The 55,381-nt window shown below is 72.7% G+C and carries 44 protein-coding genes and 1 tRNA gene; 21 read left to right on the top strand and 24 right to left on the bottom strand.

Features of this window, described 5'->3' with window-relative positions:
* Positions 1-169: 169 nt before the first annotated feature.
* From RM540_RS04795 to RM540_RS04785, 3 genes are all read right to left on the bottom strand, one after another.
* Entirely contained in the window at positions 170-1,204 is a 1,035-nt protein-coding gene (locus tag RM540_RS04795) for an MlaD family protein (RefSeq protein WP_311662401.1), read from the bottom strand.
* 111 nt (positions 1,205-1,315) lie between these two features.
* Positions 1,316-2,071 (bottom strand): ABC transporter ATP-binding protein, encoded by a 756-nt coding sequence (locus tag RM540_RS04790; protein WP_311662400.1) that lies wholly within the window; start codon positions 2,069-2,071, stop codon positions 1,316-1,318.
* Between the two features lie 94 nt (positions 2,072-2,165).
* Entirely contained in the window at positions 2,166-3,008 is an 843-nt protein-coding gene (locus RM540_RS04785) for an MlaE family ABC transporter permease (protein ID WP_311662399.1), read from the bottom strand.
* A 227-nt stretch (positions 3,009-3,235) separates the two neighbouring features.
* Here RM540_RS04785 and radA point away from each other — a divergent pair, with 227 nt between their 5' ends.
* The 7 genes from radA (at position 3,236) to RM540_RS04750 (ending at position 11,550) form a co-directional block, all read left to right on the top strand.
* The gene (gene radA, locus RM540_RS04780; RefSeq protein ID WP_311662398.1) at positions 3,236-4,657 is read left to right on the top strand and encodes a DNA repair protein RadA; all 1,422 of its coding nucleotides are present in this window, start codon (positions 3,236-3,238) and stop codon (positions 4,655-4,657) included.
* A gap of 605 nt (positions 4,658-5,262) precedes the next feature.
* Positions 5,263-6,090, top strand: coding sequence for an O-methyltransferase (locus RM540_RS04775; RefSeq protein WP_311662397.1), 828 nt, complete (start codon positions 5,263-5,265; stop codon positions 6,088-6,090).
* A 127-nt stretch (positions 6,091-6,217) separates the two neighbouring features.
* Positions 6,218-6,865: an RNA polymerase sigma factor gene (locus tag RM540_RS04770; RefSeq protein ID WP_311662396.1), complete on the top strand. Its 648-nt coding sequence runs from the start codon at positions 6,218-6,220 to the stop codon at positions 6,863-6,865.
* A 75-nt stretch (positions 6,866-6,940) separates the two neighbouring features.
* Positions 6,941-8,536 (top strand): hypothetical protein, encoded by a 1,596-nt coding sequence (locus RM540_RS04765; RefSeq protein ID WP_311662395.1) that lies wholly within the window; start codon positions 6,941-6,943, stop codon positions 8,534-8,536.
* Positions 8,533-9,225, top strand: a complete 693-nt coding sequence (locus RM540_RS04760; RefSeq protein WP_311662394.1) for a hypothetical protein — start codon at positions 8,533-8,535, stop codon at positions 9,223-9,225. Before RM540_RS04765 ends, RM540_RS04760 begins: the two co-directional genes overlap by 4 nt.
* An 81-nt stretch (positions 9,226-9,306) precedes the next feature.
* Entirely contained in the window at positions 9,307-10,782 is a 1,476-nt protein-coding gene (locus RM540_RS04755) for an N-acetylmuramoyl-L-alanine amidase family protein (RefSeq protein ID WP_311662393.1), read from the top strand.
* Positions 10,783-11,031: 249 nt separating this feature from the next.
* Positions 11,032-11,550 (top strand): adenine phosphoribosyltransferase, encoded by a 519-nt coding sequence (locus RM540_RS04750; RefSeq protein ID WP_311662392.1) that lies wholly within the window; start codon positions 11,032-11,034, stop codon positions 11,548-11,550.
* Between the two features lie 12 nt (positions 11,551-11,562).
* Here the strand turns inward: RM540_RS04750 and RM540_RS04745 are convergent, their stop codons facing one another.
* Positions 11,563-11,961 (bottom strand): RidA family protein, encoded by a 399-nt coding sequence (locus RM540_RS04745; protein ID WP_311662391.1) that lies wholly within the window; start codon positions 11,959-11,961, stop codon positions 11,563-11,565.
* A 157-nt stretch (positions 11,962-12,118) separates the two neighbouring features.
* Here RM540_RS04745 and mnmA point away from each other — a divergent pair, with 157 nt between their 5' ends.
* Positions 12,119-13,336 (top strand): tRNA 2-thiouridine(34) synthase MnmA, encoded by a 1,218-nt coding sequence (gene mnmA / locus RM540_RS04740; protein WP_311662390.1) that lies wholly within the window; start codon positions 12,119-12,121, stop codon positions 13,334-13,336.
* 5 nt (positions 13,337-13,341) lie between these two features.
* The gene (locus RM540_RS04735) at positions 13,342-13,521 is read left to right on the top strand and encodes a zinc ribbon domain-containing protein (protein ID WP_311662389.1); all 180 of its coding nucleotides are present in this window, start codon (positions 13,342-13,344) and stop codon (positions 13,519-13,521) included.
* A 73-nt stretch (positions 13,522-13,594) separates the two neighbouring features.
* On the opposite strand, the gene RM540_RS04730 is transcribed toward RM540_RS04735, so the two are convergent.
* A tRNA-Pro gene (locus RM540_RS04730) sits at positions 13,595-13,668 on the bottom strand.
* A gap of 535 nt (positions 13,669-14,203) precedes the next feature.
* On the opposite strand from RM540_RS04730, the gene RM540_RS04725 reads away from it, so the two are divergent.
* From RM540_RS04725 to RM540_RS04695, 7 genes are all read left to right on the top strand, one after another.
* The gene (locus tag RM540_RS04725) at positions 14,204-16,978 is read left to right on the top strand and encodes a valine--tRNA ligase (protein ID WP_311662388.1); all 2,775 of its coding nucleotides are present in this window, start codon (positions 14,204-14,206) and stop codon (positions 16,976-16,978) included.
* A 12-nt stretch (positions 16,979-16,990) separates the two neighbouring features.
* Positions 16,991-17,452 carry a DUF6174 domain-containing protein gene (locus RM540_RS04720; RefSeq protein ID WP_311662387.1) on the top strand — a complete coding sequence of 154 codons (462 nt, stop codon included), beginning with the start codon at positions 16,991-16,993 and terminating at the stop codon, positions 17,450-17,452.
* Positions 17,452-17,919, top strand: a complete 468-nt coding sequence (locus tag RM540_RS04715; RefSeq protein WP_311662386.1) for an FxLYD domain-containing protein — start codon at positions 17,452-17,454, stop codon at positions 17,917-17,919. Before RM540_RS04720 ends, RM540_RS04715 begins: the two co-directional genes overlap by 1 nt.
* Before the next feature lie 121 nt (positions 17,920-18,040).
* Positions 18,041-18,559, top strand: a complete 519-nt coding sequence (locus tag RM540_RS04710) for a hypothetical protein (RefSeq protein WP_311662385.1) — start codon at positions 18,041-18,043, stop codon at positions 18,557-18,559.
* A gap of 309 nt (positions 18,560-18,868) precedes the next feature.
* Positions 18,869-22,096: a SusC/RagA family TonB-linked outer membrane protein gene (locus tag RM540_RS04705; protein WP_311662384.1), complete on the top strand. Its 3,228-nt coding sequence runs from the start codon at positions 18,869-18,871 to the stop codon at positions 22,094-22,096.
* Between the two features lie 75 nt (positions 22,097-22,171).
* The gene (locus RM540_RS04700; protein WP_311662383.1) at positions 22,172-23,650 is read left to right on the top strand and encodes a SusD/RagB family nutrient-binding outer membrane lipoprotein; all 1,479 of its coding nucleotides are present in this window, start codon (positions 22,172-22,174) and stop codon (positions 23,648-23,650) included.
* Positions 23,651-23,695: 45 nt separating this feature from the next.
* Positions 23,696-24,688: a PKD domain-containing protein gene (locus RM540_RS04695; RefSeq protein WP_311662382.1), complete on the top strand. Its 993-nt coding sequence runs from the start codon at positions 23,696-23,698 to the stop codon at positions 24,686-24,688.
* A gap of 105 nt (positions 24,689-24,793) precedes the next feature.
* Here the strand turns inward: RM540_RS04695 and RM540_RS04690 are convergent, their stop codons facing one another.
* From RM540_RS04690 to truA, 5 genes are all read right to left on the bottom strand, one after another.
* Positions 24,794-25,816: a YpdA family putative bacillithiol disulfide reductase gene (locus RM540_RS04690; protein ID WP_311662381.1), complete on the bottom strand. Its 1,023-nt coding sequence runs from the start codon at positions 25,814-25,816 to the stop codon at positions 24,794-24,796.
* A 139-nt stretch (positions 25,817-25,955) separates the two neighbouring features.
* Positions 25,956-26,450 carry a tRNA adenosine(34) deaminase TadA gene (gene tadA, locus RM540_RS04685; protein WP_311662380.1) on the bottom strand — a complete coding sequence of 165 codons (495 nt, stop codon included), beginning with the start codon at positions 26,448-26,450 and terminating at the stop codon, positions 25,956-25,958.
* 80 nt (positions 26,451-26,530) lie between these two features.
* Positions 26,531-27,817 carry an arginine deiminase gene (locus RM540_RS04680; RefSeq protein ID WP_311662379.1) on the bottom strand — a complete coding sequence of 429 codons (1,287 nt, stop codon included), beginning with the start codon at positions 27,815-27,817 and terminating at the stop codon, positions 26,531-26,533.
* A 46-nt stretch (positions 27,818-27,863) separates the two neighbouring features.
* Positions 27,864-28,055, bottom strand: a complete 192-nt coding sequence (locus RM540_RS04675) for a hypothetical protein (RefSeq protein ID WP_311662378.1) — start codon at positions 28,053-28,055, stop codon at positions 27,864-27,866.
* 112 nt (positions 28,056-28,167) lie between these two features.
* Positions 28,168-28,938, bottom strand: a complete 771-nt coding sequence (gene truA / locus RM540_RS04670) for a tRNA pseudouridine(38-40) synthase TruA (RefSeq protein ID WP_311662377.1) — start codon at positions 28,936-28,938, stop codon at positions 28,168-28,170.
* Positions 28,939-29,423: 485 nt separating this feature from the next.
* Between truA and RM540_RS04665 the strand changes: the two genes are divergently transcribed.
* Positions 29,424-29,960, top strand: a complete 537-nt coding sequence (locus tag RM540_RS04665; protein ID WP_311662376.1) for a shikimate kinase — start codon at positions 29,424-29,426, stop codon at positions 29,958-29,960.
* A 54-nt stretch (positions 29,961-30,014) separates the two neighbouring features.
* On the opposite strand, the gene rnhB is transcribed toward RM540_RS04665, so the two are convergent.
* Positions 30,015-30,611, bottom strand: coding sequence for a ribonuclease HII (gene rnhB, locus RM540_RS04660; RefSeq protein WP_311662375.1), 597 nt, complete (start codon positions 30,609-30,611; stop codon positions 30,015-30,017).
* Positions 30,612-31,035: 424 nt separating this feature from the next.
* Here rnhB and rho point away from each other — a divergent pair, with 424 nt between their 5' ends.
* The 3 genes from rho (at position 31,036) to RM540_RS04645 (ending at position 34,006) form a co-directional block, all read left to right on the top strand.
* Positions 31,036-32,568: a transcription termination factor Rho gene (gene rho, locus RM540_RS04655; protein ID WP_311662374.1), complete on the top strand. Its 1,533-nt coding sequence runs from the start codon at positions 31,036-31,038 to the stop codon at positions 32,566-32,568.
* A gap of 219 nt (positions 32,569-32,787) precedes the next feature.
* Complete coding sequence (radC, locus tag RM540_RS04650) at positions 32,788-33,561, top strand: RadC family protein (protein WP_311662373.1); 774 nt, start codon at positions 32,788-32,790, stop codon at positions 33,559-33,561.
* Between the two features lie 115 nt (positions 33,562-33,676).
* A complete protein-coding gene (locus tag RM540_RS04645) occupies positions 33,677-34,006 on the top strand; it encodes a four helix bundle protein (protein WP_432280802.1) in 330 nt (109 codons plus the stop codon).
* A 51-nt stretch (positions 34,007-34,057) separates the two neighbouring features.
* On the opposite strand, the gene RM540_RS04640 is transcribed toward RM540_RS04645, so the two are convergent.
* On the bottom strand, positions 34,058-36,511 hold the full coding sequence (locus RM540_RS04640; RefSeq protein WP_311662371.1) for a zinc-dependent metalloprotease: 2,454 nt from the start codon (positions 36,509-36,511) through the stop codon (positions 34,058-34,060).
* A gap of 71 nt (positions 36,512-36,582) precedes the next feature.
* Positions 36,583-37,080 carry a DUF1353 domain-containing protein gene (locus RM540_RS04635; protein ID WP_311662370.1) on the bottom strand — a complete coding sequence of 166 codons (498 nt, stop codon included), beginning with the start codon at positions 37,078-37,080 and terminating at the stop codon, positions 36,583-36,585.
* A 115-nt stretch (positions 37,081-37,195) separates the two neighbouring features.
* Here RM540_RS04635 and RM540_RS04630 point away from each other — a divergent pair, with 115 nt between their 5' ends.
* The gene (locus tag RM540_RS04630; RefSeq protein ID WP_311662369.1) at positions 37,196-38,644 is read left to right on the top strand and encodes a glycine--tRNA ligase; all 1,449 of its coding nucleotides are present in this window, start codon (positions 37,196-37,198) and stop codon (positions 38,642-38,644) included.
* 109 nt (positions 38,645-38,753) lie between these two features.
* On the opposite strand, the gene RM540_RS04625 is transcribed toward RM540_RS04630, so the two are convergent.
* From RM540_RS04625 to RM540_RS04575, 11 genes are all read right to left on the bottom strand, one after another.
* Positions 38,754-39,146: a tellurite resistance TerB family protein gene (locus RM540_RS04625; RefSeq protein ID WP_311662368.1), complete on the bottom strand. Its 393-nt coding sequence runs from the start codon at positions 39,144-39,146 to the stop codon at positions 38,754-38,756.
* Between the two features lie 581 nt (positions 39,147-39,727).
* On the bottom strand, positions 39,728-40,612 hold the full coding sequence (locus RM540_RS04620) for an aldo/keto reductase (RefSeq protein ID WP_311662366.1): 885 nt from the start codon (positions 40,610-40,612) through the stop codon (positions 39,728-39,730).
* 172 nt (positions 40,613-40,784) lie between these two features.
* On the bottom strand, positions 40,785-41,636 hold the full coding sequence (locus RM540_RS04615) for a helical backbone metal receptor (protein WP_311662365.1): 852 nt from the start codon (positions 41,634-41,636) through the stop codon (positions 40,785-40,787).
* A 73-nt stretch (positions 41,637-41,709) separates the two neighbouring features.
* Positions 41,710-43,221 (bottom strand): UDP-N-acetylmuramate--L-alanine ligase, encoded by a 1,512-nt coding sequence (locus RM540_RS04610; protein ID WP_311662364.1) that lies wholly within the window; start codon positions 43,219-43,221, stop codon positions 41,710-41,712.
* A 237-nt stretch (positions 43,222-43,458) separates the two neighbouring features.
* Positions 43,459-44,685 carry a CNNM domain-containing protein gene (locus RM540_RS04605; RefSeq protein WP_311662363.1) on the bottom strand — a complete coding sequence of 409 codons (1,227 nt, stop codon included), beginning with the start codon at positions 44,683-44,685 and terminating at the stop codon, positions 43,459-43,461.
* Between the two features lie 131 nt (positions 44,686-44,816).
* On the bottom strand, positions 44,817-45,725 hold the full coding sequence (locus RM540_RS04600; RefSeq protein WP_311662362.1) for a SpoIIAA family protein: 909 nt from the start codon (positions 45,723-45,725) through the stop codon (positions 44,817-44,819).
* Positions 45,726-45,804: 79 nt separating this feature from the next.
* The gene (locus RM540_RS04595) at positions 45,805-49,815 is read right to left on the bottom strand and encodes an efflux RND transporter permease subunit (protein WP_311662361.1); all 4,011 of its coding nucleotides are present in this window, start codon (positions 49,813-49,815) and stop codon (positions 45,805-45,807) included.
* 155 nt (positions 49,816-49,970) lie between these two features.
* Entirely contained in the window at positions 49,971-51,227 is a 1,257-nt protein-coding gene (locus RM540_RS04590) for an efflux RND transporter periplasmic adaptor subunit (protein ID WP_311662359.1), read from the bottom strand.
* A gap of 94 nt (positions 51,228-51,321) precedes the next feature.
* Entirely contained in the window at positions 51,322-53,082 is a 1,761-nt protein-coding gene (locus RM540_RS04585; protein ID WP_311662358.1) for a TolC family protein, read from the bottom strand.
* Positions 53,083-53,084: 2 nt separating this feature from the next.
* Positions 53,085-53,768: a TetR/AcrR family transcriptional regulator gene (locus RM540_RS04580; RefSeq protein WP_311662357.1), complete on the bottom strand. Its 684-nt coding sequence runs from the start codon at positions 53,766-53,768 to the stop codon at positions 53,085-53,087.
* 426 nt (positions 53,769-54,194) lie between these two features.
* Entirely contained in the window at positions 54,195-55,310 is a 1,116-nt protein-coding gene (locus RM540_RS04575) for a mannose-1-phosphate guanylyltransferase (RefSeq protein ID WP_311662356.1), read from the bottom strand.
* Between the last annotated feature and the right edge of the window lie 71 nt (positions 55,311-55,381).

Here is a 55,381-nt window from a genome sequence, read left to right as displayed (position 1 = left end):
CCCGGTGCCGCCCCGCCCGGTGCCGCCCCGCCCGTGCCGTGGGCGGGGCGGTCGAGCCCTAGAGCAGCGCGCAGGGAGGTACAGGGCACTCGGTACGGGGTCCGCGCGCGCCGAGGTCAGATTGGGCCGTACCTCGCACCCGGTACCTCGTACCCACCCGGAGGGTGCTCTAAAACACCTTCACGATCCCGTCCACCTCGCGGAGGTAGCGGCCGGGGTCCGCCTGGAAGTCCTGGAGGATCTGCTGGAGGCTGGCCGCCGCCGCGTTCGCGTTGTAGTACAGCGAGGGGTCGTTGAGGAGCAGGCCCGCCGTGCCCTCGGTCGAGTTCAGCGTCGAGTCCAGGTCGGCCGTCAGCGACGACAGGTTGGTCGTGAGGCCGTCGAGCGTCTCGAGCTGGCCGTCGACGCGGCGCAGCGCGGCCGAGAGGTTGTTGACGGCGGCCGTGACCGAGTCCGCGTTGGCCTCGGCCAGCGAGCGGACGACGGCCGACGTGGCCACGACGTCGTTGCCGACGACGACCGAGAGGTCCTCGACGTTGCGGCCGACCCGCTCCGAGACCGCGCTCGCGTTCGCGGCCCCGGCCTCGAGCGAGGCCAGCGTCCGGTCGATCCGCTGGCGCTCGTCGATGAGCGTCGTGGTCGCGGCCTGCGTGAGGAACCGGAGCTGGGCGAGGATGGCTTGCACGTCGTCGCCCGAGTTCGAGAGGATCTGGTCGAGCGTCGTGAACGTGTTGACGGCCCCGATGAGCGCCGTGTCGGCCCGGGCCGTGAGGCTGTTCGACTCGCCCGCGATGAGGTCGAAGATGTCGGGCGTCGTCGAGGCCACGAGAGTGTCCCCGCTCGTCAGCGGCCGCCCCGCCCCTGCTCCCAGCGGCGGCGTGACCTCGACGTTGACCTCGCCGAGCGCGCTCAGCCCCGACGTCTGGAGCGTCGACCCGCGCGGGATCTGGACGCCGTCGTTGATGGCCAGCGTGACGAACACCTCACGCGCGCCCGGCCCCAGCCGGACCGACGACACCTCGCCTATGCGGACCCCGTTCAGCCGGACGGCCGCCCCGGGGGTGAGCCCCTGCGCGTCCTGCCACATGCTCACGACCTCGTACCCGCCCCCGAAGAGCGACTGCCCCGACAGGAACCGGACGCCGACGAAGACGACGACGGCGGCGAGGATGACGGCCAGGCCGACCTTGATCTCGTTGGTCATGGGTGCGGGTAAAGGGTGACGAGTGAAGGGTGACGAGCAAGAGGGGCGGGTCGGGCGGGGCGGTCGAGAGGGGAGCGCCAACCCGTCGCTCGTCACCCGCGACGCGCCGCCTCACGCCGTCCGAGACGGCGCCCCGATCTTGTACTCGTTGGCGCGGACGAACGACAGCAGTGTCGGGTCCGTTGCGTGGTGGAGGTCGTCGACGGTCCCGGTCCACGGGATCTGGCCGTCGTGGACGAACGCGATCCGGTCGGCGATCGACAGGACCGAGTGCATGTCGTGGGTCACGACCACGCTCGTCGTCCCCATCGTCGAGCCCAGCCGCTCGATGAGGTCGTCGATCGTGTTCGAGGTCTCGGGGTCGAGGCCCGAGGTCGGCTCGTCGTAGAGGATGTACTTAGGCTCGATGGCGATGGCCCGCGCGAGCGCCACGCGCTTCTGCTGGCCGCCCGAGAGCTCGGCCGGCATCTTCGGCCCGGCGTCCGGGAGCTCGACCAGCCGGAGGCACTCGTCGGCCCGGGCGCGGATCTCGGTCCGCGAGAGGGCCGTGAACGTGCGGAGCGGGAACTCGACGTTGGCCCGGGCCGACATCGAGTCGAACAGCGCCCCGCCCTGGAACAGGACCCCGAACCGCCGGCGGACCTGCCGGAGCTCGGCGTACGTGAGCTCGTCGAGCGGGGCGCCGTCGACGACCACGCTCCCGCGGTCGGGCTCCAAAAGCCGCACGAGGTGCCGGAGCAGCACGCTCTTGCCCGACCCCGACCGCCCGATGACGCACGTGACCTCGCCCTCGGGCACGTCGAGGTCGACGCCCCGCAGCACGGGCGCGCCGCCAAAGCTCTTGTGCAGGTCGCGGACGGTGATCACGGGCTCGGTACGGGGTACGAGGTACGGGGTACACCACGGGCGGGGCGGTCCGTCTTCGACGTACCCCGCACCCTGTACCCTGTACCCGGCGCTCTCACAGCAGGACGACGGCGCAGAGGTAGTCGGCGAGGAGCACGAACACGCAGCCGAGCACGGCCGCCCGCGTCGTCGCCTCGCCCACGCCCGACGCCCCGCCCTCGGCCTGGTAGCCCGTGTAGCACGCGATGGACGTGATGACGAACCCGAACACGACCGACTTGATGAGGCCGAAGACCACGTCGTAGGGCCGGAAAAAGAGCCGCGCGCCCTCCCAGAACGTCTGCACCGAGATCCCCGAGAACTCGGCCACCACCCCGCCCGTGACCATCCCCACGGTCGCCGCAACGACGTAGAGGACCGGGAACATGAGCACGCCCGCGACCACGCGCGGGACGACGAGGTAGCTCTGCGAGTTGAGGCCCATGGCCTCCAGCGCGTCGATCTGCTCCTTGACCCGCATCGTGCCCAGCTCGGCCGCGATCCGCGCGCCGACCCGGCCGCAGAGCACGAACGCGGTTACGAGCGTGCCCAGCTCGAGCAGGATCGACTGCTCGGCGAACGTGCCGACGATGGTGAGGGGCAGGAGCGGGTTCTCGAGCTGGTAGACGGCCTGGACCACGATCACCCCGCCCGAGAACGCCGTCGCGAGCGACACGATGGGGATCGAGTCGATGCCGACCTTCACCATCTGCTCGGCCAGGTTGCGCGCGTAGAGCCGCGGGCTGAGGTCGCGCGGGAGGTTGAACGCCCGCGCCAGCAGCAGGCAGTACGCCCCGAACCCGCCGACGAGCGCGGCCGGGACCGCCCACAGCGGGGCGACCCCGGCCCGCACCTTCGCCCACGTCCCGTGGGAGACCTCGGGCGGGGTGGACGCGGGCGGGAGGGCGGAGGACTCCATCGGGCGGGCGGGGCGGCGGCTCGGGGCGGATCCGGTGAGCTGCGCCCTGAGGCGAGGCGGTGACGGACGGGTGGCAGCCGCGGGGGCGACCTTCGGGACGCGGCGGGCCGTCTCCGGCTCGTGCCGCGCTCGGCCCCGCCGAAGCTACGCGGGCGCCGCCCCGCCCGCCGGGGCCGCCCCGGTCTCCTTCCCCTCTCGATCTCCACCCCGCCCCCGCGCGCCGCCCGATGGCCAAAGCCAAGACCCAGTACGTGTGCCAGGACTGCGGCCACTCCTCGATCCGCTGGGAGGGCCAGTGCGGCGGGTGCCGCGCGTGGAACACGCTCGTCGAGGAGGCCGTGCCGACGGCCGTCAAGGCGCCCGTGCTGCGCTCCGGCGGGCGGGGCGGGGCGAGCAACGGCGCGGCGGGCGGCGGCGGCTCGGCGCCGCGCATGGCCGGCGCCTACGGGGCGGCCCGGCCGCAGCGGCTCAAGGACGTGACGATCGCCGAGCGGCACCGGATTTCGACCGGGCTCGGCGAGTTCGACCGCGTCATGGGCGGCGGCGTCATGGTGGGCAGCCTCACGCTCGTCGCCGGCGACCCCGGCATCGGCAAGTCGACGCTGATGACGGAGCTGGGGCGCGGGCTCGACGGCGAGACCATCCTCTACGTGACCGGCGAGGAGAGCGCGCAGCAGGTGAAGCTCCGCGCGCGGCGCATGGGCGTCGACACGGACGCGCTGTTCCTCTTTCCCGAGACGAACGTCGAGGCCATCCTCGCGGCGGCCTACGACCTCCAGCCGGACGTGATGGTCGTCGACTCGATCCAGACCGTCTACCGCCCCGACCTCACGAGCGCGCCGGGCTCGGTCGCCCAGGTCCGCGAGTCGACGGCGGCGCTCCTCGACGTGACCAAGTCGCTGCCCACGACGACGTTCCTCGTGGGCCACGTGACGAAGCAGGGCTCGATCGCCGGGCCGCGCGTGCTCGAACACATGGTCGACACGGTCCTCCACTTCGAGGGCGACCGGCACCACGCCTACCGCATCCTCCGCGCGGTCAAAAACCGTTTTGGGGCGGCCAACGAGCTCGGCGTGTTCGAGATGCGCGAGGGCGGGTTGGAGGAGGTCGGCAACCCGAGCGCGCTGTTCCTGTCCGAGCGCCAGTTCGGGTCGTCGGGGTCGTCGGTGGTGTGCGCGCTCGAAGGCACGCGCCCGCTCCTCGTCGAGGTCCAGGCGCTCGTGGCGCCCACGTCCTACAACACGCCGCAGCGGACGGCGACCGGCTTCGACGCGAAGCGGCTGCAGGTGCTGCTGGCCGTCCTGGAAAAGCGCGAGGGACTTCGGTTCTCGCAGCACGACGTGTTCCTCAACGTGGCCGGGGGCGTCCGCCTGGAGGAGCCGGCCGTCGACCTGGGCGTGGCGCTGGCGGTCGCGTCAAGCTTCCGCGACGTCCCGCTCGACAGCTCGACGGCGATCGTGGGCGAGGTGGGCCTGGGCGGGGAGGTCCGGGCCGTGGGCCGTATCGAGGCGCGGCTCGCCGAGATCAAGCAGCTGGGGTTCGAGCGGGCGCTCGTGCCCAAGGCGAACCTCAAGGGGCTCCAGCCGCCGGACGGCCTGGAGGTGCTCCCGGTGCGGCGGCTCGCCGAGGCGCTGGACCTGATCGGGTAGCCGCCCCGCCCGGGGCGGCGACGTGGGGCGGGGCGGGGTGGCGGTCCGCCCTCCACGTTCGAGGCGACCACCCCGCCCATGCGCCTCTAGATCCTGGAGGCAGCGCGGGGTGGGGGCTCCTTGCCCGCCCCGCCCAGACGCACCCCCCCCCGTTTCCGGCTGGTCGCTGCGCTCCCCGCTCGGAAACTGTCCCCCTTGTCCAAAGGGGACAGCTTGGTCGTCCTTGAGCGTAGCGAAGCCGGAGCGACGGACGAGCGGGCGGGGTGGCGCCCGACACGCTCTGACAAAGGGTGCCCGTACAAAAAAAGAAGCCCGACCGCGGGAGGGCGGTCGGGCTTCGGAGACGGCCGGGCCGCGGCTAGACGGCGGGCGGGAGCACGGGGCGGGGAGGGGGAGCGCCGAGGCGCCCGGGGCCGCCGTGCCACCGCCGATGAGGGGGGCCAGGGGGTCGAAGGGCGCGCGGTGTACCGGGGCACCCCCAGGCCGTTCCGCCGCCGAATCGCGTTGGGGGTTTTCCCGCCGCCCGGCTCGGGGACCAGTGGGTCCGGCGCCGACGGCCGCCCCGCACCTGTAGCTTTCGAGACCGCCCCGCCCGCCGCTCCCCGTTGACCCTGCCGCGCCCCGTCTCCACCGCCGCCCTCCGCGCCGCGCTCCGCCTGGGCGGGGCGGTCCAGACGTTGCCGCCCCGCCCGGCCGCCGTCGTCCGGCGGGCCTCGGCGCTGCGCCTCACGGCGGACGAGCGGACGGCCGAGGCCCGGATCGACGCGCTCCGCGCCGCCCTCGCCGGCTCGGCGGACACGGTCGAGGTCGTGGACTACGGGGCCGGCACGCGCGGCGGCGAGCGGCCGCCGGCGCGCGCCGTGGCCGACGTCTACCGCCGCGCGGCCACTGGCCCGGCGTGGGGGCGCTTCCTGTTCGGGCTGGCGCGGGCGCTCCGCCCCGCCCGCGTCCTCGAACTGGGCACGAACCTGGGCGTGGGCTCGGCGCACCTCGCCGCGGCCCTCGCGCTCAACGAGGCCGAGCCGCCCGAGCGGGGCGGCGTCGCCGGGCGCCTGGTGACGCTGGAGGGCGCGCCCGCGCTCGCCGCCCGCGCCGAGCGCGCCCTCGCCGACCTGGGCCACGCCGACCGCGCCCGCGTCGTGGTCGGTCCGTTCGCCGACACGCTCGCGGACGTGGCGCGGGCCGAGCGCTGGGACCTCGTGTTCATCGACGGTCACCACGAAGCGGCGGCGGCGCTGGACTACGTCCGCACGCTGGCGCCGCACCTCGCGCCCGGCGCCCTCGTCGTTCTCGACGACGTCGAGCCCGGCCGGCCGGTCCGCCGCGCGTGGCGGGCGCTGCGGGCGGGGCGGGTCGCGGCGCTCCGGGGCGCGGCCGCGTTCTACGCCGGGCGCTACGGGCTCCTGTTCGCCGCCCCGCCCGCCGGCCTCTGAAGATGAGGGCAGTCTGGGGCGGGGCGGCGTGCCCTGGGGAGCCCCTGCGGCGCTCGCGCGTGAGACCGCCGCCGCCCCGCCCGACCCCGCCGGGGCCACCCCCGACTCCCGCGCCTGACCCGCCCTTATGCCTCCCCCTACCGACGCCGACCTCGTCACGGCCTACCTCGACGAGGGCGACCAGCGGGCGTTCTCGCAGCTCCTCGCCCGGCACCAGGAGCGGATCTTCGGCTACCTCATGGGGATGGTCAAGGACCGCGAGGTGGCCAACGACCTGTTCCAGGAGACGCTCTACCGCGCCATCCAGGCCATGCACCGCCGCCGCGGCTCGTACGAGAGCCAGGGCCGGTGGCTCGCGTGGACCATGCGGATCGCCCGGAACGCGGCGCTCGACTGGCTCCGCAGCCGGAAGAAGTTCTCCGACGTCGACGGGTACGGCAATGAGGAAGAGGGGCCGTCGTTCTGGGACCGATTGCCGGATGAGGCCCCCGACGCCGCCGCCCTCCTGAACCGGGGCGATTTGTGGGAGGAGGTCGAGGCGGCCATCGACCAGCTCCCGCCGGAGCAGCGCGAGGTCGTCCTCATGCGGCACCAGTCGGAGCTGACCTTCCGCGAGATCGCCGAGCTGACCGGCGTGTCCATCAACACGGCCCTCGGCCGGATGCGCTACGCGCTCATCAACCTCCGCAAAATCCTCGAGCCCGAGTGGTTCGACGAGACGACGGCCGACGTCCCCGGTGCCCCGAAGCGCGAGCGCGACGAGTCGGTGACGTAAAGGCTTACGCGGCCCCGCCCCTCTTCACACACGAGACCGCCGTCCGCGCCGTTCGCTAGGCCCCCCTCTGATCCGATGTCTGACGCCCTCACCCCGCTCCGCCACGTCTACGGCCTGGAGCCCGACGGCGGCTCCGCACCGGGCGCCCCGGGGCACGCCGAGCAGGAGGCGCTCCGCGGAATGGCCCGAGCGCTCGACGCCGCCTTTGCCGCCGCCCCGCCCGCGCCGCCGTCCGCGGCCGCTGTCGACGCCGTTCTCGCGTCGGCCGCCGCGGCGTCGGCCGACCACGCCACGGCGAGCGCCGCCGTCCGGTCCGCGTACGGCGAGGGGCCGGAGGCGGGCGGGGCGATCGAGGCGGCCGTCCTCCGCCAGTCGCGCGAGGCCCTCGACCGGGCGGTCGCCGCCCGCCCCCGGCCGCGCCCCGACGCCGCCGTCGTCGACTCCGTCCTCGCGTGTGCCGCCGAGGCCTCGTCGTCACAGCCCGCCGTCCCGACGCAGGTCGTCGCCGACCGCCCCGCCCTCGCCCCGCTCGCGGTCGCCTTGGGCGGGGCGGGCGCGCGTTCGGCCGAGACCGCGCTGCTCGCGCAGAGCCTGGACGCCCTCGGCCGGGTGCCGCGGCCCCGCCCGTCGGCGGCGGCCGTCGACGCCGTGCTCGCGGCGGCTGCCGCGGCGTCGTCGGCCGGTCTGAACGCGGTCCGCTTCGTATACGAGGGCGGGGCGGCGCCCGACGCGCCGGTCGAGATCGCTCTTTTGTCCCAGTCGCGCGAGGTCGTCGACCGCGCGCTCCGCGCCCGTCCGCAGCCGCGGCCGTCGGACGTGGCCGTCGCCGCCGTGCTTGCGCGGGCCGCCGAGGCCTCGGCCGAGCGCGCCGACGAGCCGACGGTGAGCGACCCGGCGCTCGCCCCGCTCGCGCTGGCCTACGGCCTCCCGCTCGCGGTCGAGGCGCCGGCGGGCGGCGCCGAGCTCGCGCTCCTCGACGGCACGCAGGCGACGCTCGATCGTCTCCGCCCCGCCCGCCCGGACGCCGCCGTCGTCGAAGCCGTCCTGGCACGCGCCGCGTCGGCCACGCGCCGTCCGGCGCCGCGGGCCGACCGTCCGGCGGTCCGCCCCGAGCGCCGCCGGTTGCCCTCGCGGGTGTGGGCGGGCGGGGCGGCGCTCGTGCTCTCCGCTCTGACGGCGGTCGCCGTGTTCTCGGGTGTGCTGTCCGATAGCGAGCAGACGGTGGCGCCGGCCGCGTCCGCGGTGGTTGCCGCGTCGGGCGGGGCGGCGAGCGGGCCGGAGCTGGCCGCGGTCGGCGTGGAGGAGGAGGCCGAGCCGCCGGCCGCCCCGCCCCCCGTGGTGGCGGCGCCCCAACTCGCCGCCGTCGCCGCGCCGCAGGCCGCCCCGCCCCGCCCGGCACCGGCCGCCGCTCGACGCGCGCCGGCCGCGCGACCGGCGGCGGAGACGCCGCCGTGGGAGGCGAGCGAGGACGTCCGCGCGCTCTCGCTCCGCCTGGAGGAGCTGGACCGATCGAGTGACGGGCTGGCGTGGGACGAGCCCGCCGAAGCGTTCGGGCGGCCCGGCGGGTCGCCGGGCCTGACGTCGACGCCCGGCCTCCAATCCGTCCGCGCGGGCGCCCCGCCGGCTCGCGCGCGCATCGCGCCCACCGATTCGTCCCGGACGCCGCGATGAGCCTTCGCCGTCTCGCCCTCGTTCTGCTGACGCTCGCCGTCAGCACGGCCGCCCGCGCCCAAGACGAGGGCTCCCACACGTTCCAGGTGGTCGGGGGGGAGGTCCACCTCGACGGCCGCGCGCTCCCCGGCGCCGTTCCTCCGTCGCTCGACCTGACCGGCCTTGCGACGGGCGTGCTCGAGTTTAGCGGCCCCGTCGCCCCGGTGCTCCGCGTGGACGGAAGGGCGTACGTGCTGGAGAACGAGAAGCTGGTCCCGCTCGACGAGTCGTCGAAGGCGGGCCAGGGCGTCTACATCCTGGGCGACCTCGGACCCGAGTCTCAGAGCCTCGACAGCCTCCCGCAGGACCAGCTGACGCCGATCGTGGAGGCGGCCTACATGCGCAACGTCGAGGAGGCCGACGGGTCGCTGTACTCGAAGATGCGGACCGAACGGGCGATGGAGGCCGAGGCCCTCGGCCTCACGCGGCGGCTCCTGCGCCTGCCCGACGCTAGCGACGAGCGCGAGCGGCTCCGGGGCGACCTCCGCACGCTGCTCTCGGACGTGCTCGCGCTCAAGCACGAGATCCGCCGGGAAGAGCTCGACCTCGCTCAAGACCGGCTCGACGCTGCCCGGCAGCACCTCCGCGAGCGGGAGGAGAACCACGAGGCCATCGTCACGCTCCGCCTCCGCGAGTTGACGGGGAAGTAGGGCGGGGCGGGAGATCGGACGGGCGTTGACAGAGCGGGGCAAACTTCCCGTATTCTGTCGTCCGTCGCCGCCGTCCCCCCCATGCGCGCCTTCGCCCTTGCCGCCGCCCTCCTCGTAGGTCCGGCGGTGCCCTCCGTTGCCACCCCGCCCCCGGGCGGCGTGCCCCACGCCGACCCGCCCGCCCGCGTCGAGGCCGTCTCGTTCGACCGCGACGGCCGCACGGCGACGGTCCGCGTGCACCTGTCGAGCCCGGTCGAGGCGTTCAGCGCCGACGCGCGGGCGGGGCGGCTCGAGATCGTCTTGAACGGCGCCCGCCCCGCCCCGGCGCTCCGGCAGGGCGGGGCGGAGTGGCCGGTCCAGAGCTACCGCGTCGAGGCCGAGGGCGACCGCGTGGTCCTCTCGTTCCGCATCGAGGGCGGGGTGGCAGTCCGGGCGGCGGCGGACCCGGGCTCGAACGACGTGATCCTGTCGTTCTCGGACGGCGCCATGGGCGGGGCTCGGGTGGCGGGGTGGGGCGCCCCCCGCCCGGCTCGGCAGGCGGAGCGCGCCCGGCCCGACGCGGGCCGAGCGACTCGTAGCGCCGCGGGCTGGCGGCCGGCGGCCGACCCGGTCCGCCCCGACCTTCCCCCGCTCGCGGACGCCGCCCCGCCCCGGACGCCGGCGCGCCCGTCACCCCGCCCCGCCCCGCGCGCGGAGCCGCCGCGTCGCCAGCCCCCGCGGCCGGCGGCCCCCGCGCCCCGGCCGATGCCGACCGTGGACCCCGCGCCGACGCAGCCCCGCCCCGTTCCGCCCGTGGCGTCCGGGGCGCTGGAGGTTCAGGCGCCGGACGTGGACCTGCCGGACGCCTCGCGGTGGCAACTCGACACGGTTGTGCTCGACGCCGGCCACGGCGGGCAGGACCACGGCGCGGTCGGGCACGGGACGAGCGACAAGGAGGTGGCGTGGGGCGTCGTGAGCCGGCTCGGCCCGATGATCGAGCGCGAGCTCGGCGTCCGCGTCGTCTACACCCGCGACGACGACACGTTCGTCGAGCTCCGCGAGCGGGGCCGGATCGCGAACCGGTCGAACGGGAAGCTGTTCATCTCGGTCCACGCGAACGCCGCCGGGTCGTCGTCGGCGTCGGGGACGGAGACGTTTTTCCTGGCGCCCCACCGCGAGGCGTCGGCAAAGGACGTCATGGAGCGCGAGAACTCGGTCATCGAGCTCGAGAGCCAGCCCGAGCTCTACGAGGACTTCGACGACCAGGGCGACATCCTCCAGGCGATGGCCATGAGCGCGTACCAGGAGGAGAGCCAGGCGCTCGCCGGGCTCATCGAGCGCGAGTTCGTCGCGTCCGGCCGGTCGAGCCGGGGCGTCAAGCAGGCCGGGTTCATCGTGCTCTGGGCGGCGTCGATGCCGGCCGTGCTCGTCGAGACCGGGTTCGTCACGAACCCCGACGACGCCCGGCTCCTGTCCAGCGACGCCGGCCTCGACGCGACGGCCGAGGCCATCTTCCGCGCCGTCCGCGCCTACAAAGGGCGCTACGAGCGCGGCCTCCACCCGCAGCACGGCGGCTGAGGCGTCGGGGCGCGCCCAGTTCGGTCCGCCCCGCCCGGTTTCGAGCGGTGCCGGATCTGCCCACCCCGCCCTGCGCGGCGGCGCTACAGCCCGTGCCAGCCTCGGCGGTCAGGGCGGGGTGGGGCTGTGCCGCCCGAAGCGGACACGGCCCGTCGTGTCCCGACCACCCCGCCCGTCCCGGTGCGCCCGCAGCGGGCTGGGGTGATCGCATCTTCCTTCCGCCTTCCGCCTTCCGCCTTCCGCCTTCCGATGCCCGACTTGCTCGCCGCCGTGCGCACGGTCTCCGACTTCCCGAGCCCGGGCGTCGCGTTCAAGGACCTCACGCCGATCCTCGCCGACCCCGCCCTGTTCGAGGCTCTCCTCGACCGCCTGGAGGCGCCGTGGGGCGGGGCGGGCGTCACGCACGTCGTGGGCGTCGAGGCGCGCGGGTTCTGGTTTGGGCCGGCGCTCGCGCTCCGCCTGGGCGCCGGGTTCGTGCCGTGCCGGAAGCCGGGGAAGCTGCCCGCCGCGACGATTTCAGCGAGCTACGCGCTCGAATACGGCGAGGACGCCGTCGAACTCCACGCCGACGCCTTCGGACCGGGAGACCGCGTGCTCGTCCACGACGACGTGATCGCGACGGGGGGGACGGCCGCCGCCGTGTGTACGCTCGTCCGCGAGCTGGGCGCCGAACTCGTGGGCCTGTCCGTGGCGCTCGAAATCCCGTCGCTGGCGGGGCGGGACGTGTTGCCGAGCGGCGTCCGCGTCGAGGCCGCGCTCGTGGTGTAAGGGCGCGGCGGCCTAGCGGACGGCGATGCAGCTGATCTCGACCGACGCTCCGCGCGGGAGCTTGCCCACTTCGAGCGCCTCGCGCGCCGGGGCCGCCCCGCTAAAGTACCGGGCGTAGACCTCGTTGACGGGGGCGTAGTCGTCCATGTCGCGGAGGAAGAGCGTGGCCTGAACGACATGGTCGAAGTCCATGTCAGCGGCTCGCAACACGGCCCCGATATTGTCGAGGATGCGCGTCGTCTCTTCCTGGACGTCGCCCTCGACGAGCTCGCCGGTCTCGGGGTCGAGGCCGATCTGCCCTGAGCAGTAGAGGGTCTCGCCGACGAGGAGGGCCGAACTGTAGGGGCCGATCGGCGCCGGAGCGCCGGGCGTCTTGATCCGCTCGCGGCGGGAGGGGGGCGGCGGGGTCATAAGCGTAGGATCTCTTGGTCGGCAAGGTCCCTCCCCGCCCGTTGGGGAGGGGCGAAAAGGACGGGAAGCTCTAGCCCTCCACCGGGGGCCGAGCACAGACCCAGCACAGACCGTGCTAGTTTTCCCGCCCCGCCCTTTCTCGCCCCACTCTGACACCATGAGCCGTCACGGCCGTGTCCTCGTCGCCATGAGCGGCGGGGTCGATTCGTCCGTCGCCGCCGGCCTCCTCCACGAGGGCGGCTACGAGGTCGTCGGCGTGACGATGAAGACGTGGGACTACGAGACGTCGCTGGGCGGGTCGGGCGCCTCGCGGAAGCAGTCCGGGTGCTGCTCGCTCGACGACATGAACGACGCCCGGGCCGTCGCCGTCGCGCTCGGCGCCTCGCACACGGTCGTCGACATCCGCGACGAGTTCGGCGGCTGGGTCGTCGACCGCTTTGCCGACGACTATTTGGCGGGGCGGACCCCGAACCCGTGCGTGCTCTGCAACACGCACATCAAGTGGGCCGCGCTCCTCAAGCGGGCCGACGCCCTCGGCTGCGAGCACATCGCGACCGGCCACTACGCCCGCGTCCGCCCGGCCACCCCGCCCGCCCCGCCCTCGCACGCGGGGCGGGGCGGGGCGGGGCGGTTCGTGGTCTCGCGCGGGCTCGACCGGAACAAGGACCAGTCGTACGTGCTGTGGGGCGTGGCCCAGGACCACCTCGCGCGGACGCTCCTCCCGCTCGGCGGCCACGCCAAGCCCGAGATCCGCCGGCTGGCGGCCGAGATGGGCTTCGACCACGTGGCCGGCAAAAAGGACTCGTACGAGATCTGCTTCGTGCCCGACGACGACTACCGCGGCTTCCTGCGCCGGCGCCACCCCGCCCTCGGTGACCTCGCGGGCGGGCCGCTCGTGCACGTCGAGACGGGCGAGGTGCTGGGCACGCACGACGGCTACCCGTTCTACACCGTCGGCCAGCGGCGCGGGCTGGGGCTCGCGCTGGGGGAGCCGGCCTACGTCGTCCGCATCGAGCCCGCAACGAACACGGTTGTCGTCGGGCCGCGCTCGGCGCTCGCGGCGCGCGCGCTCACGCTGGACGGCGTCGTCTGGGGCAAGACGCCCGGCCTGGAGGGCGCGGGCGGGGAGGCCGAGGCGTGGGGCCAGATCCGCCACCGCGACCCGGGCGCGGCCGCCGTCCTCCGCCAGACGGGCGCGGACACGGCCGAGGCCGTCTTTGCCGAGCCGCGTGCGGCCGTCGCGCCGGGCCAGGCCGCCGTGTTCTACGACGGCGACGACGTGCTCGCCGGCGGGTGGATCCAGTCGGTTCCCGCCCCGCCCTCGGCGGCCCCGCCCCGCCCGGACGACGCGTTCGTCGCGCTCCCGACGCTGTGAGCGCCGTGCGCGAGTGCCCGTCGTGCGCGATGGAGGTGCCCGCGGACGCCGCGGTGTGCCCGGTGTGCGGCTACGAGTTCCCGGTCCCCAAGGCCGGCGTCCGCGCGAGCGCGTGGCTGTTCGTGGCGCTCATGGTCCTGTTCGCGGTCCCGCTGCTCGCGTGGCTGCTCGGCTGGTTCGGCTAGCCGCCCCGCTCGCTGAGGGCGGGGCGGGCATAAAAGAAACGGCCCCTCCGCGAGAGCAGAGGGGCCGCCGGAGTCGGGATGGCGGGATTTGAACCCACGACCTCCTCGTCCCGAACGAGGCGCGCTACCGGGCTGCGCCACATCCCGAAAACCTGCACCCGAAGGGCAGGCGGTCCGCAAGGTACGGCGCGGGCGGGGCGGACCGACGCCGGGCAGGTGAAGCTGGGGCGAACCCGTGCCGCCACCCCGCCCCCCGACACCAGCGCAGGTTGTCCCTGCGACGGCCGCCCCGCCTACGCCACGGGCGGGGCGGATTCTTCGCCGGCCGCCCCGCCCGACCCGGCGGCAACCGTAGGACGCTCCTACGACGGCCACCCCGCCCCATCCGCGTGCCACGGTTCGCCCGGCGGTGCGCCCGACGGCGTTGCATGCAACGCCGCTACGACGGTTGCCCCGCCCGACCCGGGGGGCGACCTCCGGTCGCCCCGACGACACCGCCCCGCCCACGGCATGGGCGCGGTGGCGCCCCCATACGGGCACCACGCGTGGTGTCCCCACGAACCCGCCCCGCCCTCGTGCGGCACGGGCGGGGTGGCGTATCTGCCACCCGCCCGCGCTTCACCGCGCCTCCCCGCCCGGTCGGCTAGCTTCGGCGGTCCACCCGCGCCCGCCGCGCCTGCACATGCCCGAGACCCGCCCCGCCCCGCCCGCGACGCCGCCCGCCGCCCCGGCCGGCTCCGCCTACGAGCCCGCCGCCGTCGAGCAGAAGTGGTACGCCTACTGGGAGGCCGGCGGCTTTTTCCACGCCGACCCCGAGGCCGTCACCGAGGGCGGGGCGGAGCCGTTCGTGATCCCCATGCCGCCGCCCAACGTGACCGGCCGGCTGCACATGGGCCACGCGCTCCAGGACACGGTCCAGGACCTCCTCACGCGCTACAAGCGGATGCGCGGCTTCGAGGCGCTCTGGATCCCGGGCATGGACCACGCCGGCATCGCGACCCAGAACGTGGTCGAGCGGAAACTGAGGGAGCAGGGGCTCGACCGCAAAGAGATGGGCCGCGAGGCGTTCCTGGAGCACGTCTGGGCGTGGAAGGAGGAGTACGGCGGCGTCATCCTGGAGCAGAAGCGGCGCCTCGGCGACTCGTGCGACTGGCGCTACGAGCGGTTCACGATGGACGAGGGCCTCAGCCGCGCCGTCCAGGAGGTGTTTGTGCGCCTCCACGACGAGGGGCTCGTCTACCGCGGCGACTACCTCGTCAACTGGGACCCCGAAAACCAGACCGTCATCTCGAACGAGGAGGTCGACAACGTCGAGCGGCCGGGGCACCTGTGGACCGTTCGCTACCCGGTCGTGGACGAGGGCGGGGCGGAGACCGGCAGGTACGTCGACATCGCGACGACGCGGCCCGAGACGATCCCGGCCGACACCGCCGTCGCCGTCCACCCCGACGACGAGCGCTTTGCCGACCTCGTCGGAGAGCACGTCAAGGTGCCCGCCGTCGACCGCGTCGTCCCCATCATCGCCGACGACTACATCAAGATGGACTTCGGCGCCGGCGCGCTGAAGGTGACGCCGGGCCACGACGAGAACGACTACGCGATCGGCCAGCGGCACGGGCTGGAGACGGTCTCGCTCATGAACCTCGACGGGACGCTGAACGAGGAGGGCGGCCCGTACGCCGGGCTCGACCGCTTCGAGGCCCGCAAACGGATCGTGACGGACCTGGAGGCGGCCGGCCAGCTCGTCAAGACGGAAGACTACCCGCACACGGTCCCCATCTCGTCCCGGTCGAAGGCCGTCATCGAGCCGCTGCTCTCGCCGCAGTGGTACGTCTCGATGGAGCCGCTGGCCCGCGAGGCCCTCGCCGTCGTCGACGACGGGACGGTCCGGTTCCACCCCGCCCGCTGGGCCAACGAGTACCGGCGGTGGATGGAGGACATCCGCGACTGGCCGATCTCGCGGCAGCTCTGGTGGGGCCACCGGATCCCGGTCTGGTACCCGACGAACGCGGACGGCGAGCGCGACGAGGAGAACTTCGTCGTCTCCGTCGACTCGCCTGGGCCGGGCTACGTGCAGGACGAGGACGTCCTCGACACGTGGTTCTCGTCGTGGCTGTGGCCGTTCGCCACGCTGGGCTGGCCCGACGACACCGATGCGCTCCGGGCGTTCTACCCGGGGAGCGTGCTCGTCTCGGGCTACGACATCCTCTTTTTCTGGATCGCCCGGATGATCATGGCCGGCACGCACTTCCTGGGCGAGGCGCCCTTTACGGACGTGTTCGTCACCGGCATGATCAAGGACAAGCAGGGCCGGTGGATGTCGAAGTCGCTGGGCAACGGGATCGACCCGCTCGACACGATCGAGCAGTACGGGGCCGACGGCGTCCGTTTTACGCTCGCCAAGCTGTGCGCCCAGGGCCAGGACATCCGCCTGGACCCGACGACGTTCGAGGGCGGCCGGAACTTCGCCAACAAGGTCTGGAACGCGTTCAACGTGTTCGGCCGCTTCTTGGAGACCGACGAGGCAGGCCGCCCCGTCCGCGACGTCCGACGGCAGCGAGAATTCTCGGGCCTCACCCTTGTCGAGCAGTGGATGCTCACGCGACTTGACGAGACCATCGTCGCCGTCGAGAAGTCTCTCGACGCTTACCGCGTTTCGGAGGCAGTCCAGACCGTGTACGACACAGTCTGGAGGGACTTCTGTGATTGGTACCTGGAGTTGGCGAAGCCTGGTTATGGCGCGGAGATGGATCAGGAGACGCTTGCGTTCTCCGTAGAAGTGTTTGATGCGATCCTGCGGCTCCTGCACCCGTTCATGCCGTTCCTCACTGAGGAGCTGTGGTGGAAGCTTCGTCCACGAGATGAAGGGGAAGCTTGCATCGCTGCCGAATGGCCCTCAGTGAGCGAAGAGGCCGTTGCTCTAAACAAGAGATATCAGGGGGCTCCGCTTCGCTACGCTGATGAGGCCAAGAAGGCGATCGAAAGCTTCACCCTAGTTCAGGAGGTCGTTACGGCCGTCCGCCAGGTGCGGGCGCAGTACAACGTGCCGCCGTCGAAGGCCATCGACGCGCGCGTCCGCGTGGGCGGGGCGGAGGCCGAGGCGACGGTCGCGGCGCTGGAGTCGGCCCGGGGCGACCTGGAGCGGCTGGCGGGCCTGGGCGCGCTCCAGATCGGGGCCGACCTGGACAAGCCCCAGGCGGCGGCGGCCGTCGTCGTGGACCGCCACGAGGTGTTCGTCCCGCTCGCGGGCATGATCGACCTGGACGTCGAGCGCGAGCGGTTGGCGAAGGAGATCGAGTCCAAGCGGCAGTTCCTGGGCGGGGTGGAGAAGAAGCTCCGCAACGAGCAGTTCACGAGCCGCGCGCCCGAGGCGGTCGTCGAGAAGGAGCGCCAGAAGGCGGCCGACGCGCGCGCCGAGATCGACGCGCTCAAAGCGAACCTGGCCGACCTCGGCTGACCCGCCCCGCCCGTGACCCGCTCCGCTGCCCTGGTCCTCCTAGCGCTCGCGCTCGCGGGCTGCGACGGGTCCGGCACCGATCCGGTGGGGGAGGGCGTCGAGGGGCGGACGCCGGCGTCGCTCGCCGAGGCCCGGGCGGCGTGGGAGGCCGGCGGTGTGAGCGCGTACCGGATCGTCTTCGTCCGGCACTGCGAGTGCTCCCACGCCGTCGCCGGCCCCTGGACAGTCGAGGTCCGCGGCGGGCAGGTCGTCGCGGCCACGTCCGAGGGGGGCGCCGGGCAGCGGGTGGAGCCGCGGACCGTCGCCGGCTTCTTCAGGGTCCTGGACGAGGCCTTCGCCGCCGACACAGTCGCCGTCCGGTTCCGCTACGATCCCGCGACGGGCCTGCCCCTCTCCCTGCTCGTCGACTACGCGGCGGAGGTGGCGGACGACGAGCTGTCCGTGCAGGTCCTCGGCTTCCGCGCCCTCCCCTGATGGCCCGCCGCGCCCCCGGGGCCGCAACCCACCCCGCCCTCAGGAACTCCTCAGGCACGGGCGGGGCGGGCGGGGCGTTCTTCGGCCTGCCGCCCCACCTCCTCGGTCCGCCCGTGTCCATTCCGCCGTCCTTCCGCCCCGCCCGCTTTGCCGCCGCGCTCGCCCTCGTCGGGCTGACGGTCCTCGCCGCCTGCGGCGATGCCCCAGACCAAGTCGGCGTCCACGGCCTCGAACTCCAGCGTCGGGGCGGCGGCTACCCGTCGGTCTCGGGCCACGTGGTCAACGAGGGCGGGGCGGCCGCCCGCTCGGTCGACGTTTCGATCACGCTCTACGACAGCGACAGCCGACCCATCGAAGACCTCCTGCTCCAGGTCCGCGACGTGCCGCCTGGGGACTCGGTCCGGTTCGAGCGCGACCTCGACGTCGTGCCGAACTCGGTCAAGCTGAAGTACGTCGGGGTCAACTGAGGCCGCCCCGCTCGGGCGGGGTGGAAGGGGCGGGGCGGTGCCGTAGCGGCGGGCTAGGTTTCCCTTCACGGAATCCTTATCTTGAGGGGCCGGGTCTCGTTCCCAGTGCTCCACGCCGTCTATGACCCGCCCCGCCCGCGTGTTCGCCGCCGCTGCCGTCTGCGTCACGGTAGGGGAGGCGCGCGGAGCGGCCGGGGGCGCTGCTGAGGAAGGCGTGGGCCGATCGGCCCGAGCGGGGTGGCGTCGCGTCCTGGCGCCGGCGCTCGCCGCGGTCCTGGCCGGGTGCGCCGGGGGCGGGGCGGCCGGAGACGACGGACGGCCCCGCTCGAACCGCAACACGATCACGGCGGCCGAGGTGGCCGAGGCGACCACGGTCGGCAACGCGTACCTCCTGGTCGAGCGGCTGCGCCCGCTGTGGCTGCGCAAGCGAGGACCGAGGAGCATCCTGTTCGACCCGGGCATCATCGTTTACGAGGGGACCATGCGGTTCGGGGACGCTGAGTCCCTCCGGTACATCCCCACCATCGATGTCGAGTCGCTCCGGTTTCTTCCCCCTGACCGCGCCATGCTCATCCACGGCGCAGGCCATCCACATGGAGCGATCGTTGTTGAGGTCAAATCGGGTCCCGACGAGGTCTAGCCTTAGGGGGCAGTAGGGGCGCTTCTCATGGGGAGTTGATGAAGGGCGGGGGGCGAGTGTTTTGACCCTGCTCAAGCTCCTGGGGCGCGGGAGAGCCCTATGGTCCTGATTTGGTGAAGGCTGGGCTCAGAGTAAAGCGCTTCCACGTTCCCCCGGCAACGAGAGAAGTGGGCGGAGTGGGTGTGGCGCGGGCCGCAAGAAGGGCTAGCTTCGGCCCCCGACAGAGAGCGGACCGTCCGTGGCCGGCATGGTCCGTGGTTCCGCCCCGCCCGCGGATGGGCGACCGCCTTCCCCTACTCCTTCATGGTCATGTCTAGACTGTTCACCTTCGTCGTCCTCGCCTGCGCCATGCTCGTGGCCGCGGACGCCGCCTCTGCGCAGGCCACGGGCACCGTCCGCGGCGTCGTCACCGACAGCACGTCGGGCGTCGGCCTCCCGGGCGTGAGCGTCCGGCTCACATCGGACACCTCTGTTGGGGCCGCGACGGACGTCAACGGTGAGTACGAGATCCGTGGTGTCCCAACGGGCGCCCAGGTCCTTATCGCCTCCTACATCGGGTACGAGACGCAGACCGTCCCGGTGGTCGTGGGCGAAGGCGAGACCGTCGTCGACATCCAGCTCTCCGACTCCATCTTGCTCGGTGAGGACGTGATCGTCACCGCGCTCGGGATCGAGCGGGCCGAGCGGTCGCTGGGCTACGCCGCGCAGGCGGTCGAGGGGGATGAGCTGAGCAAGGTCCGCGAGACGAACGTGATCTCGTCGCTGTCTGGCCGCGTGGCCGGGGCCAACGTCTCGCAGGGGAGCACGATCGGCGGGTCGGCCCGGATCGTCCTCCGCGGGCCGAGCTCGGTGTCCGGCAACAACGAGCCGCTGTTCGTGGTCGACGGCATCCCGCTCGACAACTCGAACATCTCGGCCCCAGGCCAGTCGACGGGCGGCGGCGGGTACGACTACGGCAACGCCGCCTCGATGATCAACCCGGACGACATCGCCTCGGTGTCGATCCTCAAGGGGGCCTCGGCCGGCGCGCTCTACGGCGCCCGCGCCTCGAACGGCGTCATCCTCATCACGACCAAGAGCGGCCGGCGGGGCCAGGGCATCGGCATCACGGTCAACCAGAGCGTCACGACCGAGAGCGTCTACAACCTCCCGCCCTACCAGAACCTCTACGGCGGCGGCTCGAACGCCCCGTTCAACGTCAACGGCCAGGGCCAGCAGGTGGTCGATTTCGCGACCGACGAGTCGTGGGGGCCGCGCCTCGATGGTCGCCCCGTCCGTCAGTGGTACAGCTACGACGAGGTCAACGGCCTCATGGGGCAGACCACGCCGTGGGTCGCCGCGCCCGATAACGTTCGAGACTTCTTCGACACCGGCGTCACCTCGAACACGAACCTCGCATTCTCGCAAGGCGGTGAGAACTTCAACTACCGGCTCTCGCTCACGAACGTGTCGACGGACGGCGTCTTCCCGGGCAGCCAGCTCGACCGTCGCCAGGTGAGCTTTAACGGGTCGCTCGACCTCACGCCGCGCCTGAACACCACGTTCACCGGCAACTACATCAACAACGGCGCCGAAGGTCGGCCGGGCACGGGCTACGACGGACAGAACGTGTTCCTCCAGTTCAACCAATTCGGCCAGCGCCAGGTCGACCTCGGCGACGGCAGCTACTCGTTCGAGTACGTCCGCCCGAACGGCGTCCAGCGCGGCTGGAACTGGCGCAACCCGGTCGCGGGGACGCTCCAGTACGCGGACAACCCGTACTGGATCTCGTACGTGAACCAGCAGGAGGACTCGATGAACCGGCTCTACGGCAGCTTCGCCGTCGGGTACGACTTCACCGACGAACTCAACCTCCGGACCAACGTCCAGACCGACTACTACACGCAGCGCCGCGAAGAGCGAATCGCGTTTGGGAGCCAGGCGACGCCGCAGTACCAAGAGGGGATCTACGAGGTCCAGGAAACGAGCGCCCGCTCGCAGCTGACCTACGAGACGGATCTGACGCAGGACGTCTCGCTCAATACGTTCGGCGGCGGCGAGGTCCGGTACAACGGGTACTCCCGCAACCGAGGGATCACGCAGGGCGGCCTCAGTGTGCCGGGCCTGTTCACGCTCGAAAACTCGGTTGCCCGCCCGTTCCTGGAGGACTACTTCGAGGAGCTCGCCGTCTACAGCCTCTACGCCGATGCGACGGTAGGCTACCGGGACCTCGTCTACGTCAACGCCTCGCTCCGCAACGACTGGTCGTCGACGCTGCCGGACGGTGACAACTCGTACCTCTACCCGTCGGCGAACGTGAGCCTCGTGTTCTCTGAACTCGCCCCGCTCCGCAACCAGAGTCTTCTGTCGTTCGGGAAGGTCCGGGCCGGGTTCGCGATCGTGGGCAACGACACCGACCCGTACCGGGTCAACCTGACGTACCCGCTCTCGCTCCCATTCGCTGGATCTCCGCTCCAGCGGCTCCCGACGACGCTCCCGAACCCGGACCTCCGGTCGGAGCAGACGACTTCGTTTGAGGCCGGCCTCGAGCTCGCGTTTCTGAACGGGCGGGCTGGTCTCGACTTTACCGCCTACTCCTCGCAGACGGACGACCAGATCCTGGCCGTCGAGGTCTCGCGTTCAACGGGCTACTCGTTCCAGCTCGTCAACGCCGGGACGATCTCAAACCGGGGCATCGAGCTCGCGCTGCGCGCGACGCCGGTCCTCATGGAGAACGGGTTTCAGTGGGACGTCAACGTCAACGCGGCCCGGAACGTGAGCGAGGTCGAGTCGCTCCTCGACGACCTTGAGGTGTACACGCTCGGAAACGCTCCGTTTGGTGCTCGGGTCACGGCCGCCGTCGGCGAGCCCTACGGCGCCATCATCGGCAACGACTTCGTGTACGACGCCAGCGGCAACAAGGTGGTCAACGTCGACGCCGACGGCAACTTCACCAGCTACCGGAGCAACCCGTCCCAGGTCCTCGGGTCCTACCTCCCCGACTGGACGGGCGGCCTCTCGACGACGTTCTCGTACGGGGGGCTCCAGCTGAGCGGGCTCATCGACGCCCAGTTCGGCGGCGAGTCCTACTCGGTGACGAGCCTGTTCGGCCGCTACTCGGGCATCCTCGACGAAACCGTCGAGAGCGACATCCGCGAGCGCGGCATCGTCCCGACCGGCGTCGTCACGCTGCCGAGGGGGACGACGCCGGAGGAAGCGGCCCAGCTGGAGGGGACTCCTGTTGGAGACGGCGCCATTGATGCGGAGACGTACTTCAAGGGGACGTTCGGCCTCCAGGGCGCGCACATCTTCGACATGAGCTTTATCCGGCTCCGCGAGCTCAGCCTCGGGTACTCGATCCCGGCCCGGTACACGCAGCAGATCTCGGTTCAGAACGTCACGCTCTCGCTCGTGGCCCGGAACCTGGCCCTGCTCTACTCGAAGTCCCCGTTCTTCGACCCCGCCGTCGCGCTGAGCGCGTCGAACGTCCAGGGCATCGAGGCCGGAGCCTACCCGCCGGTCCGCTCGCTCGGGCTCAGCATCACGGCCACGCTCTGAGGCCCCGCCCCGCCCCGCCCGCGCGACGCGGGCGGGGCGGCCGTCGCGACCCGTACACCTTCTGACTCTCCTCCCGTGAACCGATCCATTGCCCTCGTCGGTGTCGTCGCCTGCGCCCTCACGCTGAGCGCCTGCGACCTTACCGAGCTCAACGAAAACCCGAACGAGTCGACGCAGCCTGTGACAGGGTTCATCCTGTCCCGTGCGGAGGTAAACCTCGCGCAGAACTACTTTGACAGCTTCAACAACGGCCGCTTCGGGCTCCTCTACGCCCAGTACTGGACGCAGAACCAGTACACGAGCGAGGACCGTTACCAGTACCGCGAAAACGTCGTGGACGCTTACTGGACTGATCTCTACCTCGTGATCAGCAACCTCCAGGAGCTCAAACGGCTCGTGCCGGAGGACGAGGCCGCTGTCAGCCCGGAGAACCAGGTCGCCGTCGCCGACATCATGCAGGTGTTCGCGTTCCACGTGATGACGGATATCTGGGGCGACATCCCATACACGGAGGCTCTGCAGGGGCGGGACAACCGGGTGCCGGCCTTCACGCCACAGGAGGAGATCTACCCCGACCTCATCCGCCGCCTAACGGAGGATCAGGCGATGATTGACGTGGCCGGGACTGTCCCAGGCGATCTCATTTACGGCGGCAACGCGGCTAGGTGGAAGCGGTTCGCCAACTCGCTCAAGATGCGAATCGCCATGCGGATGTCGGACCAACTCCCGGACCAGGCGGCGCAGGCCATCCAAGAAGCCATTGCGGCCGGCCCGATGAACAGCGTGGCTGACGCAGCGATCCTCGACTTTACAACGTCGGAGCCGTACACGAACCCGATCTACGAGAACTACGAAATCACGGGCCGCGACGACTGGGCCGTAACTGAAGGTCTGGTGACGACCCTCCAGGAGCGGAACGACCCGCGCCTCCCGATTTACGTTGCACCCACCCCGCGTTCCGTGGAGGTGACGCCGGGGGCGCCGGTGTACGAAGGACTCCCGTACGGGCTTGCGCAAGGCGTAGCCGCGGCCATTCCACGGTCCAACTTTTCGCGTCCGGGCGAGATCACGCGGGAAGCGACGTCGCCGGCCATCTTCATGCTCTACGACGAGGTCCTGTTCATCAAGGCTGAGGCCGCCGCTCGCGGGTTCATCAGCGGCGACGCTGACGACCTGTTCGAGGACGCCGTCCGCACCTCGTTTGAGTACTGGGGCGTCGACGATCAGGATGTCGTAGAGGACTACGTCAGTGACCTCCCCGATCTCGACGGCTCCAACTACAGGCAGGTTCTGGGTGTTCAGAAGTGGCTCGCCCTCTACATGCAGGGCATTCAGGGCTGGTCCGAGTGGCGCCGGCTCGACTTTACAGGTGTCCTGATCGAGCCGGTCGGAGGTAAGCTGGACTCCTTCGAGGGGCCGATCCCCGTCCGCCTCGTCTACCCCACCCAGGAGGAGGCTCTGAACAGCGATAACCTGGCCGCGGCCATCGCCAGCCAGGGTCCCGACACACAGGGGACCCGAGTCTGGTGGGACGTTGCGCCCATTGGTCTGTAACCACCCCCGCTCGCTCTCCTGAACCGCTTTATCTGTATCGCCTCCATGCCTATCTCCTCCCGCTTTCGCCCCCTCCTCTTGGGGACCCTCGCCCTCGCGGCGGGGCTCACGGCCTGCGACAACTTCGAGGACAACCTCGACTTTGAAGCCGGGGACTCCCGGACGATCGTCGGCGCGTCCTCCGTCGAGGTCGCCCCTGAGATCCGGTACATGGCGGACACGACCGCGACCGGCGTAACGATTACGAGCGTCGACGTCGAGACTGACCCGACGACGACGGTGCCCTACTACATCCAGGCCTACACGATCGACCAGACGTACGCGTGGAATGTCGAAGGACCGGGCAACCCGACCGGCGTGGTTCGGCGCGACGGCGAGTACTACGACGTTACGTTCGGGACCCGGGGCGCCTACACAGTCACCGTCAGTGACGGGACGTACGCTGGCACCGAGGATGTCACGGTGACGGAGCCGCCGTCCGTCGGGGCGTGCGCCGCGACGTCTTCGTCGCTCGTCCGCAACGGAGACAACGTGACGTACCGGGTGGTCGAAGGCGACCCCATCACGTTCAGCGCGGTGACCGCAGGCCGTCTCGACTCCGAGGTCTCAATCACGTACGGCGTGGACGGTCCTGACGCGGACACGGCCCCTGACGTCGTGCCTGTTGCGTCATTCCCCGTCACCTACACGTACCCGGAGGCCGGGTCTTACGACGCGACAATTGTCGTGGAGAACGAGGACGGGAGCGACTCGTGCACCCTCGACATTGAGGTCCGCGAGCCCGTCACGATCAGCGAGTGTACGGCCCAGCCGAGCGCGGTCCCGGTGGGCGGGGCGGTCCAGTTCAACGGCGTCGTCAACAGCCTGGTCGGCGACGCGAGCGTGTCCGTCGACTACGGCAACGGCGTGACGGCCAACAACGTCAGCCTGCCCCTCCAGTACACGTACAACACGGCGGGGACGTACACGGCCACGATCACGGCCGCAAACGCCCGCAGCAACGCGTCCTGCACGGTCGGCGTGACGGTCGGGAGCTAGATCCGAACCCCGGTTCTACGCTATAGCGGCCGGCGCCTCCAGGGGTGCCGGCCGCTCACGTTTCGTCCGCCCCGCCCGACGGCCGCCCCGCCCGGGCGGGGGCGGTCAGGGCTGCCCCACCGCCTCAACGTGAGGGACCGGCCGCCCCGCCAGGTGCGCGGCGATCCGGGCCGCGTGAATCCGGCCGTTCTCGATAAACCAGCGGCTCGTGTTGTAGCCGCCGCAGACGGTCCCCGCGAGGTAGAGGCCGGGCCGCGTCGTCTCCATCGTATCGTCGTCGAAGACGGGGACGCGAGCGGGGCCGTCGAGCTCGACGCCGGCCGCGGTCAGGAACGAGAAGTCCGGGTGGTAGCCGATGAGCGCGAGGACGAAGTCGGCCTCGACGGCGAGCGGGCCGTCGGGTGTGCGGACGTGGACGGTCGTCGGCGTGATGCGCTCGACGGTCGAGTGGAAGTGGGCTTCGATGGCGCCCTCCTCGATTCGGTTGAGGAGGTCCGGGCGGATCCAGTACTTCACGCTCGTCGTGATCTCCCCGCCCCGCACGACCATCGTCACGTCGCCGCCGTGGCGGTTGATCTCCAGGGCGGCCTTGGCCGCCGAGTTTTTGGCCCCGACCACGACCGTCCGCCGCCCGCTGTACAGGTACGGCTCCTTGTAGTAGTGGGCGACGTGGGGCAAGTCCTCGCCCTCGACGCCGAGCCGGTTGGGCTGGTCGAAGAAGCCTGTGGCGACCACGACCGCCCGGGCCGCGTGCGTCCCCCGCGACGTGACGACGGTAAAGTCGCCCGCCCCGCCCTCGACGGCGAGCACGCGCTCGCCGAGGCGGACATCGAGCCCCTCGCGCTGGGCGACGGCGCGGTAGTAGTCGAGGGCCTCCTCGCGGCGCGGCTTGTAGAGCGTGGTCGCGAGCGGGTGCCCGCCGATCTCCAGGAGCTCGGGCGTCGAGAAAAACTCCATGAGCGTCGGGTACCCGACGATCGAGTTGACGAGCGCCTCTTTTTCGACCACGCGCGCCGTGAGCCCTGCGCGCTCCGCCTCGATCGCGCACGCGAGCCCGATGGGGCCGGCGCCGACCACAAGGAGGTCGACGGCGTCGGGGCGGGGCGGGGCGGGGCGTCCGTTGGGCACGGCGGGGCGGGGCGGTGTCCGGCTGCTACCGCCCCGCCCCCGGCGTGTTGCCAAGCGGACGTGGAAACGGGGCCGCGGACCTGTGCCGCCCCGGCCGCCTTGGTCGCCGCTGCCTGGGCGGGGTGGCCCGCCTCGCCCCCTATGCGCCGCCCCGCCCGTCGGGGGCGGGGCGGCGGGCGCGGAAGAACGCGCGCAGGAGGTCGGCGGCGGCGTCGGCCTCGACACCGGAGACCGTCTCGACCTGGTGGTTGAGGCGCCGGTCCTGGGGGATGTCGAAGAGCGTGGAGGCGGCCCCGGCCTTCTCGTCGAACGCCCCGAACACGAGCCGGTCCAGCCGCGCCCACACGAGCGCGCCGGCGCACATGGGGCACGGCTCCAGCGTCACGTAGAGCGTGCAGCCGGCGAGGTTCTTAGTGCCGAGCGTCTGGCAGGCGGCCGAGACCGCGAGCATCTCGGCGTGTGCCGTCGGGTCGGCGAGTCGCTCGACTTGGTTGTGGCCCCGCCCGACGACCGCCCCGCCCTGCACCACGACGGCGCCGACGGGGACCTCACCGGCCTCGTACGCCCGCTCGGCCTCCTTCAGGGCCATCTGCATCCACCGGCGGTCGGGGTCGAGGAGCGAGGCGAGAGACACGGTCTAGAATGCGGAATGTTGAACGCGGAATGACGAAATGGAATGCGCCTGGGCGGGGTGGGGTGGTAGCCCTTCCGCATTCACGATTCCGAATTCCGCATTCGCACGAGCGGCATCGTCATGCAGCGCGGGCCGCCCCGCCCGCGCGAGAGCTCGTTGCCCGAGAGGCGGACGGCGATCCGGTCCTGCGAGGCCGCCGCGGCGTCGCCGTAGAAGCCCAGGAAGTCATCGGCGCTGACGACGTGGAAGCCGGCCCGAGCGAGCGCCTCGTAGGTCGCCCGGTTGCGGGCGTAGCCGACGACGAGGCCGGGGCGGACGGCGAACAGGTTGGCCCCGTCCGTCCACTGCTCGCGCCGCTGGCGGATCGGGTCGGCGCCGCCGCACGGGATGAACGTGTAGGACCGGCCAGTCACCTCCTCGAGCGCCTCGCGGACGCTCGGGAGCGGGCGCATGCGGAACTCGCGGGGTCCGTCGCCGCCCCGCTCTGCGCCGGCCTCAATGTGGAGGACGTGGTCCCGCGGCTCCTCGATGATGGGCGGAAAGACGACGCATGTGTCGTCGTCGGCGAACGTGAACACGGTGTCGAGGTGCATGCAGTAGCGCTCCTTCGGGAGGTTCACCATCAGCACGTGCTCGACAGACGTCCGGTCCAGGAGCGCCCGTGCGACGGCCAGCACGCCGCCCAGGCTCGTCCGCTCGCTCTGCCCGATCATCACCACGCGCTCGTTGACGACCAGGAGGTCGCCGCCCTCAAACGTCACGTCCTCCGGTAGCTCGATGAGCCGCTCGCGGGCCGCCGCGAACCGCGGGTGGTGGTGGTAGATCGTGCGGATGATCGCGCTCTCGGGCCGCCGCGCCGCCGTCGCGGCCAGGCTCAGGATCGGGTGGTCGCCGACGACGGCCGAGAGGTCGCGCGTGAACAGGAGGTTGGGGAGCGGCGTGGCCGAGACCGCGAACGGCGCCTGCCCCGTCAGCGCGAAGCGGTGGAGCGCGTCGGGGCCAAGCGCCTTGAGCTCGGCCTCGTACGCCTCGAAGTTGCGCTCGGGGAGGAGCTCGACGAGCGCCTCGACGAACGACTCGCGCGCGTCGGCCCCGTCGAACGCCTCGCGGAGCAGGTCGGACAGCTGGAGGACCGCCCCGCCCTCGGCGCCGGCGTCGCCGATGGCCGCCTCGAACAGGCGGACGAGCGTGGCGTGCTCCTCGCGGGCCTCCTCCACGAACAGGAGGTCGTCGAACAGCAGCTCGTCCTTGTTCCCCGGCGCCACGAGCGCCATTTCCTCGCCCGGCGTGTGGACCACGACCTGCCGGAGCGGGGCGGTCTCGGAGGAGACTTGGAGAGGCGGGGCGGCGGTGGCAGACTCGGGCATCGGGCGGGGCAAAGTGTAGCGCCCAAGCTACCGCCCCGCCCGCGCTCTACCGCCGGCTCTTGTCGCGGACGAGCTCGACGAACCGGAGCCCCGCGGCCACGACCACGAGCACGATGATCACGCGGACGGCCAGCGCGAGGAGCCACCCGACCAGGTCGAGCACGAGCGCGAGCAGGCCGAACGCCGCCACCAGGACGATGGCGACGACGAGGATCTGGAGCAAACGCTGGATCAGCATGGCGGGGCGTCCGGTGCGGCGGCGTGAGAGCCCATGGTTCGGGCGGGGCGCGGAATGGTTGCGTGGAGTTGCCGTCAACGCTCCGCGTCGCGGTCCGGTGCCCGCCCCGCCCCTATGGCGCCGCGGGCGGGGCGGCGAACGCGGGCTCGGCGTAGTCCACGCGCTCCAGGACGAGGCCGAGGGCCGGAGCGGCGGGGCCGGCCGCGCGGCGGTCGCGGGCGCCGAGGACGCGGGCGAGGTCGTCTGCTGGCCGGCGCCCGCGCCCGACCTCGACGAGCGTCCCGACGACGGCCCGGACCATACCGTGCAGGAAGCGGTCGGCGGCGATCTCGAAGTCCCAGTCGCCCGCGCGCGCTCCGGGCACCCACCGCGCCGTCTCGACGGTGCACACGCGGTTCGTCGTCTCCGACTTCGTCCGGCAGAACGACGAAAACTCGTGGCACCCGAGGAGCGTCTCGGCGGCCCGGTTCATGGCGTCGACGTCGGGGGCGGGGCGGAAGAGCGCGCGCGTCCGGCGGTCGAGGGCGCGGGGTTCAGTCGTGGCCTGGTACGTGTACCGCCGCCGCCGCGCGTCGAACCGCGCGTGGAACCCGTCGGGCGCCGGCTCCACGGCGAGCACGGCGACGGCCGGCGGGAGCAGCCCGTTCAGCGCCGCCCGCAGCCGGTGCGCGTCGGGCGCCGCGTCGGTCACGAAATGCGCCACCTGCCCGCGGGCGTGGACGCCCGCGTCCGTCCGCCCCGACCCGACGACGGCGACGGGCGCGCGGAGCGCCGTCGCGAGCGCGGCCTCGACGGTGCCTTGAATCGTCGGCCCCGCCGGCTGGACCTGCCAGCCGCGGAAGTCGGTCCCGTCGTACTCGATCAGAAGGCGCGTGGTGGGCAAAGGGGATGGGGGATGGGGGATGGGGGATGGGGGATGGGGGATGGGGGATGGGGCGGGCGCTGCGAAATGTTCCGGCCGCCCCGCCCGTGGGTGGTAGGGGCGACCGGCAGTCGTCCGCGGGCGGGGCGGCGCCCGGTTCGTCCCGCCCCGCCCCGCCCGGCGTCAGGCACTCGTAGGGACGCGGCGTGCCGTGTCCGGGGCGGTGACGGGCGGGGCGGGTACGTGCCCAGACCGCCCCGCCCGATGCCCCCTCCGACCTGGGTGGGGCGGGCGTGCCGTGCCCCCAATGCGGACACCATGCATGGTGTCCCTACGAATCTGGCCCGGACCATTTTCGGCGGACGGGGTGGCGGGTGTGCTGCTTGCGGGCGACCGCCGGTCGCCTCTACCACCCCGCCCACGGGCGGGGCGGGGCACCTTGCTGCCCGCTGCCCGCACGATCTTCCGCCTTCCGCCTTCCGCCTTCCGCCTTCCGCCTTCCTTCCGTGTCCCCCCGCGTCTACCTCACCGGCTTCATGGCCTCCGGCAAGAGCACCGTCGGCCCGCTCGTGGCCGACCGCCTGGGGTACCGCTTCGTTGACCTGGACTGGCTGATCGAGGCGCGGACGGGGCAGACCATCCCCGCCCTGTTCGAGCGGGGCGGGGAGGCCGCGTTCCGCGAGGCCGAGGCCGAGGCCCTCGCCGAGACCACGAACGCCGAGGGCCTCGTCGTGGCGACCGGCGGCGGCGCGCTCGTGGACCTCGTGAACCTGTGGACGGCGCAGACGGCGGGCGTCGTCGTGTGGCTCCGCGCGTCCGCCGCGACCACGCTCGCACGCCTCGGAGACGCCGGGGGCCGTCCGCTCCTGGCCGACGGGGCGGGGCGGCCGCTCCAGGGCGAGGCGCTGGCCCGACGCGTCGGCGCGCTCCTGGCCGAGCGCGAGCCGACGTACGCCCAGGCCCACTTCGTCGTCGACGCCGACCGGCTCCCCGCGCTCGTCGCCCGCGACGTGGCCGAGGCCGTCGTCGAGCGGGGCGGCTGACAGGCGCTCCACCCCGCCCGCGGTTGCTCTGCCGGCGGCCGCCCCGCCCGCGCGTTACCGCGTGAGGCGGAACGAGCGCCGGTGGTGCGGACTCGGCCCGTGCTCCGCGAGCGCCGCGTAGTGCGCCGCCGTCGGGTACCCCTTGTGCCCCGCCCAGCCGTAGGCCGGGAACGCCGCGTCGAGCTCGACCATGATCCGGTCCCGCGTCACCTTGGCCACGACCGACGCCGCCGCGATCGACAGGCTGAGCCCGTCGCCCTTGACGACCGTCTCCTGCGGGCACGGCGCGTCTGGGATCCGCGTGTTGCCGTCGACCAGGACCGCGTCGGGCGGGGCGGGGAGGGCGGCCGCCGCGCGGCGCATGGCCTCCATCGCCGCCCATAGCACGTTCAGCCGGTCGACCTCCTCCGGCGAGCACTGGCCGACGGCGACGGCGACGGCGACGCGCTCGATCGTGGGAACGAGCGCCTCGCGGGCCGCTGGCGAGAGCTTTTTGGAGTCGTCCAGGCCGGGGAGACGGGCGTCCGGCGGGAGCACGACGGCGGCGGCCACGACCGGGCCGGCGAGGCAGCCCCGCCCGGCCTCGTCCAAGCCGGCAACGACATGCCGTCCGGCAGCCCAGTGGCGGTGTTCGAGGGAGAGGTCGGGCATGGCCCGAGGATAGCGCCGCCCCGCCCGAGGGGGTTGTAGCCTCGGCCCCGCCCGACGTGGGAGCGGGGCGGCACGTGCGCTTGCTTCCCGTGGGGAAACCGTCTATCTTCTCCGTCGTCAGAACGTGGCCCCACTCGCGAACCCATCCGACGCAGCCGGGGCACTCTAGGGCCGGCAGTCACGTCGTCGCAGCGGAGCGAGACGGAGCGGATGCCTCCGCGGCCGGCCCGATTGTTGTAACCGTTTCGCACAGGCCCGCGCTGAGTTGGGCCGAGTGCTTGTCCGGCCGCACACGCGCCGGACGCCCGAACGATCCGCACGGACCCCTGCGGCCGCACACGCCTGAGCGCATGCTCGGCCCCGGCCGCCTTCCCCCCGACGCGCCGGCGCCCGCCGACGCCCTGTATCGCCAGCCATCCATTTCATGGCAGACAAGACGAGCTCGTCGGCCCCCGACGACGCGACGGACCGCCCCGACGACGCTGACACCAAGCGCCGGTCGCGGTCGCGGACCAAGGTCATCGACCTCACCGGGAGCGCCAGCGGCACGAACGGATCGTCCGACGCGGCCGATGCGAAAGCCCCCGCCAAGCGCCGCACGCGCAAAAAGAAGGAGGACGCCCCGGCCCCCACAGAGGACGCCCAGGCCGACGGCGGCTCCGAGGCCCCCAAGCGCCGCCGCCGCAAGACGCGCGACGCCGAGCCCGTCGCCTCCAGCGACAGCCTCCCCGACGAGGGCGGCAGCGACGACGAGGGCGGGGGCCGCCGCAAAAAGCGGAGCCGCTCCAAAAAGGGCGGGGACTCCCCGAAAAAAGGCGGCGACAACAGCAAGGGCGGCGGCCACCCCGGCGAGCCGTTCGAGGGCATGCTGGAGTTGATCGGCGACAAGAAGTTCGGGTTCATCCGCGAGCTCTCGACCTCGCTGACCAAGGGCGACAACGACCCGTTCATGCCGCCCCCGCTCATCCAGAAGTACAACCTCCGCGACGGTGTGCTCCTCAAGGGCACGATCAAGCCGGGCCGCAAGGGGGCCTGGCAAGTCTCCGAAGTCGAGGAAGTGATGGGTATGAGCCCGGACGAGTGGGCCGAGGAGACCGAGGACTTCGATGAGGGCCTCGTCATCTACCCCGAGGAAAAGCTCCACCTCGTAACCGGCTCCGACGACACGTCGATGCGCGTCATCGACATGGTCTCGCCGCTCGGGAAGGGCCAGCGGGCGCTCATCGTCGCCCCGCCCCGCGCCGGCAAGACGGTGCTCCTGAAGGGGATCGCCGCCGGGCTCGCCGAGAACCACCCCGAGGTCAAGCTCGTGGCCCTGCTCATCGACGAGCGGCCCGAGGAGGTGACCGACTTCCGCCGGAACACGGAGTGCACCGTCTTCGCGTCGTCGAACGACGCTGGCGAAGACAACCACGTCCGCGTGGCCACGCTCGCGTTCGAGTACGCGCGCCGGCTCGTCGAGCAGAAGAACGATGTCGTGATCCTGCTCGACTCGCTCACGCGCCTCGGGCGGACGTTCAACCTGTTCGGCGGCAACTCCGGGCGGACCATGTCGGGCGGCCTCGACGCCCGCGCGCTCCTCATGCCGCGCAAGATCTTCGGGTCGGCCCGGAACATCGAGAACGGCGGCTCGCTGACCATCATCGCCACGGCGCTCGTCGAGACCGGCAGCCGCATGGACGACGTGATCTTCGAGGAGTTCAAGGGGACCGGCAACGCCGAGATCGTCCTCGACCGCGACCTCTCGGAAAAGCGGATCTACCCGGCCATCAACATCAAGCGCTCGGGGACGCGGAACGAGGAGCGCCTCGTGCCGGACGAGATCGCGAAGCAGCGCAACATGCTCCTCCGCGCGCTGAACTCCCGCTACCCCGACGAGGCCATGCAGGCGCTGCTCAAGCAGATCCAGCTGAGCCCGTCGAACGAGCACCTGCTCAACGAGCTGATCCCTGAGTAAGGCACGAGGCGCCACCCCACCTGTCGACCGGCCGCCCCACCCCGCTCGTCCGGGGCGGGGCGGCGTGCGTTTCGGGCGGGGCGGTGAGGCGCGACGCGGGGCAGACGTGGTACCACCCCGCCCGCAAATCCGCTGTCGCTGCGGGGGCGGGGCGGCCCGGGAGGGTTACGCCGGGCGGGGCGGCGGGTCTAGCGAGGCCCGCTCGCACCCACCCCGCCCATGCCCGCCGACGCCTTCCGCCCCGGGATCTCGCTCCACGAGCCCGAGGAGCCCGACGTCCAGTACGGGTACGTCCCCATCCGCGACCGGCCCGAAGCGGACCGGCCCCGCGAAAAGCTTCTGGCCAAAGGCCCGTCCGCGTTGTCGGATGCCGAACTGGTGGGGCTCGTGTTCGGGAGCGGGACGCGCGTCGGCGGGCGGAGCGTGTCGGCCGTCGAGCTGGGGCAGGCGCTGCTCCAGGCGTACGGGTCGCTGGCGAAGCTGGCCCGGCGCGACGCGGCCCAGGTGGCGCGGTCCACGAAGGGCGTCGGCCCGGCGAAGGCGGCGCAGCTGGCGGCCGTGTTCGAGATCGGCCGCCGCGTCGAGGCCGCCCCGCCCGCGGGCCGCGTCCAGGTGCGGAGCCCGGCCGACGTGGCCGCCGCCTACGGCCCGCGCCTCCGCGACCTGCCCCGCGAGGTGTTCGTCGTGCTCCACCTCAACACGGCCAACGTGGTCACGTCCGAGTACACGCTGACGACGGGCGGACTGGCGGCCTCCATTGTCGAGCCGCGCCAGGTGTTCGAGCGGGCCATCCTGGAGCACGCCGCGTCGGTCGTGTGCCTCCACAACCACCCGTCGGGCAACCCCGAGCCCAGCCGCGAGGACGTGGCGGTCACGAAGCAGCTGGTCGAGGCGGGGCGGGTGCTGGGCATCCCAGTCCACGACCACATCGTCATCGCGGGCCGCGGCTTCACGTCGCTCGCCGAGCGCGGGCTGATGGGCGGGGCGGGGTGAGGGGGCGAGAGAGCAGGTAGAGCGGGAGAGCAGGTAGAGCGAGAGAGCAGGTAGAGCAATGGCGATCAGAGAAGTCAGAGAGCTCCACGTCTATGGCGAGGCCTTCGCTTGTGCGATGGCGCTGTTCGAGCAGTCGAAGCGGTGGCCGAAGGAAGAGCAGTATGCGCTGACCGATCAGGTCCGGCGGTCGTCTCGGAGCGTCTGCGCAAACCTGTCCGAAGCGTGGGCAAAGCGCGGGTATCCCAGACATTTTGCGAGCAAACTCTCCGACGCCCATGCCGAGGCCGAAGAGACGCTGACGTGGGTCCGATTCGCGGAGCGTTGCGGCTACCTCGACGCAGACGTCGCCACCGCGCTCGCGGCCCAGTACCGGCAGATCAACGCCGGCTTGCTTCGGATGATCTCGACCCGCGACCGCTGGTGCGCCCCCGCCCACCGGCCGTAGGCTGCTCTACCTGCTCTACCTGCTCTACCTGCTCTACCTGCTCTACCTGCTCTACCTGCTCCCAATCGGCGCCCCCGGCGGCGCGTCCAGCCGCTCCACCCCGCCCTCCGGGTCGTACTCGCGGTCGAGGAAGCGGAAGATCCGGTCGGCCAGCCATCGGTCGAGCGCGCCGTCCGCCCCGCCCCCGTCGGCGGAGAGCTGGGCGCCGAGCGCGAGCGCGTGGTCGACCGCTGCGGCCTGGACCTCGGGGGCTGCGTCGTCGTCGGCCGCGAGGCCGAGCAGGCCGTCGACCCACGCGGAGAGGGTGGCCCGGCGGAGGGCCATCTCGTAGGGCGTCGCCGCCGGCGCCGTGCGGACGGCGGTCGTCGTCCGCTCCAGGACGTCGGCGAGGCCGGGGAGCGAGCCGTCGAGGGCGGGCTGGTACGCGAGCCGCGCCGCGCGGTCGGGGTCGAGCAGGAACCCGAACACCAGCGTCGCCGCCGTCTCGGCCGGGGCCACGGGGTCGAACGTGAGCCCGGTCCGCCGGTCGAACAGCTCGCGCGTGGCGCCGTAGCCCGGCGGGCGGGGCGGGATGAGTCGGGCCGCGTCGGGCAGCGCCAGAGCCGCCGGCGTGACGGCTTCCAAGAGCGCGCCGAGCGCCGCGGCCTGCACGTCACCCGGGACCGGCGCGGGCGGGGCGGATCCGTCGCCGCGCTCGGTGTACGCGTACGCCACCCCGCCCACGAGGTGAGACGCCGCCTCGACCTGGTAGCGGTGGCCGAGGTAGAGCGGGACGAGGACCTCTTCGAGCGTTGCCAGCGGGCGCCCCTCGCGGACGGCGGCCTCCCCAAAGCGGTCGAGCGCCGCGCGCCGCACGGCCATCTGCGAGCGGAGCGCCGCGACGGCGTCGGCCCCGTTGTCCCAGAGCGCGGCGACGGGCGAGGCGGCCCCGGCGGGGCGGGCGTCGGCGTCGGTGAGGAAGAGGAGCCCGCGTGCGCGGGTCTCGGCCAGGATCGCCGGCAGCGCGCTCTCGTCCGGCGTGTACCCGTAGCGGACGGCCTGCACGTCCCAGTCGCCCAGGCCGACGCCGTAGGCGTCCGACAGGTCCACCCCGCCCTCGGCGACGGCGGCGAGCGGGGCGGGGTAGTCCATGACCGAGGCGCGGCCCTGCGTCGAGGCGGCAAAGTTGTGGGCGAGCCCGATCGTGTGGCCGACCTCGTGGGCCGAGAGCTGGCGGAGCCGCGCGAGCGCGAGCGCGAGCATGGGGTCGCCCTCCGGGTCGAAGCCGGCCGCGTTCTCCCCGGTGTACGGTGCGAGCAGGCCCTCGGCGATGAGGTAGTCCTGGCGCACGCGGAGCGAGCCCAACGAGACGGCGCCCTTTAGGATCTCGCCCGTCCGCGGGTCCGTCACGCTGGCCCCGTAGCTCCACCCGCGCGTGGCCCGGTGGACCCACTGGATCGTGTTGTAGCGGACGTCGAGCGGGTCGACCGAGTCCGGCCGGACCTCGACGCGGTAGGCGTCGCGGAAGCCGGCGGCGCGGAACGCGTCGGTCCACCACCGCGCCCCGTCCAGGAGCGCCCCGCGCACGGGCTCGGGCGTCCCGGGGTCCAGGTAGTACACGATGGGCTCGACCGGGTCGCACAGGCCGCTCGCGTCGGGCGGGGCGGCGCACTGCAAACGGTGCCGCGTGATAAACCGCCGCTCGACCTCCTCGCCGATGGGGACCGCGTAGTCGGCGTAGCCGGTGGGAAAGTAGCCCGAGGCCGGGCGGAACGGCCGCGGCGTGTAGCCCGGCGGCGGCAGCGCCACGAACGAGTGCCGCACGCGGACCGTCACCGCCGTCGGGTCGGCGGCCACGTCGCGGACGTAGCGGCCCGGCGCGTCGCTGGCGAACGTGAGGCGGGCTTCGAGTTCGGTGTTCTGCGGGAACGCCTTGAGCTCGGCCGGGACGAGCGCGCTCCGCGCGCGGTCGAGCGCGAACGCGCCCTGGCCGGTCCCCTTCAGCCGCTGTGCCACGCCGTGCGCGTCGCGGACCACGAAGTCGGTCGCGTCGAGGAGCACCGCCCCGCCCTCGCCCTCGGCGCCCACGTCGAAGCCCCACACGACCGACGGCGCGAACGCGTCCTCGACGGCCAGCCGCTCGGCCGCGTTGTCGGTGTCGGCCCGGAACCGGAGGTTCGGCTGCACGAGGAGCACGCGCGGCCCGACCCGCTCGAACCGGACCACGCGCTCGCCGCCGAGCTGCCCCCGGTCGAGGCCGACGTCGTTCGACCCCAGCCCGGCCGCCAGCGAGACGACGTAGAGGAGGTCCGTGTCGAGCGCCGGCACTTCGAGCCACGCCTTCCCGGCCGCGGCGTCCCAGTAGACGGGCAGGAAGCCGTCGCGCCGTTCCATGCCGGCCGTCTTCGCGGCGATCGTCGGAAGCGCCGCCCCGCCCGGCGCGTCTGCGGTCGGGCGGGGCGGCGTGGTCGTGGCGCACCCGGCCGCGAGAACCGTGAGGAGGACGAGAGCGAGCAGGCGGAGCATGGCGGCGGGGCGAACCCAAAGGGCGGTCCCAGAGGGCGGGGCGGACGCGGGAGCCGGGCGTAAGGTAGGGCTTATGGCCGCGGCGCCGGGCGCGTCTGACGTCGCCCCCAAACCCCGCCCGCGAACGCGCGGACGGCCAGGAACGCCGCCCGCCGCCGCCACCGTGGCACGCCCTGCTCGCGCATGAGCCGCGCGAACAGCCGGTCGGCGTCGCGGCGCGTCCACCATTTGGGCACCGGCTCCCACCCCGCCCCCGGCGTCCGCCCCGCCCACCGGAGCGTCTCGGCGCGGCCCGCCCGCGCGTAGAGCCAGTCGTGGAAGATGGACGCGATGCCCAGATCGATGGGCGCGACGAGCGCCCACAGCGGCCGGGGCACGCTCGCAAAGTCGTGCTCGAACCCAGCCGGCACGACGAGCCGGTAAACGCCCTCCGCCCCGCCCTCGGGCGTGTGCCGCCACGTGTACGACGCGTCGTCGGCGAGTCGGAACCGGCGGAGGTCGGGGAGCAGCGTCTGGCGCGGCGCCGTGACGTCGCCGGGGACGCCGGGCAGCAGGGGCGGGGCGGACATCGGGGCGGGGCGGTTCTGGGGGCGGGGCGGTCCCAACCTAGCCCGCGCTTTTCGACCGCCGTTCGCCGCCCCGCCCCGCCCCGCCGCGATCTTGCGGGCTCCCCACACCTCCGACATGGCCGACCTCGACACGATCGTCTCCCTCGCCAAGCGCCGCGGCTTCCTCTACCCGTCGTCCGAGATCTACGGCGGGCTGGGCGCCGTGTACGACTACGGCCCGCTCGGCGTCGAGCTCAAGCGGAACGTCCGCGAGCGGTGGTGGAACGCGATGGTCCGCGAGCACGACAACGTCGTCGGGCTCGACGCCGCCATCCTCATGCACCCGACCGTCTGGAAGGCGTCCGGCCACGTCGACGCGTTCTCGGACCCCATGATCGACGACAAAGCCTCGAAGCGGCGCTACCGGGCCGACCAGCTCATCGAGGGCCACGTCGACAAGCTCCGCGCGAAGGGCAAGGACGACGAGGCCGACGCCGTCTACGGCCGCTTCGTGGCCGCCCTCAACGCCGACGACCCGGCCTCGGCCCTCGGCCAGGTCATCCAGGACGAGGAGATCAAGAGCCCCGACTCCGGCGCCTTCGACTGGACCGACGTCCGCCAGTTCAACCTCATGTTCGAGACGCGCGTGGGCGCCGTCGCCGGCGAGGACGACCGGATCTACCTCCGCCCCGAGACGGCCCAGGGCATCTTCGTCCACTTTAAGACGGTCGCCGAGACGGCCCGGCAGCAGGTCCCGTTCGGGATCGCCCAGATCGGGAAGGCCTTCCGCAACGAGATCGTCGCGCGCCAGTTCATCTTCCGCATGCGCGAGTTCGAGCAGATGGAGATGCAGTACTTCGTCAAGCCCGGCGAGCAGATGGAGGCCTACGAGGCGTGGTCCGAGCGGCGCATGGCGTGGCACCGCGCCAACGGCATCCGCCCCGAGAAGCTGCGGTGGCACGAGCACGAAAAGCTGGCCCACTACGCCGACGCCGCCCAAGACGTCCAGTACGAGTACCCGTTCGGGTGGAACGAGGTCGAGGGCGTCCACAGCCGGACCGACTACGACCTCAGCCGGCACCAGGAGTTCAGCGGCAAAAAGCTGGAGTACTTCGACCCGCAGACGCAGGAGCGCTACCTCCCCTACGTCGTCGAGACGTCGGTCGGCCTCGACCGGACAATCCTCATGGTGCTCTGCGACGCCTACGCCGAGGAGGAGGTCACGAACGGCGACAAGACCGAGACGCGGACGGTCCTCCGGTTCCACCCCGCCCTCGCCCCGTTCACGGCCGCCGTGTTCCCGCTCGTCAAGAAGGGCGGGATGCCCGAGGCGGCCCACAAGATCGAGGCCGACCTCCGCCGGCAGTTCAACGTGACCTACGACGAGAAGGGCGCCGTCGGCCGCCGCTACCGCCGCCAGGACGAGGTCGGGACGCCGTTCGCCATCACCGTCGACGGCGACACGCTAGAGGACGGGACCGTGACCGTCCGCGACCGGGACTCGATGGAGCAGGACCGGATCCCGGCCGAGAACGTCCGCCGCTACATCGAGGACAAGGTCGACGCCTGGACGCCGGCGGCGTGAGGGCGGGGCGGCCACCCCGCCCTCGGCCCCAGACAAAAAGAGAGCCGCGCCCGGAGATGGGCGCGGCTCTCTTCGTTTCGTCGTCGCCCCAGCGGGCGGGGCGGGGCGGTCAGGCCTCGGGCCTCGGGTGGGGCTCGCCGCCGCGGCGGAAAGCGGACCGGATCTGGCCGATGATCTCGGCCTCGCGGAGCGTGAGGTGGCCGTCAGCCCGGGCAATCCGGCCGAGGTCGGCGAGCAGCCGGTTCCGGTCCTCGAACGAGAGCGCCTCGCGGAGTTCGCCGACGATCCGGTCGACCTCGTAGCCCGACCGGGCCGCGACGTAAGCCGTGTCGACGATGGCCTCGATGGCCTCCTCGTCGCACCGCGGCTCCCACCGCCGCATCAGGTCGATGGCGAGCTGGCGCTCGTGGGGCTCGTGCTCGCCCGACGCCGTGTCCGCCACCGCGAGGTAGAGGTGGACCACCTGCGTCAGGCGTTCGGTCGATGTGTTGGGAAGGTTCATGTCTACCAGGGTGACGGCCTAACCTTCAGAAGAGGCAGTGTTTGGCCGCGTAGAGCAACTCGCAATCTATTGGGGGCGGGAACCCCGGAGCACCGGGGAGAACCCGAACCTGGGAAGGCGGCCGGCGCTCCGTGCGCCTGTGCCGAGACGCACGCCGTGCGCCGAACCAGGAAAAGCGGGCCGCCCAGGACGAGCCGTGCGCTCCGGCTCTCCGCACCGGCAGGGCGCACGTTCGGCCTCCGCCACCACGGGCGGGGCGGCGTCCGCGCGGGCCGCGTCGGAGCGCACCGCCCCGCCCTCACCGCACGCCGAGCGGACCGCCGCCGGCCGGGCCGGGGCGGTCGCGTCGTGGACAACGGAGGGGGTGGGGTGGCGGACGGTCATGCTCCAAGACAACACACCCGGACGGCGTCGTCAAGGCGCCACGCCGCGCCTCGCGGTGGAGCAGCAACCCTTGGGAGCAGGAAAGAGCGAACGCAGGCCGCCCCGCCCACTTTGAGGAACGTCTGAGCGCCGTCCCTAAGGAAATCCTCAGACGGAAACAGCCCCAGGCAGGGCAGAATCGGCGCTTCGGTGCGGACCTAGCTCGCGTCGCGAGTGGCCTGATCGAGGCGGTCAAACACGGCGTCGGGCAGGTCGAGCGCGGCCGCGGCCGTGTTCTCTTCGAGGTGCTCGACGCTCGACGTGCCCGGGATCGGGAGCATCACGGGCGACCGCTTGAGGAGCCACGCGAGCGCCACCTGCGACGGCGACGCGCTCACCTCGTTGGCCGCGTCGTCGAGCGTCCCGTCGTCGGCCAGCTTGCCGGCGTTGAGCGGGAACCACGGGATAAAGCCGATGCCCTCGCTCTCGCAAAAGTCGACCACGTCCTCGTGCTTCCGGTTGCCCAGGTTGTACTCGTTCTGGACCGTCACGATGGACAGGCCGAAGTCCTGCGCCGCCTTGATCTCGTCGACGTCGACCTCGCTGAGGCCGACGAGGCGGACCCAGCCCTCGTCCTGGAACTCCTTGAGCGCGGCAAACTGCTCGTCGCGGTCGACCTCGGGGTCGATCCGGTGGAGCTGGTAGAGCGGAATGGTGTCCAGCTTCAGCCGGCGGAGCGACATCTGGACGGCCTGGCGGAGATACGACGGCTTGCCCAGGACCGGCCACTCGTTCGGGCCGGTCCGCAGGAGGCCGCCCTTTGTCGCGATCACGACGTCGTCGTACGGCGCGAGCGCCTCGGCGATCAGGTCCTCGCTGACGAAGGGGCCGTAGCTGTCGGCCGTGTCGACAAAGTCGATCCCGAGCTCGACCGCCCGCTTCAGCACGCGGACGGACTCGTCGTGGTCCTTGGGCGGACCCCAGATGCCCTTGCCCGTGATCCGCATGGCGCCGTAGCCGAGGCGGTGGATGGTCAGGCCGTCGCCGAGGTCGAAGGTTCCGGCGTCGAGGGCGGGGCGGTCGGTGGGAGGGGAGAAGATCATAGAGAGAGGGGAATGAGTTCGTCAGGTCCGATCCCGCGGCGGCGCCGTAGTTCCACGCGTCCCTGACACGGCCTCGGCCTCACACGAAGTCCAACCACCCCGCCCGTGCGGACCGGCCCGAACCCGCCCCCGCCCCCAGGCCCTCGGCCTGCTGGGCGGCCGGTCGCTTGGGCTAGCGGTCCGCCCCGCTGGCCTCCGCCCCGCCCGCGCGGAGCGTGCGGAGAACGGCCGGCGTGTGCCGGAGGCGGCTCCCGTACCACGAGAACGCCTCGCCGTCGACGAGCACGACGCGGGCGGCCGGCGCGAGCGCCTGGACCTCGGCCACGTGCTTGGCCTGGAACGGGTACGGCTCGGACGAGAGCATGACCACGTCCGGCGCGAGTTGGTCGATGTCCTGATCTGAGAGCGTCGGGTAGCGGTCGCGGCTGGAGGTCGCGTTGGCCCAGCCGCCCCGCTCCAGCACATCCGAAATGATCGTGTCGCCGCCGACTGCCATCCACGGGTCGCGCCAGATGAGGTAGAGCGCGCGCTCGGTGCGGGGCGGACTCGATGCGGGCGGACTCGATGCGGGCGGGGCGGCCGCGAGGGCAGCGAACCCGCCCTCGACCTCGTCGGCAATCCGCCCCGCCCGCGCCGCGCGGCCGACGAGCGCGCCGACGTCGCGGATCATGGCGACCGCGCCGTCCACGTCGGCCACGTCCGTCACGTAGACCGGGCAGAACGCGGCGACGGCCTCGACCTGCTCACGGACGTTCTCCTCCTTGTTTGCGATCACGAGGTCGGGCCGGAGCCCACGCACGCGCTCGACGTTGACGTTCTTCGTCCCGCCTACGATCGTCTTGGCCGCCTTCCAGCCGTCCGGGTGGACGCAGAACCGCGTGAGCCCGACGACCTCGTCGTCCAGCTCGAGGTCGGCCAACAGCTCCGTCTGCGACGGGACGAGCGAGACGATGCGCCGGGGCGGGGCGGCCAGGCGCACCGGCCGGCCGAGGGCGTCCGTTCGAGGGATGGAGGGATCGGGCATGGAGGAATAGACAGAGACGGCGGCCGCCCCGCCCGGCGGGTTCCTCTCGTGGCGCGGGCGGGGCGGCTCCCCCTTATCCCTCGTCCGCCCCTCCGTTCCTCCCCGCCAGCGCGTCCGCCAGCTTGCCGACGAGGCCGTCGAACGAGCCGTTGGACATGACGAGCGCGAGGTCGCCGTCGCGCAGGTCCGCCAGGAGGTCGGGGAGGAGCGCGTCGGCGGAGGCGTAGGCCGCGGCCGGCGTGCCGCCCTCGCGGACCGACGCGGCGACGGCCTCGGCGTCGAGAAAGTGGGCCGGGTCGTCGTTGTGGCGGAGGGGCGGGGTGGAGAGGAACACGGCGTCGGCGGCGGCGAGCGCGCGGGCGTACGGGGACTCGAAGGCGGCCCGCCGCGACGAGTTCGACCGCGGCTCGAACACGGCCACGACGCGCCGCCCCGGCCACCGCTCGCGGACGCCGCGGACGGTCGCCTCGACGGCCGTCGGGTGGTGGGCAAAGTCGTCGACGACGAGCACGCGGCCATCGTAGGCCACCTCCTGGCGCCGCTTCATGCCGGCGAACGAGGCGAGCCCGTCGGCCACCTGCTGCGGCGTAGCCCCGGCGTCGAGGGCCACGGCCGCGACCGCGAGCGCGTTGAGCGCGTTGTACCGCCCGCCGAGCGGGAGGCGGACGCGCGCGACGGCCTCCCCGCCCACGACGAGCGTGAACCGCTGGGCGCCGTCCTCGGTCGCGAGGTCGCGGGCGGCCACGTCGAACGGCCCACCCGGCGCGCCTTCCTCGCCGTAGAGCCGCACGCGCGCCCACGACCACTCGGCGAGCGCGCGGACCTCGAGCTCCTCGCCGTTGAGGACGAGGAGGCCGTCGGGCGGCGGCAGCGAGACGAAGGCGTGGAACGCCCGCTGGTACTCGTCCCAGTCGGCGTAGATGTCGGCGTGGTCGAACTCCAGCGACGTGACGACGGCCCGGTACGGCCGGTAGAGGATCATCTTGGGCCGCTTGTCGAAGTAGGCCGCGTCGTACTCGTCGCCCTCGACACAGAACGCCGCTCCGCTCCCCAGCCCGCTCGTCCGCGCCTCGTCCACGAGCACGCCGCCGACGAGGAAGCCGGGGTCGAGCCCGGCCTCGCGGAGCACGTGGACGAGCATCCCCGTCGTCGTCGTCTTCCCGTGCGTGCCGGCGACGACGGCGGGGCGGCGCTCGGCCAGGAACAGGTGGGCGAGGGTCTCGGGCAGCGACGCCTGCACGAGCCCGCGCTCGCGCGCTGCCGCCGCCTCGGGGTGCGTCGGCACGGCCGCGTTGCCCACGACGACGAGGTCGGGCGGGCCGTCGGGGCCGTCGAGGTGGGCCGCGTCGTAGCCTTCGAGGACCTCGATGCCGGCCGCGGCGAGGCGCGTCGACATGGGCGGGTAGGCGGCCTCGTCCGACCCGCGCACGGCGTAGCCGGCCTCGGCGAGCAGCTCGGCGAGCGCGCCCATCCCCTTCCCGCAGATCCCGATGAGGTAGACCGAGCGGATGGCGGCCGGCGGCGGCAGGGCGGGGCGGGCAAAGACGCGGAGGTCGGCGTCGGAGAAGTCTTCGAGGCGGCGCATCGGGCGGGGCGGTCGGGCGGGGCGGTCGGCGTGGGCGCAATGTCTCCACAGGCCGCCCCGCCCGGGGACGCCGCACCGGGGCGGGGCGGATTCTTCGCCGGGTGCTGGGATCGGGGACGCGCCGCCCGACCCAGTGGGCGACCGCCGGTCGCCCTTACCGTCCCGCCCCGCCCCCGGGCGATCGCCGGTTGCCCCGACCACCCCGCCCGCGGCCAGGGCGGGGGCATCTGCTGCCCGCTACCTCCGAGGCTCGGCCGGCGAGACCGCCGGCGGCTCGCCGCCCGTGATCCCGTACTGAACCGCCGCCGCCTGCTCGACGGCCGCGTCCACGGCCGCCCCGTCGGCGGGGTCGTCGACCAGGCCGAGTCGCGTGGCCCGCTCGGCCCACTGCGCCCGGGCCGCCGCCTGCATATCGTCGTCGCGGTCGACCTCGTCGACGATTTCGAGGCCGAGGATGGTCTCGACCACGTCCTCGACCGAGACCACGCCGGCCGTCCCCCCGTACTCACCGACAACGAGCGCGAGGTGCTCGCGCCGCTCCAGGAGCCGGTCGAACAGCTTGGGCAGCGGGAGCGAGTCGGGGACCGACAGGAGGTCGCGGGCGACCGTCGAGGACGGCTCGTCGCCCCGTCCGTCGGCCACGGCCCGGAGCACGTCGTCGCGCAGGACGAAGCCGGTCACGGTGTCCTTGGTGCCGCGGTAGAGCGGGAGGCGCGAGAACGGGGTCCCGTCATTGGCGATCTCGCGGAGCGGCGCGCCCTCGGGGTAGGCCACGACGACGGTCCGCGGCGTCATGACGTCGCGGGTCTTGAGCTCGCTAAAGCGGAACAGGCTCTGGAGGATGCGGCTCTCGGACGCATCGAACACGCCCTCCTCGGTCCCGATCTGGGCCAGCGCCGCCAGCTCCTCGCGGCTTACCGAGTCCTCCTTCTTGCCGCGCGCAATGAGCTTCGTGAGGGCCTGCGAGAGCCAGATGAGCCCGGTCCACTTGAGCACGAACACGATGCCGACGAGGAGCCGGGACACGAGCGGGGCGAGGCCGCGCCAGTAGACGGCGCCGATGGTCTTGGGGATGATCTCGGAAAGGACCAGGATGCCCAGCGTGAGGACGGCCGAGAAGATGCCGACCGAGGCCGCCCCGAAGTAGCCGGCGGCCTCGGCGCCCGCGCCGGCCGCCCCGATCGTGTGGGCGATCGTGTTGAGCGTGAGGATGGCCGCGAGCGGGCGGTCCACGTCGGCCTTGAGCTCCTTGAGGCGATCGGCGGCCGCCGCGTTCGTGTCGCCGAGCGCGCCGACGTAGGCCGGCGTCACGCTCAGCAGCACGGCCTCCATGATCGAGCACAGGAACGAGACGCCGATCGCGAGCACGACGTAGACGACGAGCAGCGTCAGCGAGCCGGACCCTTCGACAGCGCCGGTCGGGCCGGGGACGAGGAGGAGCAGGGCGGGGTGGAGAGGCGGCATGCGGGCGGGGCGGTCCGAGCGGGCGGAGCGGGACGTACTCGGGTGGGCGCCGGCAGGGTCCGCCCCGCCCGGCGCCATCGGTGGAACGAGGGCGGGGCGGGTGTGGCAGAGAGAGCGTAAGGCGCCGCCCGCTACAGCAGCGGCGGCGGCGTGCCGGCCGGCGGCACGCTGCCCAGGTCGTCCGGGGGCGGGGCGGCCCCAGCGTCGTCCGCCCCGCCCGCGTCGTCGGCCTTGGGCAGATCGGCGACCGTCGCGGGCAGGGCGGGGAGGTCGCGCGTCGCGCCCGCGTCGTCGCGGCCCTCGTCGAGCCACGCCCGCGCCGCCGCCTCCTGGCCGGCCGCAAACGTCTTGACCTGGACCGGCAGGAGCGGGGCCATCAGCGAGACCGCCTGCCCGAGCCACCCCGCCCCGCCCACGACCGCGTAGCGGCGCGTGACGCGGAGCGCGCGGAGCTGGAGCTGGGCGAGGTCGGTGCCCAGCGCGTCGAGCCCGGGGACCGGCGCCGCCTCGACGACCGCGAGCACGTCCACCGCGCCGGCCGCCGTCGCGGCGTCGAGCCGCTCGCCGAACGCGGCCACGTCCTCGGCCCGGAGCACGCCGCGCACGGCGTACGCCACGAGCGTCGGCCGGTTGGCCGGCAGCCACGCGAGCCCCGGCTGCGAGCGGGGCGGCTCCCCGGACACCCACGCCTCGGCCGCCGCGCGGTCGGCCGGCGAGAAGGCGCGAACCTCGACGCCTGGCAGCACGGCGTTCTCGGCGCCGACGACGGCGCGGAGCCAGCCCTGCCCCGTCACGACGGCCGCCCGGTGGAACCGGGGCAGGTTCTGGACCTGCCCGATCCCGTAGCCGATGTCGCGGACGAGCGCCGCCGGGTCCACGAACCCGACGCCGTCGACGACGAGCAGGAACGAGATCCGGTCGTGATCGGCGAGCGCGCCGTCGAGCGCCGCCTTCGCGCGGTCGACGTCGGCGGTCGTCACGCGGCCGCCCACGCGGAGGGCGACGACGTGGGGGGCGGGCGGGAACAGGCGTTCGATCATGACGGGGCGGGGTGGCAGGCGGTGGGTGACGGGTAAAAGGCACTCGCCCCGAAAGGTTTTGCCCCTCGCCCGTCACGCGTCACCCTTCACGCACAACGGCCGGGAGCGGGCGGCCCTCGGCGGCGCCGTCGCCGTCGAGCACGAGCGCGCCGTCGTCCACCCCGCCCGCGTCCGCCCCGCCCGTCGCCTCGTCGGTGGCTGACGAGAGGCGGACGGCCAGGCTGTCGAACGCCGAGTACATGACGGGCACGATGACGAGCGTGAGGAACGTCGCGAACGTGAGCCCCGAGATGATCGCCGTCCCCATCGGCCCCCAGAACTGCGTGTTTTCCGACCCGATCGAGAACGACGGGTCGAGGTTCACGATGAGCCCGACAAAGTCGATGTTGATCCCGAAGGTCAGCGGGATGAGGCCGATGACGGTCGTGAACGCCGTCAGGAGCACGGGCCGGAGCCGCGTGGCCCCGCCGTCGATAATCGCCTCCTGCTTGTCCTCGCCGCGCGCCCGCAGCTGCTCGATGTAGTCCACGAGCACGATCGCGTTGTTGACCACGATGCCGGCGAGGGAGATCACGCCGATGAACGTGAACAGCCCGAACGGCGTCCGCGTGAGGATGAGCCCCAGGAGCACGCCGATGAGCGAGAGCCCCACGGCGACCATGATGATGAACGGGTTCTTGACCGAGTTGAACTGGGCGATCAGGATGATCGAGATGAGCGAGAGCCCGATGAGGAGCGCCGTCGTGAGGAAGCCGAAGCTCTCCTGCTGGTCCTCGCTCTCGCCCGTGTAGGCGACCGTGTAGCCCGACGGCACGGCGGCCACGTCGTCGGCGAGGTAGGCCTGGACCTCCTGGAGCACGGCCTGCGCGTTCGCGCCCGGCGCGGCGTCGCCCTGGACCGTCACCACGCGCTCCTGGCCCAGCCGCGTCACGCTGCCCAGCCCGCTCGCCGGCACGATCTGGGCGACGGACACGAGCGGGACCTGCCGGCCCTCGGCCAGGACCGTCAGGCTCTCGAGCTGGCGGAGGTTCTCGCGGTCCGCCTCGCGGAGCCGGACCGTCACGTCGTACTCGTCCTTGCCGTCGCGGTACTGGCTCGCTTCGATCCCGTTGATGGCCCCGCGCACGGCGAACGCCACCTGCTGCGTCGAGAGCCCGAACGCCGCCGCCCGCTCGCGGTCGATCTCGACCCGGTACTCGGGCCGCCCCGACCCCAGGTTGTCGCGGATGTCGACGAGGCCCGTAATCGCCCCGCTCTCGACGCCCTCTTCGAGCTTCGCCTTGAGGCCGTCGGCGATGTCCTGGATCTCGTCGAACGCCTCGCCCGACACCTCGATGTTGACGGCGGCCCCGGTCGGCGGGCCGTTCTGGTTCTGCTCCACCTGGAGGTCGACGCCCGGGAGCCCGGCCAGCCGGTCGCGGATGCGGCGGAGCGTGATGCTGGACGGCTCGGCGCGGTCGGCGTAGTCGACCAGGTTGAGCGTCACGCGCGAGCGCTCGGCCGAGGCCGCCCCGCCCCCGAACGCGGCGTCGCCGCCGACCCCGACGCTCGTCGAGATGTTCTCGGTGTTGGCCGCCGAGGCCGGGTCCTCCTCGACGAGCGCCTGGACGCGCCCGAAGACCTCGCCGGCCACCTCGTTCGAGCGCTCGATCGTGGTCCCGGTCGGCGCCTCGGCCGTGATCTGGATGAGGTTGGGGTCGGTCGTCGGGAAAAACTCGACGCCCGTCGGCGCCACGAAGAACAGCGCGATCACGCCGACGAGCAGCCCCATGGTCGCCGTCAGCAGCCGCGCCCGGTTGTCGGTGAGGATCAGGTACGGCTGGTCGTCGGCCGTCGTCCGCCCCGCCCCGTTCTGCCCCGCCCCGCCCCGCTCGTCGCCGCCCCGCCCGTTGTGCGCGACGTCCCCGTTCCGCGTCGCGTCGCGGCGGCCGCCCGGCCCGAACACGACGCCGAGCGCGCCGGCGCCGGCGACGAGGGCGGGGAGGAGGAACATCCCCACGATCACCTCGACGCCCTCAAGCGTCGACACGTCGATCCGCCCCGAGAGCACGAGGAGCACCACGAGGACTCCCACGACGGCCCCGAACACGAGCCCCACGCGGACGCTCGTGCGCCCGCCCAGAAACGCCGTCTCCAGGCTGTGGACCACGAACCCGAGCAGGCCGGCCACCAGCGCCACCCCGCCCGGCACGATCAAAATCCACCCCGCGGGCGGGGCGGCAGCGTTGACGGCCGCCCCGGCGACGAGGAGCAGGAAGCCGACCGTGAAGGCGCCCAGCGCGAACGTGTTGCGGAGCATGGCCCGCGGGACGTTGTAGTCGCGCTGGAGCATCCAGGCGAGGAACGCCCGGTAGCGGGCCGTCATGGCCGGCACCGTCCGCCGCGCAAAGCGGTGGTGGGCCGGTTCCAGCGCGTACTTGTAGAGGGCGTAGAGGACCGGCACGGCGACGACCAGGAACACGAGCGTCTTCCAGTTCGCGACGCCGACCACGAGCGCCGTGAACGCGACGAGGCCCAGCCCCACCTTCCGCGCCGTCGGGCTGGGCGGGGTGGTCCGCCGCGCCGACGCCTCGGCGTCGGTCTCCATGAAGTAGCCCGTGATGACCGGGTTGATGACGAGCGCCACGAACAGGCTCGACAGCAGCGTCACGATGAGCGTGAGCGGCATGTAGCTCATGAACTTGCCGATGATGCCCGGCCACAGGAGCATCGGCGCGAACGCCGCGACGGTCGTCGCCGTCGACGCGGCCACGGCCAGGCCCACCTCGTTCGTCGCCTCGCGCGCCGCCTCCCACCGCCCGTAGCCCTCCTCGCGGTAGCGGTAGATGTTCTCGATGATGACGACGGCGTTGTCGACCAGCATCCCCAGCGCGATGATGAGGCTGAAGAGGATGATGAAGTTGAGCGTCTCGCCCATGACGCTGAACACGAGGAAGCTCAGGAACATGGACAGCGGGATCGCCACGCCCACGAGCGCCGCGTTCCGCACGCCGAGGAAGAACAGGAGCACCGCGATCACGAAGATGATGCCCGCGATGATGTTGTTTTCCAAATCCTTGACGAGCGACTCGACCTCCTCGGACTGGTCGCCGGTGAGCACGTAGCTCGTGCCCGACGGGAGCGCGTAATCCTCGATGGCGCGCTCGACGCCGTCGACGACCTCGATGATGTTCTCGCCCGCCTGCTTTTTGACGTTGAGCCGGATGACCTGCAGGTCCTCGGCGCCCTCGACCGGGACCGGCTCGCCGTCGGCGTTCTCGCGCTGGAGCACTTCGAGCCGCGCGTAGCTCTCGCGGTCCTTGTACCCGAACCGGACGTCGGCCAGGTCGCGGACGTAGACCGGCACCCCGCCCGGGGCGGCGACCACGAGGTCGAGGATCTCGGACGGGTCGTCGAACTCGCCGTCGACGCGGACGAGGTAGTTTTCGGGGCCGACGTCGATGGAGCCGCCGGGGATGTTCGTGTTCTCGGTCTGGACGGCCGTGACGAGGTCGTTGATCGACAGGTTGTAGCCCTGGAGCGCCGTGAGGTCGGCGTCGACCTGGACCTCGCGCTCCAACCCGCCCAAGAGGTCCACTTCGAGCACGCCGGGGACGCCCTCGATCTCGTCCTGGAGGTCCTCGGCCGTCTCGCGGAGGTCGGAGAGGGAGCCGGCGGTGAGGAGGTTGACGGTGAGGACCGGGAACTCGCTCACGTCGATCTCGGACACGATCGGCTCCTCGACATCGGCGGGGAACTCGGTCTTGGCCAGGTCGACGGCCTCGCGGACCTCGCGGCTGGCCTCGTTGATGTCCTTGTCCGGCAGGAACTCAGCGATGACGGTCGAGACGCCCTCGGTGCTCGTCGACCGTAGCTCGTCGAGACCCGAAATCGAGTTCACCTCGCGCTCCACCTCCTGCGTGATGATGGCCTCGATGTCGTCGGGGCTCGCGCCGGGGTAGATCGTGGTCACCACGATCGTCGCAAACTCGATCTGCGGCTGGCTCTCCTTCGGGAGCGCCACGTAGGCGACGAGCCCGGCCAGCGTGAGCGCCACCGTCAGCACGACGACGGCGACCCGGTTGTTGATGGCGAGGTCGGGGATGCTCATGGCGGGGCGGGGGACGGGCGAGGAGCGCTGGGCGGGGCGGGCGTGCGCTAGGCGGGGCGGTGCGCGTTGGGCGGGGCGGGCGCCGTTGCATGCAACGGCGCTACGGGCGGCTGGGGCGGGGCGGTAGGAGGTCGGTGCTCATCACCCCTCGCCCGTCACTCGGTCCGCGCCACGCGTTCGTCGATGCGGACGAGGTCGCCCTCGGCGAGGTCGGCCTGGCCGGACACGATGATCCGGTCGCCGGCCTCGACGCCGGACGTGAGCACGACCTCGTCGCCCGACGACGGGCCGAGCTCGACGACGCGCCGCGCGGCGACGGTGCCCGTGCCCTGGGCCGGGACGGCGACGAACACGCTCGTGCCCCGCTCGTCGCGGACGACGGCCTGCTGCGGGACCGAGATGGCGCCGTCGAGCACGTCGCGCGTGACGTCGAGGCGGACGACCATCGACGGCTTGAGCGCGCGGTCGGCGTTCTCGACGGCGACCTCGATGGGGAACGTCCGCGAGGCGTCGTCAATGGCGAGGCCGACGAACGAGACGCGGCCCCCGCGCGGCTCGACCGTGTAGGCGTTGGGCGCCACGCGGACCTGCGTGCCGACCTCGATCTCGCCGGCGTACCGCTCGGGCACGCCGGCCGTCACCTTGACGCCGCCGCCGCCGACCAGGCGCACGACCGGCTGGCCCGGGCTCGCGAGCTCGCCGGGCTCCATCAGCCGGGCCTCGACGACGCCGGCGAACGGGGCCACGATGCGCGTGTTGGCGAGCTGCGACTGCGCGCTCTGCACGCCCGCGTTCGCGGCCGAGACCTGGGCGCGCGAGGCGCGGAGCTGCCCCTCCGCCTGGGCGATCCCGGCGTCGGCCTGGGCGACCTGGGCGCGGGCCGACGCCAGCTGCTGCTCGACCTGGCGGAACTCGAGGGCCGAGAGGATGGAGTCGCGGTAGAGCGGGAGCTGGCGGGTGTACTGCTCCTGCGCCAGGTCGAGCTGGGCCTGGGCCGCCTGGCGCTGGGCGCGGGCGGCCTCGACGCCGGCCTGGGCCTGGGCGATGCCGGCCTCGGCCGTGCCGGCCTGGGCGCGCGCCTGGCTCACGCCGGCCTGCTGCGACGCCGCGCGGACCCGGGCGACGGTCTGCCCCGCCCGCACCGACGTGCCGACGGCGGCCACGTAGGTCAGCGTGCCGGGCACGTCGGGCGAGAGCCTCGCGTCGTTGTCGGCCTGGACGGTGCCCGTCAGCTGGATGGCGTCCTCGAACAGGCCGGGCTGGGCCACGAGCACGTCGACGGGGACCGCGCGGTCGGCGGGGGCCTCGGCCGTCTCGGCGGGCTCCTCCCCGCCGCAGGCGGCGAGCACGAGGCCGGCGGCGAGCACGAGGCCGGCGGCGAGCACGGCGGGTCGGAGAGGGAGGAAACGCATGGGGAGGAGGAGTGGGGGCGCCCCGTGGACGCCCGTGCAGACGGGGGAGTCGGCCGCCCCGCCCCGCCCGAGCGGTACGGGCGGGGCGGCGGTCTCAGCGAGAGGCCGTGGGCGGGGCGGGACGCAAACCGTCGGGACGGACCGTCTCGTCGAGCGGGGCGGGGAGGATGGTGCCCGTCGCCCGCTCGTAGTCGCTCCGGGCGACGAGCGCGTCGTAGACGGCCTGGAGGTAGTTGAGCCGGGCGAGGTCCAGGTTCTGCGTCGCCACGCGGACATCGACCTGGCTGGCGACGCCTTCTTCGAGGCGGGCCGAGGCGAAGGCGAACGCCGTCTGGGCCGTCTCGACCGTCTGCGACTGCGAGCCCAGCCGCGACTGCGCGCTCTGGAGCTGGCGGATGGCGGTCGCCACTTCGAGTTGGGCCGCGTTCCGCACCTGCTCAAGCTGAACCTGGGCCTGGTCGATGACGATCTGATCCTGCTGCGCCCGGTACCGCGTCTGGAACCCGTCGAACAGCGTCCAGCCCAGGCGGACGCCGACGGCCAGCGACGGCTGCCAGTAGTCGCCCGAGAAAAACCCGGACGACGACTCGGTAAACGTGAACGGGTCGCGCGGGTCGGGCGCGAACACGGCCGTCCGGTCGTCGGGGACGTTGCCCGAGTAGCTGGCGGTCGCGAACGCGCTGAGCCGTGGGTAGGCCGCCGCGCGCGTGATGTCCCGCTGGACCTCGTTCAGCCGCACGGCCAGCGCCGCCTGGCGGACGTCGGGGCGGAGGTCGAGGGCGGTCGCGGCGGCGGCCGCGAGCCCGACGGTTTGGAACAGGGCGGGGCGGGGCGGGGCGAGGTCGCTCTCGAGCACGACCGGCGCCGTCACCGGGAGCCCCAGCGCGAGCAGGAGCTGGTCGCGGGACGTCGACGCCTGAGCGTCGGCCTGGGCGAGTTGGGTCTCGGCGTTGGCGAGGTCGACCTCGGCGTTGAGACGCTCCAGCACGGGCCGCACGCCCTGGGCCACGAGGAGCGACGCGTCCTCGAACGTCTCGCGCGAGCGCTCGACCGACGCCCGCTGGACGGCCGCCTGCCGCCCCGCCAGGAGCGCGCCGTAGTAGGCCACGCGCGCCTCGTGGATGGTCTCGTCGCGGCGCTGCTCGACGGCCGCCTCGTTGATCTCGACGAGGCCGCGCGCGCCGCGGACGGCCGCGAATGCCGACCCGTTGTAGATCGGCTGGCTGAGCGAGAGCGTGTTGAGGAACTGGTTGTCGGTCCCGAACGGGTTGCCCGACTCGGCGGCCGGGTCGAACCCGATGGCCTGCTGGCCTTCGAGCACGCGCCGGTTGTACTCCGTGAGCGTGAGCGTCTCGGTCGCCGGGTCGCCGTCGGTCCGCGCGACCTCGTTGTACTGGAGCCACCCGATGGCCCCGAGCCCACCGAACAGGCCGCCGGCCGCCGAGCCCGCGAACGGGTTGGCCTGGACCACGTTGCGCGTGTACGAGCTGGCCACGTCGACGAGCGGGAACAGGCCGCCGTACGCCTCGCGGACCTGCGCGCGCGCGTTCGCCACGTCGAGCTCGGCCAGACGGATGGCGTAGGCCCGCTGGAGGGCGATCTGGATGGCGTCGTCGAGCGACAGCGAGACCACCGCCCCGCCCGCGTCCAGCGCGGGCAGAGCCGTGGCGCGGTCGGGGGACCGGGCCGGGTCGGTCACCGCCCCGCCCACGGCGGCCGGCGCGGCGGGGGCCGGGCGGGGCGGGGCGGCCGGCGGGTCGGCCGTCTGGGCCGGGGCCGGGGCGGCGAGCGCGAACCAGACGGTCAGCGCGGCGGCGAGGGCCGCGGGGCCGCCGGGGCGGAGCGGGGCGGGCATGGCTAGGGGGCGAGGAGGCCGTCGAAGAGGACGGTCGTGAGGAACTCGGCGGCCTCGCTAGAGGAACCGAACGGGGCCGGCTCGAACGTGCCCGACGGGTCGCACTCGGCGTCGACTTCGGCCATGAGGTAGCCGCGGACGTTGCCCATGAGCACGTGGGCGACGGTCCGGGCGGGGAGGGGGCGGAGCGCGCCGGCCGCGACGGCGACCTCGATCGGCCGGGCGACGGCCTCGATGACGCTCAGGAAGTGCTGGCTGAACGCCGCCTCGTGCTCGACGTCGAGCCGCGTCCGGTAGCCCTCCTTCATGAACATGAGGAGCGCCTCGCGGCTCTCGCTGAACTGGCGGAGGAGCGCCCCGATAAACCCGCGGAAAGCGGCCCGCGCGGCGGGCGGCGTCGAAAGGTCGGCGTCGTCGGGGAACGAGCGCGCGACGACCTCGTGGAGCCAGCCGACGACGCGCTCCTCGAACAGCGTCAGGAACAGCTCGTCCTTGCCGCCGGGGAAGTAGTTGTAGATCGTCCCCTTCCCGAACTCGGCCCGCTCGGCGATCTCGTCGACCGACGCGCCGGCGTAGCCGTTCTCGGCGAACACGGCGAGGGCGGCGTCGAGCATCGCCGCCCGCCGCAGGAGCCGCTCGCGTTCGCGGCGGCCGAGCGTGGGGGCGGGCGGGGTGGAGGTCGGCACTGGAAACGACGGGTTCAACAGGTGACTTCCTGGTCACTTTAGAAACGAGCGGGTCAGTACGTGGCCTCCTCTGCCCGGTTTCTCTAGCCGAGTCAAGACCAAGAGAAGGGGGCGCGGTGACAGGTCCCCTTCATCAGGTGCGGCTTATGTGCGTCCGCCCCGCCCTCTTCTACCAGCTCTGGAGGTTCGTGCCTTACCCGCCCCGCCCCGCCCCGTCGTTGCGTCTCCAGCGCGGGGCGGGGCGGAGGCCCGCTCCTGAGCCAGGAGGAGCGGGCGCGCACGCGGGAGCGGCCTCCGCCCTCGCGGACCGCCCCGCCCCCTTTCTGCCGGCGCCTCTCTCCGCAGCCGCGTCTCCGCCGTGGGGCGGGGCGGGCAGATCCGCGCGGCGGGCCACCCCGCCCGCGGCCGCCCGCGGCCACGTCCGGCTTAGGTGTAGTCGTCCATGCCGTGGACGCCCAGGAAGTCGACGACGTCCTTCACCTTCTGGGCCTGCTCGCGGTGGCACACGAGGACGGCGTCGCCCGTGTCGACCACGACGGCGTCCTCCATGCCGACGAGGACGAGGAGCCGGTCCTCGGTGCTCCGCGCGAAGCTCCGCGCCGTGTCCTTGAGGATCACGTTGCCCTCGGCCCGGTTGCCGGCCTCGTCCTGGTCCGAGAGCTCGTGGACCGCCCGCCAGTCGCCGACGTCGCTCCACCCGAACGAGCCTGGGACGACGAGCACGCTGTCGGCCTGCTCCATGACCCCGTAGTCGATCGAGATCTTCGGGCTCCGCTCGTAGGCGTCGGCGATGGCCTCGGCCTCGCGCGGGGTCCCGAACGCGTCCTCGAGCGGGGCGAACAGGGCGTAGACCTTGGGGAGGTAGCGCTCGAAGGCGGCCAGAATGGCGTCGGCACGCCAGATGAACATGCCCGAGTTCCAGAGGAAGTCGCCGGCGTCGAGAAAGCGCTCGGCCGTCTGGAGGTCGGGCTTCTCGGCGAACGTGAGCACGCGGTGGGCGCGCGGCGCGTCGTCCGTGCCGTCGTCGGCGATGCCGTCCGTGTCGCCGTCGGCGTCGAACTGGATGTAGCCGTAGCCGGTCTCGGGGTGGGTCGGGCGGATCCCGATCGTCACGAGCGGGCCGGGGCCGTCGCCCTGCGGCTGGGCGGCCTCGGCGGCGGCCTGGAGCACCTCGTGGAACCGCTCGACGTTCGTGATGAGGTGGTCGGCCGGGAGCACGACCATCGTCGCGTCGGGGTCGAGCGCGTGGAGCCGCGCGGCGGCCAGCGCCACGCACGGCGCCGTGTTCCGGGCGACCGGCTCGCCGAGCACGTTCTCGCGGGGGACGGCCGGGAGGTGCGCGTGCGTCTGCTCGATGTAGTCGGCGTTGGTCACTACGAGCACGTTCTCGGGCTCGACGAGCGGCTGGAGCCGAGCGAACGTGTTCTGGATCATCGACGCCTCGCCGAACACGTCGAGAAACTGCTTGGGGGTGGCGCGGCGGCTGCGCGGCCAGAACCGGCTGCCGATGCCGCCGGCCATGATGACGGCGTGGAGGGACATAAAAAACCAGAGGGCGGGGTGGGGGAGGGGCAAGGGCCGCCCCGCCCGCGCCTTGCGGGCCGGGGTGGACC

This window comes from Rubrivirga litoralis, from assembly GCF_031846415.1.
In the GTDB taxonomy this organism is placed as follows: domain Bacteria; phylum Bacteroidota; class Rhodothermia; order Rhodothermales; family Rubricoccaceae; genus Rubrivirga; species Rubrivirga litoralis.
This window is presented reverse-complemented; position numbering and strand designations above follow the sequence as displayed.

Coding starts and splice junctions, on each gene's coding strand:
- RM540_RS04750 (WP_311662392.1), top strand. CDS start 11,032: ATGCCCGACTTGCTCGCCGCCGTGCGCACGGTCTCCGACTTCCCGAGC.
- RM540_RS04675 (WP_311662378.1), bottom strand. CDS start 28,055: ATGCTGATCCAGCGTTTGCTCCAGATCCTCGTCGTCGCCATCGTCCTG.
- RM540_RS04765 (WP_311662395.1), top strand. CDS start 6,941: ATGTCTGACGCCCTCACCCCGCTCCGCCACGTCTACGGCCTGGAGCCC.
- RM540_RS04760 (WP_311662394.1), top strand. CDS start 8,533: ATGAGCCTTCGCCGTCTCGCCCTCGTTCTGCTGACGCTCGCCGTCAGC.
- RM540_RS04620 (WP_311662366.1), bottom strand. CDS start 40,612: ATGATCTTCTCCCCTCCCACCGACCGCCCCGCCCTCGACGCCGGAACC.
- RM540_RS04695 (WP_311662382.1), top strand. CDS start 23,696: ATGCCTATCTCCTCCCGCTTTCGCCCCCTCCTCTTGGGGACCCTCGCC.
- RM540_RS04615 (WP_311662365.1), bottom strand. CDS start 41,636: ATGCCCGATCCCTCCATCCCTCGAACGGACGCCCTCGGCCGGCCGGTG.
- RM540_RS04595 (WP_311662361.1), bottom strand. CDS start 49,815: ATGAGCATCCCCGACCTCGCCATCAACAACCGGGTCGCCGTCGTCGTG.
- RM540_RS04605 (WP_311662363.1), bottom strand. CDS start 44,685: ATGCCGCCTCTCCACCCCGCCCTGCTCCTCCTCGTCCCCGGCCCGACC.
- RM540_RS04705 (WP_311662384.1), top strand. CDS start 18,869: ATGTCTAGACTGTTCACCTTCGTCGTCCTCGCCTGCGCCATGCTCGTG.
- RM540_RS04635 (WP_311662370.1), bottom strand. CDS start 37,080: ATGTCCGCCCCGCCCCTGCTGCCCGGCGTCCCCGGCGACGTCACGGCG.
- RM540_RS04610 (WP_311662364.1), bottom strand. CDS start 43,221: ATGCGCCGCCTCGAAGACTTCTCCGACGCCGACCTCCGCGTCTTTGCC.
- rnhB (WP_311662375.1), bottom strand. CDS start 30,611: ATGCCCGACCTCTCCCTCGAACACCGCCACTGGGCTGCCGGACGGCAT.
- RM540_RS04725 (WP_311662388.1), top strand. CDS start 14,204: ATGCCCGAGACCCGCCCCGCCCCGCCCGCGACGCCGCCCGCCGCCCCG.
- RM540_RS04585 (WP_311662358.1), bottom strand. CDS start 53,082: ATGCCCGCCCCGCTCCGCCCCGGCGGCCCCGCGGCCCTCGCCGCCGCG.
- RM540_RS04770 (WP_311662396.1), top strand. CDS start 6,218: ATGCCTCCCCCTACCGACGCCGACCTCGTCACGGCCTACCTCGACGAG.
- RM540_RS04630 (WP_311662369.1), top strand. CDS start 37,196: ATGGCCGACCTCGACACGATCGTCTCCCTCGCCAAGCGCCGCGGCTTC.
- RM540_RS04710 (WP_311662385.1), top strand. CDS start 18,041: ATGACCCGCCCCGCCCGCGTGTTCGCCGCCGCTGCCGTCTGCGTCACG.
- RM540_RS04640 (WP_311662371.1), bottom strand. CDS start 36,511: ATGCTCCGCCTGCTCGCTCTCGTCCTCCTCACGGTTCTCGCGGCCGGG.
- radA (WP_311662398.1), top strand. CDS start 3,236: ATGGCCAAAGCCAAGACCCAGTACGTGTGCCAGGACTGCGGCCACTCC.
- RM540_RS04715 (WP_311662386.1), top strand. CDS start 17,452: ATGGCCCGCCGCGCCCCCGGGGCCGCAACCCACCCCGCCCTCAGGAAC.
- RM540_RS04795 (WP_311662401.1), bottom strand. CDS start 1,204: ATGACCAACGAGATCAAGGTCGGCCTGGCCGTCATCCTCGCCGCCGTC.
- RM540_RS04625 (WP_311662368.1), bottom strand. CDS start 39,146: ATGAACCTTCCCAACACATCGACCGAACGCCTGACGCAGGTGGTCCAC.
- RM540_RS04680 (WP_311662379.1), bottom strand. CDS start 27,817: ATGCCCGAGTCTGCCACCGCCGCCCCGCCTCTCCAAGTCTCCTCCGAG.
- RM540_RS04575 (WP_311662356.1), bottom strand. CDS start 55,310: ATGTCCCTCCACGCCGTCATCATGGCCGGCGGCATCGGCAGCCGGTTC.
- RM540_RS04590 (WP_311662359.1), bottom strand. CDS start 51,227: ATGCGTTTCCTCCCTCTCCGACCCGCCGTGCTCGCCGCCGGCCTCGTG.
- RM540_RS04645 (WP_432280802.1), top strand. CDS start 33,677: ATGGCGCTGTTCGAGCAGTCGAAGCGGTGGCCGAAGGAAGAGCAGTAT.
- radC (WP_311662373.1), top strand. CDS start 32,788: ATGCCCGCCGACGCCTTCCGCCCCGGGATCTCGCTCCACGAGCCCGAG.
- RM540_RS04755 (WP_311662393.1), top strand. CDS start 9,307: ATGCGCGCCTTCGCCCTTGCCGCCGCCCTCCTCGTAGGTCCGGCGGTG.
- RM540_RS04600 (WP_311662362.1), bottom strand. CDS start 45,725: ATGATCGAACGCCTGTTCCCGCCCGCCCCCCACGTCGTCGCCCTCCGC.
- RM540_RS04745 (WP_311662391.1), bottom strand. CDS start 11,961: ATGACCCCGCCGCCCCCCTCCCGCCGCGAGCGGATCAAGACGCCCGGC.
- rho (WP_311662374.1), top strand. CDS start 31,036: ATGGCAGACAAGACGAGCTCGTCGGCCCCCGACGACGCGACGGACCGC.
- mnmA (WP_311662390.1), top strand. CDS start 12,119: ATGAGCCGTCACGGCCGTGTCCTCGTCGCCATGAGCGGCGGGGTCGAT.
- RM540_RS04785 (WP_311662399.1), bottom strand. CDS start 3,008: ATGGAGTCCTCCGCCCTCCCGCCCGCGTCCACCCCGCCCGAGGTCTCC.